The sequence below is a fragment of the Roseomonas populi genome (genome assembly GCF_024594815.1).
GTDB lineage: Bacteria > Pseudomonadota > Alphaproteobacteria > Acetobacterales > Acetobacteraceae > Roseomonas > Roseomonas populi.
This window is the reverse complement of the sequence record NZ_JANJOU010000008.1, coordinates 282,902-333,498: the sequence shown is the minus strand read 5'-3', so window position 1 is coordinate 333,498 and position 50,597 is coordinate 282,902. Positions and strand designations below refer to the sequence as shown.

General features: G+C 70.3%; 46 protein-coding genes and 2 pseudogenes (1 of these 48 cut by a window edge). 20 read left to right on the top strand and 28 right to left on the bottom strand.

Annotation, left to right across the window (positions count from 1 at the left end):
• Together NRP21_RS12310 and NRP21_RS12305 are read right to left on the bottom strand one after the other, a co-directional pair.
• Window positions 1-187, bottom strand: a 187-nt coding sequence (locus NRP21_RS12310) for a hypothetical protein (RefSeq protein ID WP_456300235.1), incomplete at its 3' end; no start/stop codon positions are given.
• An 8-nt stretch (window positions 188-195) separates the two neighbouring features.
• On the bottom strand, window positions 196-1,515 hold the full coding sequence (locus NRP21_RS12305; protein WP_257716486.1) for a tetratricopeptide repeat protein: 1,320 nt from the start codon (window positions 1,513-1,515) through the stop codon (window positions 196-198).
• 146 nt (window positions 1,516-1,661) lie between these two features.
• Between NRP21_RS12305 and NRP21_RS12300 the strand changes: the two genes are divergently transcribed.
• Window positions 1,662-2,456: an AraC family transcriptional regulator gene (locus tag NRP21_RS12300; protein ID WP_257716485.1), complete on the top strand. Its 795-nt coding sequence runs from the start codon at window positions 1,662-1,664 to the stop codon at window positions 2,454-2,456.
• Between the two features lie 840 nt (window positions 2,457-3,296).
• Here NRP21_RS12300 and NRP21_RS12295 read toward each other — a convergent pair.
• Entirely contained in the window at window positions 3,297-3,776 is a 480-nt protein-coding gene (locus tag NRP21_RS12295) for a hypothetical protein (RefSeq protein ID WP_257716484.1), read from the bottom strand.
• Window positions 3,773-5,071, bottom strand: a complete 1,299-nt coding sequence (locus tag NRP21_RS12290) for a sulfite oxidase (protein ID WP_257716483.1) — start codon at window positions 5,069-5,071, stop codon at window positions 3,773-3,775. Before NRP21_RS12290 ends, NRP21_RS12295 begins: the two co-directional genes overlap by 4 nt.
• Before the next feature lie 106 nt (window positions 5,072-5,177).
• Between NRP21_RS12290 and NRP21_RS12285 the strand changes: the two genes are divergently transcribed.
• Together NRP21_RS12285 and NRP21_RS12280 are read left to right on the top strand one after the other, a co-directional pair.
• Window positions 5,178-5,687, top strand: a complete 510-nt coding sequence (locus tag NRP21_RS12285; RefSeq protein ID WP_257716482.1) for an RNA polymerase sigma factor — start codon at window positions 5,178-5,180, stop codon at window positions 5,685-5,687.
• On the top strand, window positions 5,684-6,349 hold the full coding sequence (locus NRP21_RS12280) for a hypothetical protein (protein WP_257716481.1): 666 nt from the start codon (window positions 5,684-5,686) through the stop codon (window positions 6,347-6,349). Before NRP21_RS12285 ends, NRP21_RS12280 begins: the two co-directional genes overlap by 4 nt.
• 289 nt (window positions 6,350-6,638) lie before the next feature.
• Here NRP21_RS12280 and NRP21_RS12275 read toward each other — a convergent pair whose 3' ends face one another.
• A complete protein-coding gene (locus NRP21_RS12275) occupies window positions 6,639-7,574 on the bottom strand; it encodes a Bug family tripartite tricarboxylate transporter substrate binding protein (protein ID WP_257716480.1) in 936 nt (311 codons plus the stop codon).
• A 229-nt stretch (window positions 7,575-7,803) separates the two neighbouring features.
• A pseudogene (locus tag NRP21_RS12270) lies at window positions 7,804-8,016 on the bottom strand (transposase); the annotation flags it as partial.
• A gap of 95 nt (window positions 8,017-8,111) precedes the next feature.
• Between NRP21_RS12270 and NRP21_RS12265 the strand changes: the two are divergent.
• The 6 genes and pseudogenes from NRP21_RS12265 to NRP21_RS12235 all read left to right on the top strand — a co-directional run.
• Window positions 8,112-8,468 (top strand): annotated as a pseudogene (locus tag NRP21_RS12265) (transposase); the annotation flags it as partial.
• A 567-nt stretch (window positions 8,469-9,035) separates the two neighbouring features.
• On the top strand, window positions 9,036-10,316 hold the full coding sequence (locus tag NRP21_RS12255; protein WP_332844177.1) for an acyl-CoA dehydrogenase family protein: 1,281 nt from the start codon (window positions 9,036-9,038) through the stop codon (window positions 10,314-10,316).
• A gap of 22 nt (window positions 10,317-10,338) precedes the next feature.
• The gene (locus NRP21_RS12250; RefSeq protein ID WP_257716479.1) at window positions 10,339-11,457 is read left to right on the top strand and encodes an LLM class flavin-dependent oxidoreductase; all 1,119 of its coding nucleotides are present in this window, start codon (window positions 10,339-10,341) and stop codon (window positions 11,455-11,457) included.
• A gap of 13 nt (window positions 11,458-11,470) precedes the next feature.
• On the top strand, window positions 11,471-12,415 hold the full coding sequence (locus NRP21_RS12245) for an ABC transporter substrate-binding protein (protein ID WP_257716478.1): 945 nt from the start codon (window positions 11,471-11,473) through the stop codon (window positions 12,413-12,415).
• 11 nt (window positions 12,416-12,426) lie between these two features.
• Window positions 12,427-13,371: an ABC transporter substrate-binding protein gene (locus tag NRP21_RS12240; protein ID WP_257716477.1), complete on the top strand. Its 945-nt coding sequence runs from the start codon at window positions 12,427-12,429 to the stop codon at window positions 13,369-13,371.
• An 11-nt stretch (window positions 13,372-13,382) separates the two neighbouring features.
• Window positions 13,383-13,970: a peroxidase-related enzyme gene (locus NRP21_RS12235; RefSeq protein ID WP_257716476.1), complete on the top strand. Its 588-nt coding sequence runs from the start codon at window positions 13,383-13,385 to the stop codon at window positions 13,968-13,970.
• Window positions 13,971-14,009: 39 nt separating this feature from the next.
• Here NRP21_RS12235 and NRP21_RS12230 read toward each other — a convergent pair whose 3' ends face one another.
• From NRP21_RS12230 to NRP21_RS12195, 8 genes are all read right to left on the bottom strand, one after another.
• Complete coding sequence (locus NRP21_RS12230; protein ID WP_257716475.1) at window positions 14,010-15,029, bottom strand: isopenicillin N synthase family dioxygenase; 1,020 nt, start codon at window positions 15,027-15,029, stop codon at window positions 14,010-14,012.
• 10 nt (window positions 15,030-15,039) lie between these two features.
• Window positions 15,040-16,341, bottom strand: a complete 1,302-nt coding sequence (locus NRP21_RS12225) for an O-acetylhomoserine aminocarboxypropyltransferase/cysteine synthase family protein (RefSeq protein WP_257716474.1) — start codon at window positions 16,339-16,341, stop codon at window positions 15,040-15,042.
• Window positions 16,342-16,351: 10 nt separating this feature from the next.
• A complete protein-coding gene (locus tag NRP21_RS12220; RefSeq protein WP_408639618.1) occupies window positions 16,352-17,113 on the bottom strand; it encodes an ABC transporter ATP-binding protein in 762 nt (253 codons plus the stop codon).
• Entirely contained in the window at window positions 17,107-18,099 is a 993-nt protein-coding gene (locus NRP21_RS12215) for an ABC transporter permease (RefSeq protein WP_257716473.1), read from the bottom strand. The genes NRP21_RS12220 and NRP21_RS12215 overlap by 7 nt, the downstream gene beginning before the upstream one ends.
• The gene (locus NRP21_RS12210; protein WP_257716472.1) at window positions 18,096-19,178 is read right to left on the bottom strand and encodes an ABC transporter substrate-binding protein; all 1,083 of its coding nucleotides are present in this window, start codon (window positions 19,176-19,178) and stop codon (window positions 18,096-18,098) included. The genes NRP21_RS12215 and NRP21_RS12210 overlap by 4 nt, the downstream gene beginning before the upstream one ends.
• Before the next feature lie 789 nt (window positions 19,179-19,967).
• Entirely contained in the window at window positions 19,968-20,234 is a 267-nt protein-coding gene (locus NRP21_RS12205; protein WP_257716471.1) for a hypothetical protein, read from the bottom strand.
• A 3-nt stretch (window positions 20,235-20,237) separates the two neighbouring features.
• Window positions 20,238-20,483, bottom strand: a complete 246-nt coding sequence (locus NRP21_RS12200; RefSeq protein ID WP_257716470.1) for a hypothetical protein — start codon at window positions 20,481-20,483, stop codon at window positions 20,238-20,240.
• Between the two features lie 446 nt (window positions 20,484-20,929).
• Window positions 20,930-21,607 (bottom strand): FadR/GntR family transcriptional regulator, encoded by a 678-nt coding sequence (locus tag NRP21_RS12195; protein WP_257716469.1) that lies wholly within the window; start codon window positions 21,605-21,607, stop codon window positions 20,930-20,932.
• 138 nt (window positions 21,608-21,745) lie between these two features.
• Here NRP21_RS12195 and NRP21_RS12190 point away from each other — a divergent pair, with 138 nt between their 5' ends.
• The 5 genes from NRP21_RS12190 (at window position 21,746) to NRP21_RS12170 (ending at window position 27,059) form a co-directional block, all read left to right on the top strand.
• Window positions 21,746-22,738: a Bug family tripartite tricarboxylate transporter substrate binding protein gene (locus tag NRP21_RS12190; protein ID WP_257716468.1), complete on the top strand. Its 993-nt coding sequence runs from the start codon at window positions 21,746-21,748 to the stop codon at window positions 22,736-22,738.
• 12 nt (window positions 22,739-22,750) lie between these two features.
• Window positions 22,751-23,950, top strand: coding sequence for a mandelate racemase/muconate lactonizing enzyme family protein (locus tag NRP21_RS12185; RefSeq protein ID WP_257716467.1), 1,200 nt, complete (start codon window positions 22,751-22,753; stop codon window positions 23,948-23,950).
• On the top strand, window positions 23,950-24,906 hold the full coding sequence (locus NRP21_RS12180; protein WP_257716466.1) for a 2-hydroxyacid dehydrogenase: 957 nt from the start codon (window positions 23,950-23,952) through the stop codon (window positions 24,904-24,906). Before NRP21_RS12185 ends, NRP21_RS12180 begins: the two co-directional genes overlap by 1 nt.
• A gap of 31 nt (window positions 24,907-24,937) precedes the next feature.
• Window positions 24,938-25,987, top strand: coding sequence for a malate/lactate/ureidoglycolate dehydrogenase (locus NRP21_RS12175; RefSeq protein ID WP_257716465.1), 1,050 nt, complete (start codon window positions 24,938-24,940; stop codon window positions 25,985-25,987).
• 70 nt (window positions 25,988-26,057) lie between these two features.
• On the top strand, window positions 26,058-27,059 hold the full coding sequence (locus NRP21_RS12170) for a Bug family tripartite tricarboxylate transporter substrate binding protein (RefSeq protein WP_257716464.1): 1,002 nt from the start codon (window positions 26,058-26,060) through the stop codon (window positions 27,057-27,059).
• A gap of 385 nt (window positions 27,060-27,444) precedes the next feature.
• Here NRP21_RS12170 and NRP21_RS12165 read toward each other — a convergent pair whose 3' ends face one another.
• Together NRP21_RS12165 and NRP21_RS12160 are read right to left on the bottom strand one after the other, a co-directional pair.
• Complete coding sequence (locus NRP21_RS12165; protein WP_257716463.1) at window positions 27,445-29,121, bottom strand: ABC transporter permease; 1,677 nt, start codon at window positions 29,119-29,121, stop codon at window positions 27,445-27,447.
• 15 nt (window positions 29,122-29,136) lie between these two features.
• Window positions 29,137-30,153 (bottom strand): extracellular solute-binding protein, encoded by a 1,017-nt coding sequence (locus NRP21_RS12160; protein WP_257716462.1) that lies wholly within the window; start codon window positions 30,151-30,153, stop codon window positions 29,137-29,139.
• A gap of 256 nt (window positions 30,154-30,409) precedes the next feature.
• Here NRP21_RS12160 and NRP21_RS12155 point away from each other — a divergent pair, with 256 nt between their 5' ends.
• The gene (locus tag NRP21_RS12155) at window positions 30,410-30,982 is read left to right on the top strand and encodes a manganese efflux pump MntP (protein WP_257716461.1); all 573 of its coding nucleotides are present in this window, start codon (window positions 30,410-30,412) and stop codon (window positions 30,980-30,982) included.
• Window positions 30,983-31,009: 27 nt separating this feature from the next.
• Complete coding sequence (locus tag NRP21_RS12150; RefSeq protein WP_257716460.1) at window positions 31,010-31,897, top strand: cation diffusion facilitator family transporter; 888 nt, start codon at window positions 31,010-31,012, stop codon at window positions 31,895-31,897.
• Between the two features lie 496 nt (window positions 31,898-32,393).
• Here NRP21_RS12150 and NRP21_RS12145 read toward each other — a convergent pair whose 3' ends face one another.
• Window positions 32,394-33,590, bottom strand: a complete 1,197-nt coding sequence (locus NRP21_RS12145; RefSeq protein ID WP_257716459.1) for a helix-turn-helix transcriptional regulator — start codon at window positions 33,588-33,590, stop codon at window positions 32,394-32,396.
• Window positions 33,591-33,912: 322 nt separating this feature from the next.
• Between NRP21_RS12145 and NRP21_RS12140 the strand changes: the two genes are divergently transcribed.
• Window positions 33,913-34,859, top strand: a protein-coding gene (locus tag NRP21_RS12140; RefSeq protein ID WP_408639617.1) for an IS630 family transposase whose coding sequence is annotated in 2 segments (ribosomal slippage) — window positions 33,913-34,251 and window positions 34,254-34,859 — 945 coding nt in all. Because the reading frame shifts where the segments join, the coding sequence is not laid out codon by codon here.
• Window positions 34,860-34,871: 12 nt separating this feature from the next.
• On the opposite strand, the gene NRP21_RS12135 is transcribed toward NRP21_RS12140, so the two are convergent.
• The 9 genes from NRP21_RS12135 to NRP21_RS12095 form a co-directional block, all read right to left on the bottom strand.
• The gene (locus NRP21_RS12135; protein ID WP_257716457.1) at window positions 34,872-35,345 is read right to left on the bottom strand and encodes a response regulator; all 474 of its coding nucleotides are present in this window, start codon (window positions 35,343-35,345) and stop codon (window positions 34,872-34,874) included.
• 7 nt (window positions 35,346-35,352) lie between these two features.
• Window positions 35,353-37,701, bottom strand: coding sequence for an ATP-binding protein (locus NRP21_RS12130; RefSeq protein WP_257716456.1), 2,349 nt, complete (start codon window positions 37,699-37,701; stop codon window positions 35,353-35,355).
• Window positions 37,702-37,757: 56 nt separating this feature from the next.
• On the bottom strand, window positions 37,758-39,806 hold the full coding sequence (locus NRP21_RS12125; RefSeq protein WP_257716455.1) for a hybrid sensor histidine kinase/response regulator: 2,049 nt from the start codon (window positions 39,804-39,806) through the stop codon (window positions 37,758-37,760).
• Between the two features lie 13 nt (window positions 39,807-39,819).
• Window positions 39,820-40,014 (bottom strand): type II toxin-antitoxin system ParD family antitoxin, encoded by a 195-nt coding sequence (locus NRP21_RS12120; RefSeq protein WP_257716454.1) that lies wholly within the window; start codon window positions 40,012-40,014, stop codon window positions 39,820-39,822.
• Window positions 40,015-40,499: 485 nt separating this feature from the next.
• Window positions 40,500-41,516, bottom strand: a complete 1,017-nt coding sequence (locus tag NRP21_RS12115; RefSeq protein WP_257716453.1) for a PdxA family dehydrogenase — start codon at window positions 41,514-41,516, stop codon at window positions 40,500-40,502.
• Complete coding sequence (locus tag NRP21_RS12110; RefSeq protein ID WP_257716452.1) at window positions 41,513-42,523, bottom strand: 2Fe-2S iron-sulfur cluster-binding protein; 1,011 nt, start codon at window positions 42,521-42,523, stop codon at window positions 41,513-41,515. The genes NRP21_RS12115 and NRP21_RS12110 overlap by 4 nt, the downstream gene beginning before the upstream one ends.
• A gap of 13 nt (window positions 42,524-42,536) precedes the next feature.
• A complete protein-coding gene (locus tag NRP21_RS12105) occupies window positions 42,537-43,001 on the bottom strand; it encodes an aromatic-ring-hydroxylating dioxygenase subunit beta (RefSeq protein ID WP_257716451.1) in 465 nt (154 codons plus the stop codon).
• A complete protein-coding gene (locus tag NRP21_RS12100) occupies window positions 43,001-44,287 on the bottom strand; it encodes an aromatic ring-hydroxylating dioxygenase subunit alpha (protein WP_257716450.1) in 1,287 nt (428 codons plus the stop codon). Before NRP21_RS12100 ends, NRP21_RS12105 begins: the two co-directional genes overlap by 1 nt.
• A 14-nt stretch (window positions 44,288-44,301) precedes the next feature.
• Window positions 44,302-45,285: a Bug family tripartite tricarboxylate transporter substrate binding protein gene (locus NRP21_RS12095; RefSeq protein WP_257716498.1), complete on the bottom strand. Its 984-nt coding sequence runs from the start codon at window positions 45,283-45,285 to the stop codon at window positions 44,302-44,304.
• Window positions 45,286-45,397: 112 nt separating this feature from the next.
• Between NRP21_RS12095 and NRP21_RS12090 the strand changes: the two genes are divergently transcribed.
• Together NRP21_RS12090 and NRP21_RS12085 are read left to right on the top strand one after the other, a co-directional pair.
• On the top strand, window positions 45,398-46,186 hold the full coding sequence (locus NRP21_RS12090) for an IclR family transcriptional regulator domain-containing protein (protein WP_257716449.1): 789 nt from the start codon (window positions 45,398-45,400) through the stop codon (window positions 46,184-46,186).
• A 383-nt stretch (window positions 46,187-46,569) separates the two neighbouring features.
• A complete protein-coding gene (locus NRP21_RS12085; RefSeq protein WP_257716448.1) occupies window positions 46,570-47,958 on the top strand; it encodes an amidohydrolase in 1,389 nt (462 codons plus the stop codon).
• A gap of 148 nt (window positions 47,959-48,106) precedes the next feature.
• Here NRP21_RS12085 and NRP21_RS12080 read toward each other — a convergent pair whose 3' ends face one another.
• Window positions 48,107-49,468, bottom strand: coding sequence for an aminotransferase-like domain-containing protein (locus NRP21_RS12080; RefSeq protein ID WP_257716447.1), 1,362 nt, complete (start codon window positions 49,466-49,468; stop codon window positions 48,107-48,109).
• A gap of 51 nt (window positions 49,469-49,519) precedes the next feature.
• Here NRP21_RS12080 and NRP21_RS12075 point away from each other — a divergent pair, with 51 nt between their 5' ends.
• The gene (locus NRP21_RS12075) at window positions 49,520-49,774 is read left to right on the top strand and encodes a DUF1127 domain-containing protein (RefSeq protein WP_257716446.1); all 255 of its coding nucleotides are present in this window, start codon (window positions 49,520-49,522) and stop codon (window positions 49,772-49,774) included.
• Between the two features lie 61 nt (window positions 49,775-49,835).
• On the opposite strand, the gene NRP21_RS12070 is transcribed toward NRP21_RS12075, so the two are convergent.
• Window positions 49,836-50,597, bottom strand: partial view of a Bug family tripartite tricarboxylate transporter substrate binding protein gene (locus tag NRP21_RS12070; RefSeq protein ID WP_257716445.1) — the 3' portion only. Its footprint extends 234 nt past the window's final position; only the last 762 of its 996 coding nucleotides appear in the window; its start codon lies beyond the right edge, outside the window; the stop codon is at window positions 49,836-49,838.

Genomic DNA, 50,597 nt, shown 5'->3' with positions numbered 1-50,597 from the left:
TCGCCAGGGCGGGGCTGGGCGCAAGCGTGTTCCCGACGACCGCGCCCGTGGCGAAGACGACCGTCGCGTTCGCGCCCGCGAGCGCCTGCGCAACCGCGAGCCGAAGAATGTTGCCCCGCTCATGGCTCGGCACGGCCACGGCCCCAGCGGTTGGGGTGGCGGTGATGGTGACGTTGGCTTGGGACATGGTCTCTCTCAGGCCGCCAGCAGGCCGTGCCAAGCCTTATCCCGCGGCGATGGCCGGCGGTGGAGGCGGCGGTCGAGGAGTGCACCGGCCTTGGCGGCTTCGCCACTCCGCATCAGGGCGAGCAGCAGCATGTCCTCCACCAGCTCGCGCTGGGCGCCGCTGCCGCCGACGCGCACCACCTCGGACGCGGCCGGCTCCAGGATGCGGGCGCACCCCGCGTAGTCGCCATCCGCGAAGGCAAGCGTCGCCCGGCAGATGGTGGGCACCACCGGCCCGGCGGCCAGCGTCCCGTCCTCGATCATCCCCATCAGCGCGGACACGCGCCGCTCCAGCCCTTCCCTGTCCCCCGTTGCCGCCGCCAGCAACGCCATGTGGATGTCCACGAAGGCGAAGCCCGCGCCGGGGAAGGACGGCGCCGCATAGGCTGCGGCCGCCTGCCACAGCCCCTTCGGCACGGGGTGGCCGTAGGCCTGTAGCCGCCACAGGAAGGATGCGGTGTCGCTGACGACGTTGATGGCGTTGCCGGTCGAGACCGAGGGCTGGACGTGCTCGCCGTAGATGGCCAGCGCCCGCTCCGTGTTCCCGTGCTCCAGCGCCGCAAGGGCGGCGTGCCAGGCGATGTGGCCGTGGAGGATGCCGGAGCGGTCGTAGGTCGGCAGCCAGGCCTGGATCAGCCGCTCGGCCTCGTCGTTCGCGCCACCCTCGTACATCGCATGCGACAGGGCGTGCGCCGCGTTGGCGTTCCTGGGTCGGAGGTCGAAGCCGCGCTGGGTGAGGTCGCGGCCGTGGGCCACGTTGCCGTTCTCGGCGTGCGACCAGCCGCGATAGGTGAGGAACCACCAGTCATCTGCCGCGAAGTGGCTGGCGTGCCGCTCGCACAGGTCCACGCGCGCCTTGTCGTGGTCCGCCCGGCCGGAGAAGGCGAGCAGCCCGAAGGCCCCGAGCGGCAGCGAGAGGATGACCACGTCCCGCGGCCATGTATCGGCATGGGCGGACACCCGGTCGAGGGCCTCCGCCGACCGCCCATTGATGACGAGGGAGAGGGTCTCGACGTGGCTCCGCTCCCGGTCGGTGCCGCGGCGCACCACGAGCTCGACGGCCGTCGCGATCCGGGCCTTGGCGAGGGCGGGCTCGGATCGCATGGCGTGCTGGCGCGCGCGTGCCGCGTGGGCGAGGGCGAAATCGGGATCGGCCGCGATCGCCTCCTCCAGCACCTCGGCCGCGCCGGGCCAAGTCGAGAGCATCAGGTCGATACCTTCGCGGTAGCGCTCGGCGGCGAGATTGGAGGCCGTCGAGATCGGCAGCCCTCGGCTGTCGAGGTGAGCCATAGCGGTGTCCTCGTGGCGGGAGGGAACAGGGAGCTGGGGGGCGTTGCCGACGACGGGATATAGCCCCACGGAGCAGATGCGACTCTCCACGATCAGCCAAATTATATAGATTAACTGCCAATATGCGGTTGTCTCGTGAGGGTGCGATGATCTGGGGAACCATTGCGGCGCCACCAGGTCTTGCCGTTCCGAACCCGATGATGGTTCGCGCGCAATCCATCCCGGCTCGCCACTACTTCCCCGAGCACGCGCATCACTGGAACCAGGTCGTCTACGCGATCGCCGGCGTGCTGACGGTGGCGGTGGAGGGCCGGTCCTTCGTCATCTCGCCGGAACAGGCCGTGTGGCTGCCGACCGGCCTCTCGCACCGGGTCGGATCGCTGCTCGGGGCGGAGTTCCGCAGCCTCTGGATCGCCGACGCGGTGCGCGGCGGCCTGCCGAACCAGCCGACCGTCTTCGCCGTGAAGCCCCTCCTACGAGAGCTGATCGTGGAGGCAGCCGAGATCGAGGGGCAGGAAGACCGCGACGGCTACGCGGGCCGCGTCGCGGGCCTCATCCTCGACCAGCTCCGCCTCGCCCCTTCCTTGCCCGGCGCGCTGCCCTGGCCGCGGGGTGGCTCGCTGGCGACTGTCTGCGAAGCCATCTATGCCGACCCGTCCGACCCTCGTGGCCCGGAGGAGTGGGGCCGCCAGGCCGGAATGTCGGCGCGCACCCTGGCCCGCCGCTTCGAGGAGGAAGTGGGGATGAGCCTGCGCTCCTGGCGGCGGCGCCTCCGGTTGTTCAAGGCGATCGAACTGCTGGGCGGCGGCCTCGGTGTGACGCAGACCGCCATGGAGCTTGGCTACGGCTCGGCCTCCGCCTTTACTTACGCGTTCCGCATGGAGATGGGCTGCAGCCCCCAGGCCTACATGCGCGGGCGGGGCCGGGAAGTGCCTGCATAGACCTCCTATGCAGGACGACGGTGCCTCCACGATGCCCTGAGTTACTGCGGCCAGTGCCGAAGCTTCTCACCCCTCGGATCGTGCCCGGGCGACGACCTCGCGCAGGCCGCTCGGGTTCATCCCGCCCGGGATGAGGCACCGACCGGCGCCCGCGCCGGCCGGGAGCATCCCCGGCCCGAAGAAGAGGGCGAGCCCCGGCCACACCGGGCAGCGGTCCTGCATCTTCGGACAGCGGCATCGTGCCTCCTGCCAATCTGCCGCCGCGGGACCGCGCTATCCGGACAACGCGATCACGTCCGGGTGCAGCAGCGGGGCCATCCTTCAGCCACACGGTCGCGTCGTCGGGGCCGACTTCCGCGTCCAGCCCGGTCCCGGCGGGTAGCCAGCCCCAGCCCTGGGCGCCCAGGGCTTCGCAGCCCACGGTGATTCCGCCCGAGACGATGAGGAACTCCAGGCCGCGCGGTTTCGGAAGATGATCCTCCGCCCCGGATGATACGGGGCGGGGGTGCGCAGTCGTCCCGGCTGGGTCTGGCCGGATGCAGCAGGTCCGCTCTCGAGTGGGACATCGCCCCGTCGCAAAGCAGGCCTAAGACGCGGACATTCTCCGCGGCTGGCTGAAGGATGCGCGCATCAAGGCCATCCTTCCCTCCACCGCTACCCGCACCATACTCAGCCCAACTGACCGGTACACCTGTAAGCACCGCGAGGTCAGCAGGTGCCTGCTCTCTCTCCAGAACTGGCGAAGGCTGGTCCCGCGATACGAACGCCTCGCCCGAGACTACCTCGCCAGCCTCGCTCGCATCGCCACCGTCAGCGAGTGGACCTGAATGACTCCCCTGCCTAGTTGAGGAAGGGACTCGCGTTACGTGGGTTCCTGCGCGGCGGGAACTGCTGGGCGAGGTACCCAACGATCAGTGCACGGTCCGCCCCATCCAGCGGCGCCATCCCCTGCTTCTCCGTCATCCAGTCCATCAGCTCGTCCCAGCGGTCCTGGGTGAAGCCGCTGCGGCGGATGATCGCGGTGCTGTGGCAAGCGGTGCAGCGGGCGAAGGTCTCCGCACGCCCATGGCCAGCCGGGAGGATGTCCTCGGTCTCGGCGGGCGTCTGCACCGCGGCCAGGCGCTCCGCTTCCGCCTTCGCCGTCGCTTCCCGCACGGACGCTTCTTCCTGCGCGCGGCGCGTGGCCTCGGCATAGGGCGTGGGCGGGTAGGCCGTGCGGGTGACGGGCGGGCGGGAGCCCGGCACGTCCATCGCGAGCGCCAGGAGGACGAGGGCGCAGACAGCGCCGATCGCCCCCTTCTCAAGCCGCGACAGGCTCATCCGACGAGGATCGCAGTGCGGGCCATCGCGTTCGCGGCATAGCCTTGCGGGTTCCAGTTCGCAGCCTGATGCGGCTGCATCCGTCCCTGAGAGTCGGTGGCGCGGGTCCAGAGCTCGAAGTAGCCATCCGAGGGCAGTTCCAGGCTGCCCGTCCAGCGCTGCCAGGCGTGGCGGTTCGGCGCCTCGGCCACCCGCATCTCCGTCCAGCTCGCGCCAAAATCGGCGGAGACGTGAACGGCGCGCACGGTCAGGTCGCCGGCCCAGGCGTGCCCGCGCAGGTCCAGCCGGCGGGTACCGGCGGGCAGGCGGGAGCCGTGGGCGAGGTTCGTCAGCAGGCCGCGCACGGGCATGGAGGCGATGTCCACGAACTCCTTGCCGTCGTTCGTGCTGCCCGGGACGATGGGCCGCACCGGCACGCGGTAGGAGGTGCCGCCCATCCCCGGCCCGTCATGCGGCGTGGCGCGCAGGGTGATCCGGTTCAGCCACTTCTGAGAAAGGCTGCCGGGCCATCCCGGCGTGATCAGTCGCAGCGGAAAGCCGTGCACCAGCGGCAGCGGCTCCCCATTCAGGTTCCAGGCAAGGACGGTGGTGTCCTCCATCGCCTTCGCCACAGGCATCCCGCGGCTGATCGCCTGGCGCGAGGTGTCGCCGGACAGGTGCGGGTCCGCGCCGAAGTGCCCGGTGAAGCGGGCGGTGTCCTTCGGGCCGGCGGCCCGGACGACGTCGCGCAGCCGCACGCCCGTCCACTCGCCGTTGGAGATGGCGCCGTTGCCCCACTGGTTGCCGCGCGTCTCCGGCGTGAAGGCCGCGCGGCCATTGCCGCCGCACTCCATCTGAAGGCGCAGCGTCACGGCCTCGAAGCGGGACTGCAGCTCGCCCAGGGTCAGGTCGAGAGGGGTGTTCACCTCGCCGTCGATCCGCAGCCGCCAGCTCTTCGGGTCGCCCGCGAATCGCTCGGGGATGGCGCCGTTATTGCGGATGAAGAACTTGTCGGTCGGCGTGACGTCGTCGTCCAGCATGGCTTCCGGCGTCTCCGCCACCAGCGGGCGCTCGCCGAGCAGGATCAGCGTGGCCTTGCCGTCCATCCGTAGCTTCGGTACCTCGCCCGCCTGGGCCAGGGCGGCAGGCAGGAGGCCGGCGGGCATCCGTGCGGCGAAGGGAATGGTGCTGCCCAGCGCGGCGCCCATGGCGGCCAGTGCCGCGCCCTTGAGTGCGCCGCGGCGGCCGAATGCCAGGGCATCAGCCCGTTCGGGGTCGTCCCCGTAAAGTTCCGTGAGGCTGCGCTCGACGCCCATGTTCCGTTCCCTCCCTGGCCCTGTCCGGCTCCGTGGCTAAGAACGGGGCACGAGGCTGGTTTATTCCCGCGTTCCAATCCCGCGCAGGCCGGTCCAGGATGCGGCGATGCGCGACCGCCATGCCATGCTCGCCCGCCACGGCGATCGACTGCACCGCTACGCCCGCGTCCTGACCGGCGACCGGGACGCGGCGCAGGACCTGTGGCAGGAGACGGCGGCGCGCTACCTCGCCGCCCGGCGTGCCCCCGCGGAGGAGACGGAGGCGCGGCTCTACCTTTTCCGCAGCCTGCGGAACCTCTTCATCGACCAGGCGCGGCACCGGCGCGTGACCCGGGCCCATGCCGAGGAGGAGGGTGCGCTGCGGGATCCGCCGGAGGCGGACGCGCGATCCCTTATCGCGGAGATCACGGTCCGCCAGGCCCTGGCCCGGCTGGCGCCGGAGCAGCGCGATCTGGTCGCCCTCGTGGACATCGGCGGCTTCGCCTATGTGGAGGCGGCCGCCCTCCTCGGCATTCCCGTCGGCACCGTGATGAGCCGGCTGGCCCGGGCCCGGACCGCCATGCTCGCGGACATCGCGGGCAGCAGCGTCGTGCCAATCCGGAAGCGCGCCTCTTGAGGCCGGAGGACGAGCGGCTGAGCGGGCTGCTGGACGGAGAACTCCGCCCCGAGGAGGCAGCCGAGGTGGCGGAGGCCCTGGCCAATCACCCGGCCCTCGCATCCCGCTTCGCCGCCATGGCGCGCATGCGGGCCTCCGTAGCGGCGCTGGACCGTGGGCTGCCCACGCCGCCCCTGGCGCCGCAGCGGAGGTCGTCGCCGTACCGACTGGCCGGAGCCGTGGCCGGCGCTGCCGCTCTCGTTCTCCTCGCATTCCTGGTACGGCCTGTGGAGGCGCCCTCGGTCGCTGCTGTCCACCGGCACTTCGCCGGAGGCGAGACCGCTGGCCTGAACGCCGAGAGGAGCGGACCCGACCTCGCGCCAGCCGGCCTGCAACCAGCCGTGCTGCGGCACGTCGCGGGAGGGATCTACACGGGCTATGTCGGGCCGCGGGGCTGTCGCGTTGCCGTCTGGATCGGACCGGCCAAGGCCGCCCTGCCGGAGGCGTTGGCCGGGTGGCAGACGACTACAGCCCCACGCGGCGACGGCCAGGTGATCTGGATCGCGGCCGACGCGGCGATGCCGTGGCAGCGTTTCATGACGGTTGCCGCTCTGGCGAGAGGGGAAGCAGCGCGTCCGAACCTGACCGCCGAGGCGGGCCCGGCCCCGCCCTGCCGCGCCTGACGCCGGGTCAGGGGTGCCCGGCTCTGCCGGCCGGGATCGCCGCCCCGGGCTAGGCGGCCCCGGCAGGCCGGATCAGGCCAAGACTGATCACGCCGAGCAGACCCCCGCTGACGATCGCCCAGGTTCCCGGCGGCACAACGTCGAAGCGGGTGTCCAACTCCCTCTGCCGCCGGGCCCACCCCTTTCGGACAGCCACCGTGATCTCTTGGGCACCATGGGCGCCCGAATGCGCCCGTATCTATCATGCAAGCCGAACGTCGTTGCTGACGAAGGAGCCGCAGATGTAGCCCTACTCCAGCCGCGCCCCCGAGATCCGCACCACCTCCCGCCAGGTCGGCCGCTCGCGCTCCACGCGGGCGAGCACTTCGCCCGGCGTACTACCCATGCACTGCGCCCCCGCGCGCAGGAACCGCTCCCGAACCACAGGGTCGCCCGCGATCTCGCGCATCGTCGCCGAGCCCTTCTCGACGACCGGCGCCGGGACGCCCGCTGGGAACGCCATGGCGCACCAGCTCGTCATGACGAAATCAGGCACGCCCACCTCCGACATAATCGGAATCTCTGGCAGGGTCGGCCAGCGCTCCGCCCCGGTGATGACGAAGGCCTTCATCCGGCCCTCCTTGATGGTCGGCACATAGCTTGGCAGGTTGTCGATCGCGCAGGTCAGGTCCCCAGCCAGCATCGCCGGGATGATCTGCGCCGCACCCCGGAAGGGAACATGCGTTCCCTCGATCTTCAACCGGTCTGTGAACAGCGCCCCGCAGAGATGCGCCGTCGTCGCGACGCCCGGCGAGCCGTAGCTGATCCCGCCCCGCCGCTCCCTCGCCCAGGCCACGAACTCCCGAAAGTTGTTCGCTGGGCAGTGCTGCGCGGAGACGACGAGGACGTTCGGCAGCTCCCAGTGCATGGAGATCGGTTGGAAGTCGCGCTGGGGATCGTAGGGCAGGCTGCGATAGAGGAACTGGTTGATATGCCATGCGCCGAGCGTAAGCGGCGCCATCGTGTACCCGTCCGACGCCGCCTTAGCGAGAGCGTCGGCTCCGATGTTGCCACCGGCACCGGGCCGGTTCTCTATCACGAAGGACTGTCCGAGCCGCCCCTGCATCGCTTCGCAGAGCAGCCGGCACAGCACGTCGGTCGATCCGCCCGGCGGCCAGGGGACGACCACGCGGACGGGGCGGTTTGGCCATTCACCCTGTGCGGCGGCGGAGCGCACGAAGGGCATGCAGAGACCTAATGAGAGTATAGAACGGCGGACGATCTGCACCTGCTTCCTCCGATTTTCTTCTGGGGCGTCGATCACGCCTGTACACCCGACGCCCTGACCAGCATCGAGGCGCGTTCGAGCGAAGTCCATTCACGAAACGAAATATCTACTCGTGCCGTCTGGCAAGAGCCGGACGGCACCTCCGACGGCGGTCATCCGTCGGGCTGTCGGGCGACCACGAGGGCCTGAAACAGTAGCCAATGATCAGCGTGCGGATCATCAGCTCCGGATCGACGGATGGTCGCCCTGTCGCGATGTAGAACGGTGCCAACTCCCGCCAAAGACCGGATAGGTCGACAAAGCGGTCGATGGATCGAAGAAGATGATCCGCCGGCACATGATCTTCGAGCGAGAATTCGTAGAACAGAGCTGCCTGCTCGACTTGCCGCGGTCCCATCATGGTTCCTGGCCGCTGCTGCTCGACAACAGGGAATCGGAAGAAGCAGCCCCGATCAACAGCCGGGCTCCTCAACAGAATTGGCCCGCAATAGCAGGCTGGTGAACAAGGAGACGACGCTGCTCTACCGAGCGAGCACCTACGACTGCCAAGCCTGTGAGCTGAAGGCGAGGTGATGCCTCAACACGCCCGCCCGCAAGATCCCACGATCAAAGTTCGAGGGCGCCCGCGACATGGGCCGTGAGGTCGTGGACAGCAGGGACGATCGTGCGTTCAAACGTCAGCGCGAGAGGGTCAAGATGCTATTCGCGCATCTCAATCGCATCCTGAAGCTCGACCGGCTTCGCCTGCGAGGGCCCAAGGGAGCCCGTGATGAGTTCCACCTCGCAGCCACCGTCCAGAACCTCCGGAAGATGGCAAAGCCGATCCCGTTGCCAGCATCAGCACCCGCCTGAGCGGGCCGGGGTCGCCCCGCCCACAGCTCGACCGAGAGACGGGGAAGCCGTGCCCTCGTCGATACCGTCCGACTTATTCAGCAGAACACACCCGGAGCGGACCTCTGGCTTGACCAGGTTGTAATCAGTCATGGCGCGGCAACAGGGTCCCGACACGTGCCGAGTAGGCCGCACCCGCAAGGACGCTAAAGTCAAGCACTACCACCACGAAGCCCACGAGCAGCTGGAAGTCCAACCTCCAACTCTTCGTCGACGCCCACGACCATGCCGCAGGCTCAAGACCCTGCGCGGCCTCTTCAGCCCCCATATGCTGCGAAGGCCGATCCGAGCCAGGCGGCGCACGTTCAAGTGCGACGGAAGCACTATGGCTGCCGGATCCGGCCACCTTCACGACAAGTGCCAATTATCGCCTGCCTCTCACCGTGGCAGCGCACGATGCTAGCAGCCTGCCGTCACCAAGATCATTCTTCTTATAGCTATGGAAGCGGGATGACATCTCTCCGAACGGTCTGAAATTTGGTAAACACCTCTGTTCGCTCAACGTGTCCAGCTCACTAACCTCGTCGCATGACGGCTCTAATGCAAAGACCCGATGCGCCCGCGCCAGGTATCAGCAGTGTTGTTCTCCACGGATCGGACGCCGTGCTTCTGGAGCCGCATGTCCATGCGCGGCCGTCCGCAATAGCTCAAGCTCCGAGTGACGCCACTGGATCAGGCAGCAGCATCGACCTTCTTCTCCAGTCCATCGCCTCCGCCGCCGGGCGACACGATGCCGATGCCACGTTTCCGTTCATGAGCCTCGCAGCGCTTCACCGTGCGGGGATGCTGTCGCTGACAGTCCCGCGACGCTTCGGTGGGCAGGGCAGGGGCCTTGCAGATGCGGTGCAGCTGCTCGGATCGGTCGGCGGTGCATGCGCCTCCACCGGCCTCGTCCTGGCCATGCAGCTGAATCGTCACGCGGCACTGGCCCGAGAGGGACGCTGGCCCGACGCAGTGCACGCGCGCGTCGCTGGCGACGCCGTAACGCACGGGGCGCTGATGAACGCATTGCGGGCCGAGCCAGATCTGGGATCCCCAACGCGCGGCGGACTTCCGGCCACGGTGCTTCACCCGCAACGGGACGGCGCTTGGCGCCTGTCCGGCCGCAAGACCTACGTCACGGGCGCGCCGGGCCTCACCTGGATGGAGGTCTGGGCCAGGACGGCGGAGGAGCACCCGAGGCTCGGCTACGCCCTGGTGAGAGCCGATACGCCTGGTGTACGGGTCGTGGAGAGCTGGAACCAGCTCGGCATGCGCGCGACCGGCAGCCACGATGTGGTGTTCGAGGACGTGCCTCTGCCCGCGGAGCACGCCGTCGATCTTCGTGCGCCGGAGGAGTGGGTCACGGCCGATCCGGTGCAGGCCGTGTGGAACGCGGTCGGGCTGGGCGCGCTGTACAGCGGCATCGCGCGCGCAGCGCGGAACTGGATCGCGCGCTTCCTGCAGGAACGCCGCCCAACGAGCCTTGGCGCGCCGCTCGCAACCCTGCCGCGAATGCAGGAGAAGCTCGGCGAGATCCAGTCGCTGCTGCTGGTGAACGACCGCCTGATCGCCTCCGCGGCCGCCGAGACGGATGCGCAAATCCCTCCCCCAGTGACGGACAGCCTGCTTCTCAAGACCGTCCTCACCGAGAACGCCGTCCGTGCCGTGGAACTGGCGGCTGCCCTGGCGGGCAACCACGCCTATGCCCGCGCCCATCCGCTGGAGCGGCACCTTCGCGACGTGCTCTGCGCCCGCATTCACGTGCCAACCGCTGATGCCGCCCATGTTGCAGCAGGGCGCGAGGCCATCGTGCCATTCGCCGCCTGATCATACCCAAAGAGGAACACCCATGACGCTGCACATCACCGGCATGATCTGGGCCCGGCCCACCTCGGACCTGGAACCGCCGAGCGGCGCCGCCTTCCAGCCGGACTTCATCGAGGCGATCACGCGCGCGCATGAGGAGGGCGGCTTCGACCGCGTTCTCGCGGGCTACTGGACGAACGCGGCGGACGGCTTCCTCGTTCTCGCCCATGCGGCGGCCGTGGCGAAGAAGATCAATTTCCTCATCGCTCACCGCCCGGGCTTCGTCTCGCCCACCCTGGCCGCGCGCAAGCTGGCGACGCTCGAGAACCTGACCGGCGGGCGCCTGGCGCTGCACGTCATCTCCGGCGGGGACGACCCGGACCAGCGCAAGGACGGCGACTACGCCGATCATGCGGCGCGCTACCGCCGCACGGACGAGTTCCTGGAGGTCATCCGCAGCATCTGGGCCGCCGACCGCCCCATCAGCCATGAGGGCGAGTTCTACCGCTTCGAGGACGCCTGGTCGGACGTGCGCCCGGTGCAGAAGCCGCAGCTGCCGATCTTCTTCGGCGGGGCCTCCGATGCCGCGCTGCGCGTGGCCGGCCGCCACGCCGATGTCTATGCCCTGTTCGGGGAGCCGCTGGCCGACACGGCCGCGATGCTGGAGCGCGTGCGCGCCGCCGTGCCGGCGGGGCGTGACGTCGCCTTCTCCTGGTCCAACCGGCCGATCATCGCCGCCACCGAGAAGCAGGCCTGGGAAAAGGCGCAGGAGATCCGGAAGCGCGGGATCCGCAAGCAGGAACTGGCGGGTGGCGCCGGGCTGATCGCCGCCAGCGGCGCGGTAAACTCGCAGCGCCTCGTCGGGCTCTCCCAGCGTGGGGAGGTGCTGGACGAGCGGCTCTGGACCGCCATGGCGGGCGTGCTGGGCGGGCGCGGCAATTCCACAGCGCTGGTGGGCACCGCCGAGCAGGTGGCGCGCGCCATGCTGCGCTACCGCGCCCACGGCGTCTCCCACTACATCCTGCGCGGCTGGGACCCGCTGCCGGATGCCGTGCAGTACGGGCGGGAGCTGATCCCGCTGCTGCGCGAGCTGGCCGATGCGGAGGATCGCGGCCGCGTCTCCGTCTCCTTCTCCGGCGCCATCCGCACCGCGGCCGAGTGAGGACTTGCGCAGCATGAGCAACAGCATCAACCGGCGCGCCCTCCTGGCCGCCTCAGGCCTCCTCGCCACCTCGGGCGTGGTGCGGGCGCAGACGCGGCTCTCCACGCTGCGGGTGGGCAGCCAGCGCGGCGGGCTGCAATCCCTGCTGGACGCCTCCGGCCAGGTGAAAGATCTGCCCTATCCCGTGGCCTGGAGCGAGTTCCAGGCCGCGCAGCCGCTACTGGAGGCGCTGAACGCCGATGCGGTGGATATCGGCTCCATGGGCGATCTGAACTTCTTCTCCGTCTTCGCCAACGGTGCCGCGATCCGGGCGGTGGGCGCCACGCGCTCGGACGGTGCCTCGCAGAACATCGTGGTGAAGGCGGATGGGCCGATCCGGACGGTGGCGGACCTGCGCGGCAAGCGAGTCGCAGCGGCGCGGGGTGGGTGGACGCACTACTCACTGTTCCGCATCCTCGAGAAGGCGGGGGTGAAGCCCTCCGAGGTGAACATCGCCTGGCTCCTGCCCTCGGACGCGGCGCTGGCCTACCGCTCCGGCGCCATCGACGCCTGGTCGGTCTGGGAGCCCTTCACCTCGCTGGAAGTGCTGAATTTCGGCAGCCGCGTACTGGCGGATGCGCGCGGGCTGACGCCCAGCGCCAGCCTCCTCGCGGTCAGCGAGCCGGCGCTGCGGAATAAGCGCCCGCAGCTGGAGGACTTCGTGCGCCGCAACCGCCTGGGCTGGGAATGGGCGAACGCGCACCTGAAGGACTATGCCCGCACCACCGCCGCGCTGATCCGCCAGCCCGTGCCGGTGATCGAGCGAGCCTACGAGGTGAGCGCCCAGAAGGTCGTTCCGATTGAGGCCGCCCTGCTGGCCGAGTTCCAGGAGGCCGTGGACCGCTGCGTGGAGTACGGCATCGTCTCCCGCCGGTTCAACGTAGCCGACGGCATCGATTCTTCCTTCACCGGCGCCTGAGGAGCATCGAGATGACCACCCGCCGCACGATCATCGCCGCCAGCGCCGCCCTTCTCGCGACGCCGGGGATCCTCCGCGCCCAGCCCGCGGGCGTGCTCCGCATCGGCAACCAGAAGGGCGGCCTCCGCTCGCTGCTGGAAGCTTCCGGCGTGCTGACGGACCTGCCCTATCGCATCGAGTGGAGCGAGTTTCCTGCCGCCGCGCCGCTGCTGGAGGCGCTGAACGCCGGCGCGCTCGACCTGGGCTACCAGGGCGACCTCGCCTTCCTCACCGTCCAGGCCTCCGGCGCGCCGGTGAAGGCCATCGGCGTGGCGCGGCCGTCGCCTGCCGGTCAGGGCATCCTCGTGCGCGCGGACGGGTCCATCCGCAGCCCCGCCGACCTGCGCGGCAAGCGCATCGCCGGCAATCGTGGCGGCTGGGGCCAGTTCCTCGTCCGCGCCGCGCTGAAGCGCGAGGGGATCGCGCCGAGCGACGCCACCATCAACCTGCTGCCGCCTACCGACGCCGCGCTGGCCTTCCGCTCCGGCGCCGTGGATGCCTGGGCGATCTGGGAACCCTACATCTCGCTGGAGGTGCTGGATTTCGGCGCCCGCACCGTGCTGGACGGGAAGGGCCTGACCCCCTCCATCATGTTCGTCGCGGCGCATGAGCGGGCGATCCGCGAGAAGGAGGCGATCCTGGCCGACCTCCTCCGCCGCTTCCGCGACGGTTGGCGCTGGGCGGACGGCCACATCCCCGAATACGCCCGCTACAACGCCGAGCTGACCCGCCTGCCCGTGCCGGTGCTGGAGCGCGCCTACGGCATCGAGCGCACCGTGCCCGGCGTGCTGGACGAGGCGATCGTCGCCGAGTTTCAGCGCGCGGCGGACCAGGCGGTGGAGTTCGGCCTGCTGCGCCAGCGCGTGGATGTCCGCCCCGGGCTGGACCTGCGCTTCGCCCGCACCCTGCAGGGCTGAGAGGGAACACCATGACCGATGCCCTTTCCGCCGGCGCGCCGGCCGTCTCCTGGCTCGACCTTCCGGCGGCCGCGCCATCGGACGCGGTGCAGGCCGTGCTGGACCGCACGAAGGAGAAGCTGGGCTATGTCCGCACCGGGCAGACGGCCCTGCTGGCCCGGCCGGAGCTGGTGCTGGCGCAGGATGCACTCAGCCGCGCCGTGAATGCCAACCCGGCCAGCACCCTTTCGCCGAAGGAACGGGAGCTGATCGCGCTGGTGGTGAGCAGCGAGAACCGCTGCGAGCCCTGCGTGCTCGGCCACGCCTCCGCGCTGCGCGGGATCACCGGCGACGCTTTCTGGGTGGAGCGGGTGCAGGTGAACTACCGGCATGCCCCGCTCTCCACGCGTGAAAGGGCACTGGCGGACTATGCGCTGGCCATCACCCGCGCCCCTGGCGCGATCGAGCCGGCCGATCTGGACCGGCTGCGCGCGGAGGGGCTGGGCGAGGCGGAGATCCTCGATGCCGCCGCCATCGCCGCGTATTTCAACTTCAGCAACCGTATCAACAGTGCCATCGGCGTGGCCCCCAACCCCGAGGCCTACGCCGCCCATCGCTGAAACCCTCCCGCCACGGCAGGGGCCGTGGCGGGAATCGCCTCACACCGGCACGGGCGCGAGGAGATCCGCGTGCCAGCGCTGCGCCACATCCGGGTGGGAGCGCAGACGGCCCTTCAGGTAGTTCTGCCCCACCGAGCGGAAGAGCGGGTTCTCAGGGTCGCTCGCCGGTCCCTTCGCCTCGGCCGCCAGGTGCGGGGGCAGGTTCAGCAGCGGCACCTCCGCATCCAGCCGCGCCCCGAGGAAGAAGGCGACGGAGACGCGGTCCTCGCCCGGCGGCGGGCTGACCACGCGGTGGATGGTGGCACGCAGATAGCCGTTCGAGGCCAGCTCCAGCAGCTCCCCGATGTTCACCACGAAGGTGCCGGGCACGGGCACGGCGTCCACCCAGCTTCCGTCCTCCTTCTGCACCTGCAGCCCGCGGCGGCTGTCCTGCAGCACGAAGGTGAGAAGGCCGCTGTCCTTGTGCGCGCCCACGCCCTGGTCGTCGCGCGGGCCTTCCTGGCCGGGGTAGCGGATGATCTTCATCGTCTGGTTCGGCGTGCCCTGCACGATGCCGTCGAAGGCGTCGGCAGGCTGCTCCAGCGCCTCGGCGGAGGCGCGCAGCAGGCGGGTGGCCACGGCCGTCAGCGCGGCCTGCCAGTTCAGCAGGGCGGGGCGCAGGTCGGGCAGGGCCCTCGGCCACTGGTTCGGGCCCTGGAGGCGCGCCCAGGGCGGAGAATCCGGCGTGCGGGGCAGGGCCTCGCGCTCGGCGTGGATGTCGAACTGCTCGCGCCAGTCCGGCTTGCCGCGCGTCAGCTCCTGGCCGGCACGGTTGTAGCCGCGGAAATGCGGGGAATGGACCATCTGCACGGAGAGCTTGTCGGCCTCCGGCAGCTCGAAGAAGCGGCGGGCGGTCTTCAGCACCGCCGTGCCCTCCGCGTCCGGGATGCCGTGGCCGGCGAGGTAGAAGAAGCCGACGTCGCGGGCAGTGGCGCGCAGGTGTTGCAGGAAGGCGGCGCGGTCCTCCGCTGGGCCATCCAGCCGGCGGAGGTCAATCAGGGGAAGGGCGAGTTCGCTCATTCTTGGGTCCTCAGGCGGCCGCTTGCAGCCGGATGGCGTCCAACGCCTGCGAGAGATCGGCCAGGATATCGTCGATGTGCTCGATGCCGATGGAGAGGCGGACATAGCCGGGCGTGACGCCGCTCGCCAGCTGCTCCTCGGCCGAGAGCTGGCTGTGGGTGGTGGTGGCGGGGTGGATCGCCAGGCTGCGTGCATCCCCGATATTGGCGACGTGGTAGAGGAGCTTCAGCCCGTCGATGAAGCGCGCGCCATCGGCCGCGCCGCCCGCCAGCTCGAAGCCCACCAGCGCGCCGGGGCCGCCGGTCAGCACGCGGTCCGCCCGCGCCCGCGCCTCGCCGGTCTGGAGTGAGGGGTGGATGACGCGCGTGACCTGCGGGTGCCGGGCGAGCCAGGCGGCGACGGCGGTGGCGTTGCTCACCTGCCGCTCGATCCGCAGGGGCAGGGTTTCCAGGCCCTGGATGAGCTGGAAGGCGTTGAAGGGCGAGATGGGGGCGCCAAGGTCGCGCTGCACGGTGCTGCGGACCAGGGCGGCGTAGGCGCCGATCCCGTGGCGCTGCGCCACCTCCGTCCAGACCGCGCCGTGGTAGCTGGGATCGGGCGTGTTGAGGGCGGGCTGGCGGTCCTTCCAGGCCGTCCAGTCAAAGTTGCCGCCATCGACGATGATGCCGCCAATGGAGGTGCCGTGCCCGCCAATGTATTTCGTGGCGGAGTGCACGACGACCGCAGCGCCGAGTGCCAGCGGGCGCGCGAGGAGCGGGGCAGCGGTGTTATCCACGATCAACGGGATGCCGAGCGCCCGCCCGATAGTCGCCACCTCCGAGATGGGAAAGGCGATCAGCTTCGGGTTGGGCAGGGTCTCCGCGTAGTAGGCGCGCGTGCGCTCATCGGTGGCGCGGCGGAAGTTCTCGGGGTCTGCCGGATCGGCGAAGCGCACCTCCACCCCGCGCTGGGCGAGAGTGTTGGCGAAGAGGTTCCAGGTGCCGCCGTAGAGATCCGTGGATGAGACGATGTTGTCACCCGCGCGGACGAGCGCCAGGACGGAGAAGGCCGAGGCCGCTTGGCCGGAGGCGAGGGCCAGGGCGCCCACCCCGCCCTCCAGCGCCGCCACGCGCTTCTCCAGCACATCCGTCGTCGGGTTCCCAGTGCGGGTGTAGGTGAAGCCCAGCTTCTCCAGGCTGAACAGTTCCCGCGCGTGGTCGGAACTGGGGAACTGGTAGGAGGTGGTCTGGTAGATCGGCACGGCCACGGCGCCGTTCGCGGGATCGGCGCGCCAGCCGGCGTGCAGCACGAGGGTCTCGGGCTTCAGGGTCATGCCATGCTCCTCAGGCGGCCTCACGGAGGCCAAGCGTTTCCAGAACCTCGCGCCGCAGGGCGACGAGGTGCGGGTCGTCCCGGTGGCGGGGGAAAGGGCGGTCCACGGCGATCTCCGAAACCACCCGCGCGGGGCGGGGGGAGAAGACGAGGACGCGCTCGGCCATCAGCAGCGCCTCCTCGACGTCGTGGGTGACGAGGAGGGTGGTGAAGCCCTCCCGTTGCCAGAGGGCGACCAGCTCCTCTTGCATCTTCAGCCGCGTCAGGCTGTCCAGCTTGCCCAGCGGTTCGTCCAGCAACAGCAGGCCCGGGCGGTTCACCAGGGCGCGGGCCAGGGCGGCGCGCTGCGCCATGCCGCCGGAGAGCTGGTGCGGATAGGCCTCCGCGAACTCGTGCAGGCCGACGAGGCGGAGCGCGTCGTCCACCCGCCCGCCCTCTGTCCGGATCAGGCCGCGCGCTTCCAGGCCCAGCGCCGCGTTCGCGCGCACGCTGCGCCAGGGGTAGAGGGTGGGGTCCTGGAACATCAGAACGCGGGAGGGATCGGGGCCGGTGATGGGGGCGCCATCGGCTTCCAGCGTACCGCGCCGCGGCGGTTCCAGCCCCGCGACGAGGCGCAGCAGGGTGGACTTGCCGCAGCCGGAAGGGCCGAGAAGCGCCACGGAGCCGCCGGGGCGGACATCCAGGTCCACATCCTCCAGCACCGGCAGGTCCTGCTCCTTTAGGGCGAAGGCGTGATGGATGCCTCGCAGGCGCAGGCCGATCGGGTTCACCACCGCACCACCCCCTTTTGCCAGGCCAGCTTCCCGTCCCGCAGGCGGAAGAGCAGCGTGACGAGGCCCGTGCACATCCCGGCCAAGACCAGGAGCGCGGCGTAGACATTGGCGTAGGCCGCCCAGCCCTGGGACCACTGCATGTAGAAGCCCAGGCCCGCCTTCACGCCCATCATCTCCGCCACGACGAGCACGGAGAAGGAGGAGCCGAGCCCCATGAAGAGGCCGACGAAGACGGAGGGCAGCGCCGCGGGCACGGCGACCTTGCGGATGAGGAACCAGGGCCTCGCGCCCATGGTGCGCGCCACATCGTAAAGGCTGCCGGCGACGGAAGCGACGCCGGACCAGGTGAGGACGGCGACGGGGAAGAAGGTGGCCAGCGCGATGAGGAAGGTGCTGGCCTGCCGGCTGGTGGAGAAGGCGAAGAAGGCGATGGGCAGCCAGGCCGTGGCGGGCAGCGGGCCGATCAGCCGCAGCACCGGATGCGCCCAGTAGCCGACCCGGCGCGACCAGCCCATGGCGACACCCGTGACGAAGCCGATCGTGGCGCCGAGGAGATAGCCGGGGATTAGCAGCAGCAGGGAGTGGAGCACGCTCTCGCCGAGCTTGGCGTAGTCGTCGGTGAAGACCTCCAGCAGTGCCTGCGGCGCCACGAAGAACGGGCGCGGCAGCAGGTCCAGCTTCGCCGTGACGAACTCCCAGGCGATCAGGCCGATTGCCAGTGCCACCAGCCAGGGTCCGGCTGGACGGAGCCGAGCGACAGGCCCCGGTGCCCCGGCCATCGCAGCCGCGACGAGCAGGAGCCCCACCGCCGCGGCAACGCCGCCGAGCAGCTCCGTGCGGCCGTACTCGTCGATGTCGGGCCATGCCAGAACGATGCCGGCGGCGGCCAGCCAAGCCAGCCCCGCGGCGCCGCCCCCCGCCCAGACCCGCCAGGGGCGGATGTCCTGCGCGGCCGGGAGAGAGCCCGCCTCGACGCTCGCGCTCACGACAGGACGTCCGCGAAGACCCGCTCGGAGAAGCGGGTAGGATCGGTATTCGGGCGAATTACCTGCACCAGCTTTAGCTCCTCCGTGTAGCGCGCGATCTCCTGGCGCAGCCCGGCGCCCGCGGGGTGGTGGTGGTGGGTATGGTCGCGCACCATCGCCTCCAGCTGCTCCACCGGCGCCTTGGCATAGGGGGCGAAGATGCGCGCAGCCTCGGCAGGGTTGGCGACGATCCACTCCTGCGCTTCCAGCAGCGCGGCGGTGAGGGCGCGAGCCGCCGGCCTGTCGCGGCGGATGAGGTTGCCGCGCACGCCGAGCACGCAGCAGGCGCGGCCCGTATACTCGCCCTGGAGGTTGTTGGAGATCTCGTGCAGCCCGTCGCGCTCACGAATCATCCAGGCGAGCGGGTCGCCGAGAGCGAAGGCCTGCACCTCCCCGCGCTGCAAGGCGACACCGAGCAGGTCCGCGGGGAACTGGCGCCAGGTCACGTCCTTCAGCGGATCGATGCCCTTCTGCGCCAGCAGGATGGAGAAGAAGTTCTTGTCCGGCGCCGCCATGTCGGAGACGCCGATGGTTTTCCCCTTCAGGCTCTCCAGCGTGCGGAACTCCGAGTTTCCGGCGGAGAAGAGCCGCATGCAGCCTCCGTGGATGCCGCTGGTGATCTTCACGTCGAAGCCGCTCTCCAGCGGCTTCAGCCAGCGCAGCGCCATGCCGACGCCGGCATCGGCCTTCCCCGTCGCGATCGCCTCCAGCAACTGGTCCGTGGTGCCGCCGAAGTTGATTAACTCTACTTTCAAGTTGTGGCGCTCGAAGATGCCGATCTGGTCCGCCACGGGCACGCCGACAGTGCAGACAGCGTTCGCGTTCCAGGTGAGCTTCAATTCGCGCCGCTCACCGGGTGCAGCCGCGGTCGGGGCACCGGCGCTCGCCCGGCAGATGGCGGAAGGATCAAGGCCGAAGGAGGATTCGGCCTCACGCCGGGCGAGGTGTGGGTAATGGGCCATGCCGCCCGTGGGAAGCGCCGCTCCGAGCAGGCCTGCGGCGCGCAGTATGCCGCGCCGCCCGGATCGAGACGTCGTCATCGTGAAGACTCCTTGTGGGTGCGTCGGAAGCGAGCGGCCTTCTCCCGCCGAATGTCAGTGGAAACCCAGCGGGTTCGAATGGCTGCGACAGGAACTGCGGGACGTGGCGCTTGCCAGGCTTGGCCCCCTATCGCGCGATGCTGCTTTCATGAGTTCAAGCTATTGCCGGCGCGGAAGGCGGGAAACAGATGTGTTTTCCGAAGATGGGCCGAGATGTAGCATCGGCATGTTGCGGCAGGGCTTTGTTGTAGGATCGATGCACGACAGGGAACCCGGCACTTGGCTTCCGGCTGGCCGGGTCCGCACCAGGGGTCTAACGATTACCGAGACTCAGACCTCTCGCCCGCCAAGGCAGGGAGCCCACCCGCGTGATCGCCACGGCGGGGCAGCCGCCGAACTTGCGCTCATCCCGGAAGGCTGGGCTGCCGGCCCCATCGGCGTGCTCTCTCGCTGCACGCCGGACAAGATCAGTGAAGCTCCGGATGGTGGTGAAGGCTCCATCGCGGCGTGAGGCAGGGTCGAGCGGCACGGCCGGGCGATCTTTCTCCCATATCTCGCGGTAGGCACCACCATCCCGCACGTGCCGCATCGAGTTCGGGACGATAGGAAGTCCCAGGGTCAACCGCGGCCAACTCAAAGGTTGAGGTGATCTGCGGCCTTTCCTGTCCGATGCGCGGCGAGAACCCGCTCCGGAGATAGGCGGCGGCAGTGGCGGTGACGATGCCGCCGACCTGTAAGCGTCAGCCCGTCATCGTCCTGAGCTGAGGCGCTGAGGCTTCACTCCTCCTTTTAGTGCGAGGCTCCGGCCGCCACCCGCATCGAGCCGCGGGCATCGCTGACCGTCACCCAGATCGTGGAGACGAGGAAATAGAAGGCGCCGAAGGCGGTATAGAGTGCCACGTTGACGATGCTGATGGGATCGGTGTCGCCCGCCACCCTGACGAAGAACGGGCCGGCAAGCGCCGATTGCGCGCCGCTCAGGATCATCGCCCACTGCGCGCCGTAGGACGCCCAGCGCCGGACCACGGTCACCAGCTGGAACAGGCCTGCCAGCACCGCTCAGACGCCGTAGACGATCAGCACGGCGTTCATGCTCCGGCCGAGTGCGACAGCAACGGCCACTCCGGTCGACAGGTTGACGACGTTCAGGATTTGGCTCCCGTTGCGCGCCAGACCGCCACTGCGGCTTGCGTCCAAGACGTTCGCGATCGCATCCCACGCCGGGTAGGCGATCAGCATGAGCGCCACGAGCCGAGGCGAGTTCTGGGCCACCGCGAACGCCGCGCCAACCCAGGCCGCCGACACGCCATTTCCTGGGCGAGGATGCGCTCGCGGTAGCCGCGCAGAAGCTGGACCAGATGCGATCCGAGATCGCCACCTGGGAACCGCTCTCGCGCTCCACGGGCTTTGCTGCGTAACGCGGGCGCCGCCAGGTCCGCCGTGCCATGTAGTTGGCCCAGCGTCCTGCCTGCCGTCGAGCGGCTCCCGAGCCCAACCAGCGTCTCTGCCCGGGGCCATAGGCGCAATGATCGGCTCACCATGTGCCCGATGGGCGAGGGGGAGGGACGTGCCACAGTCCTCCGTCCACCACGTCCCGCGGCACTGACCCTCAACCGGGGCCTACCGATCCGACGAAGATAGACGAGCGCGGAGGCAGGGAATGTCAGGAAGCGGAGATCGGAGCGGCGCCTGTACCTGGGTGCGGGGCGCCGCTGGTGGACCAGCCAGGTGTGGATGCGGGCGGCATCCGCTCAAGCACCGAAGAGACGCCTGATACCCCCGCGCAGGTGCTCCGCCATGGCCTGCCGGGCAGCCTGCTCGTCCATCGCCGTGATGGCATCCACGATGCGGGCATGCTCGCGCGCTATCTCCGGAGGGCCAGCGCCCTCTGGCCGACCGGCGAGTTCGCGCGTCAGCCGGATCCCGGAGATCATCTGTTCGCGAAAGGCCTCCAGGGTCGTCAGGAAGAAGCGATTGCCCGCTGCTCGCGCGATGGCGTGGTGGAACGCGACGTCGGCCTCCAGCTCCGTCGCGTCCTTCTCCAACCGGGCCTGTGCCCGGAGGATCTCCGCGATCGCTGCCGGGTCGGCGCGGCGGGCGGCGTGGGCGGCTACCTCGCTCTCAAGGCTGCAGCGGAACTCCAGGAAGGCTCGCATGTCTGGAATGCTATGGAGCGGGCCGAAGCTCGGGGAAGCGGGCCGGGGAGACTCCCTCACGTAGCTGCCGGACCCCTTGCGGGACACGATGTGACCCTCCGCGCGCAGGCGAGCGAGGGCTTGGCGCAGCACGGGGCGCGAGACGGCGAAGCGGCGCGCCAGCTCCAACTCCGCCGGAAGTCGGGAGTCGCGCGGGAAGCCCTCCGAGCCCAGCAGGTCGCAGAGGCGCTCATAGACTTCGTCACTGAGTGGGCGTCGGGCGGGCTGGTTCATGGGATGTCCAGATCGATAGGTTCGTGAGCCTGGTTCTGTCAAATCAGTCAGATAACATCCTCTGATCTCGATTGCGAGTTGACAGCATTTCAGGATCGGTAAAGCTGCCGGCAAGAATTTGGGTGGGGAGGAACTGGCATGTCCCGTCTTGCTGGCCTGGGCGCCGCCCTGGCCACGCTGCTCTCCGCCTGCACCATCTGGGCGGCGCCGGCCGCTGCCCAGATCCCGAACCGGCCCGTGCGCATCGTGGTCCCCTTCGTCCCGGGCGGCACCAGCGACATCGTCGCGCGCATCCTGGCCGTGGGCGCGACGCCGCACCTGCCGGCGGGCGCGGTGGTGGAGAACAAGGCCGGCGCGGCCGGCAACATCGGCACGGCCGAGGTGGCACGCGCCCAGCCGGATGGCAGCACGCTGATTCAGTGCACCATTGGAACCTGCGCGGCGAACCCCTTCCTCTACGCCAATCCCGGCTACGACCTTCAGCGCAGCTTCGCGCCGGTGATCCTGACAGGGGCGGTGCGGAACGTGATGTCCGTCAGCAACGCCCTGCAAGCAAAGACCCTGGCGGAGGTGATCGCCCTCGCCCGGGCGAAGCCGGGTACCCTGACCTTCGGCTCGTCCGGTGTCGGCGCCTCGAACCAGCTGGCGCCGGAGCTGCTGCGCGGCATGCTCGGCATCAACTGGATCCATGTCCCCTATCGCGGCAGCGGCCCCGCGATCACGGACCTCATCAGCGGGCGCATCGACGTCTTCTTCGACAACGTCCCCTCCATCCTGCCGCAGATCCGCGCCGGCACGGTGCGCCCGATCGCCGCCGTGTCCAACGAGCGCATCCCCGAGCTGCCGGATGTGCCGACCTTCCGCGAGTCCGGCCTTCCGGAACTGGCCCAAGGGCTGGAGATCGACAGCTGGTTCGGCTTCCTCGCGCCCGCTGGGACACCGGATGCGACGGTGGCCGCCCTCAACTCCGCCTTCAACAAGGCGCTGCAGGATCCGGCGGTTCGCCAGCGCCTGCAGGAGGCCGCGGTGGTGCCGTTGGGCGGCCCGCCCTCCCGCATGGCCGACCATCTCCGCAGCGAGGCAGCGCGCTGGGGCGGGGTGATCCGCGCCAACAACATCAGTGCCGAGTAGGAGACGAGTTCGTTGTCCAAGGTCACGCGCCTTCGCACCATCCGCATCACCGAGCGGCCCAACCTGATCTGGGTCGAGATCGAGACGGAGGAGGGGCTGGTCGGTCTCGGTGAATCCTTTCGCGGCGCCCAGGCGGTGGAGGCGGTGCTGCACGAGGCGGTGGCGCCCTGGCTCATCGGCAAGGATTCCCGCCGGATCGAGCAGATCTCCCGCCACCTGATGACGCCCTATCTCGGCTTCCACAGCGCGAGCGCGGAGGTGCGCGCCGCGAGCGCGGTGGACATCGCCCTCTGGGACCTCGCGGGCCAGCGCCACGGCATCCCCGTGCATGAGGCGCTGGGCGGCGCGGTGCGGACGGAGGTGCGCGCCTACAACACTTGCGCGGGCTACGCCTACAACACCAGCGGCGGCCGCCGCGCCACCTCCGGCCAGGAGGAGGCGGTGGGTCCCTACGACGACCAGGTGGCCTTCATGAAGGATGCCGGGAAGTTGGCGGAGAGCCTGCTCTCCGAGGGATATACGGCGATGAAGATCTGGCCGCTGGACATCTACGCCGAGGCCTCCGGCGGCCACCTGATCACGCTTGAGGACCTCAAGGCAGGAATTGAGCCCTTCCGCAAGATTCGCCGCGCGGTGGGTGACCGGATCGAGGTGATGGCGGAGCTGCACAGCATCTGGTCCAGCCACGCCGCCATCCGCATCTGCCGCGCGCTGGAGGATGTGGGGGTCTTCTGGGCCGAGGACCCGATCGCCAAGATGGACGACGCGCGCGCCCTGGCGGACCTGCGCCGCCAGACACGCACGCCGATCTGCGGCAGCGAGACGCTGGGCGGCGCCGTGCCCTTCCGCGACCTGCTGGCGGCGGACGCGCTGGACATGGTGATGATCGACCTCGCCTGGTGCGGCGGGCTGACGGAGGGGCGCAAGATCGCCGCCCTGGCCGAGGCCTACGCCAAGCCGCTGGCACCGCATGACTGCACCGGGCCCATCACGCTCATGGCCGGGCTGCACCTCGCGCTGCACGCGCCAACGGCCATCTTCCAGGAGGTGGTGCGCGCGACCCTCGCCACCTGGTACCGCGACCTGGTAACGGAACTGCCGGTTCTGAAGAACGGCATGGTGCAAGCCCCTACCGCGCCGGGGCTGGGTACAAGGCTGCAGGACGCCGTGCGGACTCGGCCGGATGCCGTGGTGCGCGAGAGCGCGGCCTGATGCGGGCCCTGCTGGTCGGCGCCCATGCCCCGCAGGCGCCGCGACTACAGGCGCTGCTCGGCCACGGGCATGAGGCGGTGCCGGTGGCGAGCCTGCCGGCGAGCGGCCCCATCGTCGCCGACGTGCTGGTCAGCACGCGACTGACGCTGGAGGAGGGGGCGCGGTTGCAGGGCTGTCGGCTGGTGCAGGTGCCGGGCGCCGGGCTGGACGGCATCGCCGAGGGTGCCGTGCCGGCCGGCGTGCCCATCTGCAACGTCTTCGAGCACGAGATCCCGATTGCCGAGTACGTGATCTTCACGGTGCTGGCGCACGTGCTGGCCCTCCATGAGCTTCCTGCCAAGCTCGATGCCAAGGGCTGGGCGGAGATCCACCCGCGCCGCCCCTTCCACGGCGAGGCGGCGGGCCGGACCATGACGCTGGTGGGCTTCGGCCACATCGGGAAGGAGGTTGCCGGCCGCGCGCGCGCCCTGGGGATGAGGATCGTCGCCGTCACCCGCAGCGGCCGCCCGGACGCCCTTGCCGACAGCAGCCTGCCCGTTTCCCGCTTGCGGGAGGTGCTGCCGGAGACGGATGTACTGGTGCTGTGCTGCCCCCTGGACGAGAGCACGCGCGGGCTGGTCGGCGCCGCCGAGCTCGCCGCGATGAAGCCGACGGCCTTTCTTGTGAACGTCGCCCGGGCCGAGGTGCTGGACGAACAGGCGGCCTACGAGGCGCTGCGGGACCGCCGCATCGCCGGCGCCGCCATCGACGTGTGGTACCGTTACCCCAAGCCGGGCGAGGCGGAGTGTCCTCCCTCCCGCTTTCCCTTCCATGAGCTGCCGAACCTGCGCGCCACGCCGCACATCTCCGGGTGGTCGGAAGGCCTCATGCCGCGTCGCTACGCCTTTATCGCCGAGAACATCCGGGCGCTCGAGACCGGGCGCCCCCTGAGGAACGTGGTGCGACCGCCCGGGTAGAGGCGGCGCGACAAGGGGAGGAACGAACGGCATGCTCATCCAGGCGGAGCAACTGCGCGCTGAGACAGACCTCATCCTGCGCGGCGCCGGCAGCAGCGCGGAGGAGGCGGCGATCGTCGCCGACCACCTGGTCGAAGCCAACCTGCGCGGCCATGACAGCCACGGCGTGGGCGTGCTGCCGGCCTATATCCGCAACATTGGCGCTGGCCGCCTGCGCCCGAACCGCCACGCCGAATTCCTCCGGCAGGATCCCACGATCGCGGTGGTGGACGGCGGCATGGGCTTTGGCCAGGTGGTTGCGCGGGAGGCGACGGACTGGACCATCGGCGCGGCGAAGGAGAGCGGCCTCGCCCTGCTGGCTCTGCGGAACGTGCACCATATCGGGCGCGTTGGCAGCTATGGCGAGCAGGCGGCGGCAGCGGGGCTGATCATGCTTGCCTTCGTCAATGGTATCTCTGGCGCGCCGCGCGTGGCGCCGCATGGCGGGCGGGAGCCGCGGACGGGTACGAACCCCATCTGCATCGCCGTGCCGCACGGCGATGCGCCGGTGGTGCTCGACTTCGCCACCAGCCGGATTGCGCTGAACAAGGTGCGCGTGGCGCGTAACGAGGGGCGCCACGTCGCGCCCGGCTCCATCATCACCCATGAGGGCGAGCCCTCCACCGACCCGGAGGTGCTGTACGGGGAGGGACCGCGCGGCGCGCTGCTCTCCTTCGGGGAGCACAAGGGCTCCGGCCTGTCCCTCATCTGTGAGCTGCTGGGCGGGGCCCTGGCCGGGGGCGGAGCCGCGCAGCGGGCGGATGCCGCGGACCCGGCGATCATCAACGGCATGACAGCGATCGTGATCGATCCCGGCCGGGTGGTGGACCTACCCTGGTTCGCGCGGGAGGTGGAGGCGGTGGTCGCGCACATGAAGACCGCGGCGTCGATCGATCCGGATCGGCCGGTGATGGTCGCCGGGGACCCGGAGCGCGCAAGCCGCGCCCGGCGCCTGGCGGAGGGCATCCCTGTGGACGCCACGACCTGGCGCGAGATCGGCAAAGCGGCGGCAAGCGTGGGAGTCGTGTTGAAAGCCGTCTGAGGATCACCGGAAAGGGCCGCCCCTGCGCGCCCGGAACGAACCGGCGGAGAAGCCGGAGAGGGAGGAAGAGATGGGCGAGAAGCATCCGTTACCCGCGGGCATGACGCGGCGCGCCCTGGGGGCGGCAACCCTCGGCACCGCGCTCGCTTCGCCGGCCCTGGCGCAGCGCGCCTGGCCCGCCGAGCGGCCGATCGAGGTGGTGGTGCCCTTCACCCCCGGCGGCGGCAGCGATCTTATCGCGCGTGCCACGCTGCCCTATGTGCAGAAGCTCCTGCCCGGCTCGAACTTCATCATCTCCAACCGGCCGGGCGCGTCCGGCCAGACCGGCAACGAGTTCGTCTTCAACGCCCGGCCGGACGGCTACTTGCTCACGGTCGTCACCTCTCCCACCCTGGTCACCATCCCTATCGAGCGGCCCACTCGCTATAGAGCCGGCGAGTTCAGCTTCATCGCCAACGTCGTGGATGATCCCGGCGGGATCTGGGTACGCCCCGCATCCCCCTATCGCAGCATGGCGGACCTGGTCGACGCCGCGCGGACTAGGCCGGAGGGGCTCTCGTACGGGACCACGGGTGTCGGCTCGGACGACCACCTGCTGGTCCTGGACATCGCGCAGAAGGCGCCGGGCACGCGCTTCGTGCATGTCCCCTTCAACAGCTCCTCGCCCATGCAGACCGCTCTGCTGGGCGGCCACCTCGACTTCGGCTCCTACAACATGAGCGAGGGCTACGAGGGGTTGACTGACGGCCGCTCCCGCTGCCTCGCCCAGGCCGGTGCCGCGCGCTGGCACAAGGCGCCAGGGGTGCCCACCTTGCAGGAGGCGGGAGTGGCCCTCTCCGGCGGCGGAGCCCAGCGCGGCATCTGCGGTCCGCCCGGCCTGCCCGCTGAGATCCATGGCCGGCTGGTGGAGGCGTTCCGCACCGTCCTGGCTGATCCGGCCTTCCTGACGGAGGCAGACCGGCTGGGCATGCCGATCCGCTCGATCGTCGGGGACGAGTACCGCGCCTTCACGCTCGGCCGGGAGGCGGAGTTCCGGAAGCTGTGGCAGGAGAAGCCCTGGCGAGAGGGATGAGGTCCCCGGGATGCGGCCGCGCGCCATGCTGATCACCGCACCGGCGAGATCCCGCCTTCTGCCCAGGTGCCCACCCCAGCGGAGGCCGGGCTGCCCGACCTCGTCGTGTCCTCGTGGCAGGCGATCATGGCGCCCGCGGGAACGCCCGCACCGCTGATACGGCAGGTGAACGCGGCCCTCGTCGCCGCGCTGCGCGACGCATCGACCCGCGCGCGGCTGGAGGGGCTCGGCTTCGAGGTGCCGGCCTGCTCCTGGCCGCCCCGGCGGGCTTCTCTGAAGATCCGGCCGTGGGCCAGCTCATGGAACGTGGTTGCACAACCCGCCCACCCCGATGTGCCGGCTGGACCCGTCATTGGCCGGAGGCAATCTCCCGTGCCCTTCGGGCTTACGGTGAATGCTCCTTGGCGGGCCCGACAGGATCCCGCTGAGCGCCACGTATGCTAGGCGTCTTCCTGCTGCGGCCACCGGTGGCCAGCAGGATGATCACCGGCAGACTCACCACGACCAGAGCCAGGGCTGCCACGGCGCCCTCCTCGTAGGTGCCGCGCGCGGCCTCCGCGTAGAGGGCGGTAGCCAGGGTTTCCCGGTTGAATGGCCGAAGCAGCAGGGTAGCGGGAAGTTCCTTCATCGCGTCCAGGAAGACCAGCAGCGCCGAGGCCGATAGGGCGGGCAGGAGTTGCGGCAGGTGAATGCGGGTCAAGGTCTTCCACGGCCCCGCCCCGAGGGAGCGCGCGGACCAGTCCACCTGCGGCTGGATCCTGAGATAGGCCGCGTCCAGCCCAGCGGCGGGGACAGCGAGGAAACGGACGTAGTAGGCGAGGACGACGGCACCGACCGTTCCCGAGAGGGCGGGCACCCAGCGGGCCAGACCCTCCGTCATCTCATCCATTGCCCCCAGCACCACGATCATCCCCACGGCCGCGATGCCGCCCGGTAACGCGTAGCCGAACATGCTGAGCCGCAGGAGCGCACGATCCAGAACCCCGCGCCGTTCCGGCCGGCCGTCACCCCGCGCATTGGAGGCGAGGAGGAGTGCCGAAGGCAGGACCAGCGCGGTGCAGATGGCCGAGAGGAGCACGCTGTTGGCGATCCATGCGCCCAGCGCCGGCGGCAGCCCGAACTCCGCCACGCGCCGCCACGCCGCCCAGAGGAGATACCCGCCCGGCACCACGAAGCCGAGGAAGGCCGGCACGGCGCAGAGCAGCGCCGCGAGGAGCCCGCGCCCTGCCGGCAGAGGTGCCAGGTCCGGTCGCACCATCTCCCGCACGGCCTGACCGCCCCGTGCCCGGGCGCGCGCCCAGCCATCGAGTGCAAGGAGGAGGCCGACGAGGACGAGGAGGGCCAGCGCGATCTGCGCCGCTCCCTCCAGCGAGGAGCGCGTGATCCAGGTGACATAGACCGAGACGGTGAGGGTTCGGACACCGAGGAATTCGGCGGCGCCGACGTCGTTCAGCGTCTCCAGGAGGGCCAGGGTGGTCCCCGCGGCGATGGCGGGCCAGGCCATGGGGAGACCGACGGAACGGAGCAGCCGCCAGCCGCCCGCGCCCAGGCTCCGCCCCGCCCGGAGCAGGTCCGCCCCCTGGGTGTCGAAGGCGGCACGGGCCGCAAGGTAGGCGTAAGGATAGAGGACGCTTCCCATTACCAGGACGCACCCGCCCAGGGATCGCATTTCCGGCAAGGGGATGTCGCGGGGATCCGTCAGTCCCAGCAGGGCGCGAAGCCCGGACTGCACGGGCCCAGCGGGGTGCATCACGTCCAGCCAAGCATAGGCGGAGACGTAGGTGGGCAGGGCGAGCGGCAGGATCAGCGCCCAGGACAGCACTCGCCGGCCCGGGAAGCGGTAGCAGGAGACCAGCCAGGCCGTGCCCGCGCCAACCCCTGCCACCACGGCGCCGACGCCGGCCAGCAGCAGAGCCGTCTCCACCGCCGCCTGGGGCAGGACATGGCGGACCAGATGCGGCCAGAGGTCCCCCGCGCCCCACATGGCAGCCTGGACGAGGGCGACGACCGGCAGCGCGACGAGCGCCACGCTGGCGGCCGCGCCGGGCCGGAAAAATCTCAAGCGGCCGGCCGTCCCTCAGCGGTCGAAGCCGACCTCGTCCACGATGCGGCTGACGGCGGTGCGGCGCGCCGCAACCTCCGGCATGGAGACGTCCCGCGGGGCCAGGCTGCCGAAGCCCTCGACGATGGGGTTCGTCGGCGTGCCCGGGCGCACCGGGTTCTCGAAGTTGGCGTTGGCGTAGACGGTCTGCGCCTCGGGCGAGACCATGAACTCCAGCAGGCGCTGCGCCTCGGCCCGGTTCGGGGCGTGGCGGGTGACGACGGCGCCGGTCAGGTTCACGGCTGTCTCATTGGCGGGCAGCACCACGCGCACCGCCTCGCCCCAGCGCTTCTGCTCGTCCCCGCCCCGGCCGGAGAGCATGAGGCCTGCATAGTAGGTGTTCGCCACCCCCACGTCGCAGATCCCGGCCATGATGTCGCGCGCCACCTCGCGGTCGCCGCCCGCGGCGCGGCGGGCCAGGTTCGCCTTCAGCTTCGTCAGGTAGTCGCGCAGCCAGGGCTCGCCGTGCTCGATGATCAGGTGGGAGAAGAGGGCCGTGTTGTAGGGATGCTGGCCGGAGCGGATGCAGACCCGGCCCTTGAAGCGCGGATCGGTCAGGTCCTCGTAGGTCAGCTTCGCGGCCTCGGCCTCCGGGATGCGCTCACGCGAGGCGTAGATGGCCCGGGCGCGGGTGGAGAGGGCGAACCAGCGGCCCTGCGGATCGCGCAGGTTGGCGGGGATGGCGCCCTCCAGCACCCCGGACCGGACGGGCTGGGCCAGGTCCCGGTCCACCAGCTCCATGAGGTTGCCCACATCCACCACCATGGCGACATCGGCGCGCGACCGGCTGCCCTCGGCGGCGAGACGCTCGGCAAGCCCGCCTTGGACGAAGACGGTGTTCACCTGGATGCCGGTCTCGGCCGTGAAGCGCTCGGTCAGGGGGCGCAGCAGGCCCGGTTCCCGTGTTGTGTAGAGGTTGACCTCCGCGGCCTGTGCCGCGGCCGGAGCCAGGAGCAAGGAAAGGGCGAAGAGGGCACTCCGCGGGCGGATCATGGTGCTGGCCTTGCTGAGATGAACGGGCCGTAATCTGTACCGAGCCGGTAACAGGGGCAATAGGATGAGAATGATAGTCAACTGATCTGCTGTGGAAAGTTGGTGAAGTCGCATGGCCCATCGCCTGAGGGCTATTCCAGTTCGGAGAGGGGTCTCACCCGACCGACGTCATATATGAACAAATCAAACAACTGTTCATATATTGATGGTTTCGATCCGGCCGTCTATTGGCGTCGGCACTCGACGGAATCGTGCCATGACGCCTGCCACCATTGCCGTGCTGTCCCTGAGCATGTCGGCGGACGCCTTTGCTGCATCGCTGGCCAAGGGCGCTGCCCTGGAGAGGCCTCGCTTCGCCGAGGCGCTGCGCACGGGGGTCATCTTCGGCGGCGTGGAGGCAATCACCCCCATCCTCGGCTGGCTGCTGGGCTTCGCCGCGAGCGCCTACATCGCCGCCATCGACCACTGGATCGCCTTCGGACTGTTGGGGGCGATCGGCGGGCGCATGATTCTCGGGGCGCTCAAACCCGGCAAGGACGAGGTCGGGCACGTGCGCCCGCGGCGGCACGCGCTCGGGGTTCTGGTCGCCACTGCCATTGGCACGAGCCTGGACGCCATGGCGGTCGGCGTCTCGCTCGCTTTCCTCGACATCAACATCATGCTGGTCGCCGGGACCATCGGCTTTGCCACCTTCGTCCTCGCCACAGCGGGGATGCTCGTCGGGCGGCTGGTCGGCGGCAGGCTAGGCCGCTGGGCCGAGGGGCTGGGCGGCCTCTGCCTCGTGGGGATCGGGATCGGCATCCTCGTCGAGCACCTCTCGGTCGGCTGACCGACCCTCTCCTCCCGCGAGAACGCGATGACCCGCACGGTTCGCTTCGGCCTCTACAGCATCGGCGTCGGCGTGGCCGTCCTCGCGACGAAGTTCGCGGCCTGGTGGATCACGGGCAGCGTCGCCCTCTACTCCGACGCGCTCGAGAGCATCATCAACGTCGTCGCGGCCTGCACGGCGACGCTCGCCCTCTGGGTTGGCAGCCGCCCGGCGGACCAGGGCCACCCCTACGGGCACGGGAAGGCCGAGTACCTCTCGGCGGTGCTGGAGGGCGTGCTGATCATCCTCGCGGCCCTCTCCATTATGCGGGAGGCCCTCGGCGGTTTCCTGAACCCCCAACCGCTCGACGCGTCGTTCCTGGGCATGGCGGTCAGCGCCGCCGCGACGGCCGCGAACGGGGTCTGGGGCGCCGTCCTGGTCCGGTCGGGCCGGACCGCCCGGTCGCCTGCACTCGTCGCCAGCGGCAAGCACCTCTTCACCGACGTCTTCACCTCCGCCGGCGTGCTCCTGGGCTTTGCCCTCGTGCCGCTGACCGGCTGGCTCTGGCTGGATCCGGCCCTCGCCGCGGTGGTCGCCCTGAACATCCTCTGGAGCGGCACGGGCCTGGTGCGGGAGTCGGTCGGCGGCCTGATGGACGCCGCGCCCAACCGGGAGACCCTGGCGCGGCTCCGCGGCATCCTCTCCAGCTCCGCCGAGGGCGCGATCGAGGTGCACGAGCTCCGCGTGCGCCATGTCGGCCACACCACCTTCCTCGAGTGCCACCTCGTCCTGCCGGGCGACATGCCGCTGCGCCAGGCCCACGCGATCTCGGACCGCATGGAGGAAGCCCTCCGCGCCGAGATCGAGGGCGCGGTGGTCACGATCCACATGGAACCCGAAGAAGAGGCACAGCAACGCGGCGTGCCCGTCATCTGACAGCGGCGTCGCTGGTGGTCCACCGGCTGCGGGGAAGAGGGAGCCCCGGAACGGACCGCTTGTGCCGGGACCAAACAGGGCTGCCCGCCGGCTGACCTGAGAGGGCGCTTCGGCACGAGGGTCAGGGGAGCATCGAAGCTCTGCGCCACACCGGAAAAGCTGCCGGCCCGGACGACTGCGTGAAACGGCGGAAGGTCCTCGCCTGAGTGCAGGCGCCTCATTGTTTGCGCCGTTCCCCTCGGCACGGCTCCTCCCGACGGCATCATCCCGGCTCGCCTCCCGCCTGCGGCCGTGCTGCACCGGCTTCCATCCCTGCCGCGTCAGGACTGCCGCCACCGAGCGCGACAAAGAGCGCGACGCTGTCGGCGATGCACGCCGCCTGCGCCTGACAGGCTGGCCAGCTAGGCTTCATGCTTCCCAAGTCGGCCTCATCTGGCCGGAGGCCTGTGCCCCTAATCCAGCGAATTACTGGGCAGCCGGGATGGCCGCTGGGCCGTCAGTCCCCATCCGGCGAATACCGCCTTCCCTGGGGGAGTGTCAGCAACAGCCGCATCAGTTCCATCTGCCGCGTGGTGCCGGTCTTGGAGAGGATCGATTGGATCTGCGTGCGGACGGTCGAGATCCGCACCGCCCGCCTCTCGGCGATCTCCTCCGGGGAATGGCCCGCTGCCAGCGCCTCAGCCATCGCCCCCTCGGCGGGCGTCAGGCCGTAGAGCTGCGCGGCAAGCTCGCCCAGCCCAACTGCCCGGCGATCGGGGTCTGACACCAAGACCAGAGCCATCGGCGGCTGTCGCTCGGCCGCCTCGCGCCGTCCTGGCTTGAAGGGCGCGACGAGCAAGGAGAGCGGCGCCCGGCCACCATCCCGGCTCACGAGCATGATCCCGTCCGGGGAAGCGGCGATTGTGCCGAGCTGCGCCGCCAGCGCCCGGCCGACCATCGCGTCCAGCCGCGATTGCTCCGCCTGCTGCCGAAGCGCGATGCGACCGCCTGGGGCGCTCCTTATCCCGTCCTGGCGGTCCAGGAGCCGCCGTGCGGGCAGGTTCGCGAGGGCGATGACGCCGCCCTCCTTCAGCACCAGGACGGCCGCCTCCAGCGCGTCCAGCGCCCCGAGGGCGATGTCGAGGTCCGCCCTGAGCAGGCCCATGCCCGACCGCAGCCGCATCGCGTGCAGCAGGTGCTTCCAGACCGCCTCCAAGGACGCTGCCGAGCGCCGGTCGAACGCCCCTCGCCCGTGCTTCCTTTGCACACCGAGCAGCACGACCTCCGTCGGGGAGACGTGGTCGGCCACCCCGAAGTTGTAGAAGAGGCCGCCCAGATGGGGGAGCAGCAGGTCGTTGTAGATCTCGGAGTTCCGCATCTCGTCCTCGTGGACGAAATCCTGGCTCAGGGTGGCGCCCCCCATGTCCCTGCCCTTGGGGTAGCGGGTGACCCACAGGTCGCGCGAGTAATAATAATCCTGGTAAAGCTTGGCGCTCACGGGATCGATGTTGCCGGCCGCGATGACGGAGGTCTGGTCCAGGGTCCGGCCCCTGACCTGCAGCAGGCTGGCGTCCCCCTCTCCGGCCTCCTGGACCGATGCCAGGACCTGCTGCCAGGAGCTGCCCCCGTCGCCAGGCGCCATGGCCGCGTCATAGATCGATCGGATCAGCGCGGCCGCCGCCGCGTCGCCGAACTCCATCGGGCCCTCACCCATCCGAATCCCTGGGGATGGTATCGCGGCCGGTACGATCGGCCTATCCCAAGGTCGGCGGAGGGAGGGAGGGACAGCCCGCGATGACAATGATTGCGACGGTGGTAGCGACGGGTAGGGTCTTCTCGCTCGCGAACCCTTCTGGCCAGATCCAGCCTGCTTATCCCCCGAGGAGGATGGTGCAAGAGCAAGGAGCGGCCATCAGCAGCCGGAACCCAGGCCCCGCGCTCCGGAGCCTAGAGCGGTTTCCGGCCTGACTGAATCGCTTGTGATCCACGAAGTTGTGGCGAGGTGATGCAGTGTTCCTGGCGAGGAGGCCCGGGGCATGTCGAAGGCGCTGTCGATGGATTTGCGGGAGCGGGTGGTGGCAGCAATCGCCGCGGGTGCGTCCTGCCGGGCGGCGGCGGTCCGCTTCGGGGTGAGCGCGTCGAGCGCGATCCGCTGGGCAACGCTGGCGCGGGAGGCGGGCTCGGTCGCACCAGGGCCACTCGGCGGGGACCGCCGAACGGCACGGATCGAGGCGCATGCGCCACTGATCCTGGGCTTGGTCGAGCGGACTTCCGACATCACGCTGAAGGAGATCCGGGCCGAACTGGCCAAGGCGGGCGTGTCGGCCGGGATCGGCACGCTGTGGCGCTTCTTCGACCGGCGCCGGATGACATGGAAAAAAAGTCGGCCCACGCTGTGGAACAGGACCGGCCGGACGTCCTGAGGCGGCGCTGGGCGTGGTTCGAGAGCCAGCTTGATCTCGACCCCACCAAGCTGGTCTTCATCGACGAGACCTGGGCCTCGACGAACATGGCCCGCACCCGCGGCCGGGCGCCCCGGGGCGAGCGCCTGCGGACCGGCATCCCGCACGGACACTGGAAGACCACCACCTTCGTTGCCGGCTTGCGCAACACCGGCATGCTCGCCCCCATGGTGCTCGACGGCCCGATCAATGGCTGCGCCTTCCAGGCCTATGTCGACCAGGTCCTCGTGCCGGAGCTGCGACCTGGGGACCTCGTCGTCATGGACAACCTTGGCAGCCACAAGGGCGCGGGCGTCAGGGCCTCCATCGAGGCTGCAGGCGCGAGCCTGCTCTACCTCCCGCCCTACAGTCCCGACTTCAACCCCATCGAGAACGCCTTCTCCAAGCTGAAGGCGCTGCTCCGCAAAGCCGCCGAGCGCACCGTCGATGGCCTCTGGGACACCATCGGTCGGCTCATCCCAACCTTCACCCCAGCCGAATGCGCCAACTACTTCGCCGCAGCCGGATATGACCCAGACTGATGGGAAACCGCTCTAGTGGATATGCCTCGCCGGGTCTGATCCTGGCGGCTTCAACCACGGCGAGGCGGATGCGCGGATGGCCTGGACCATGTCGTCGAAGCTCGTCGGCTTCGTGAAATAGGCGCTCGCCCCACTCGCATAGACGCGGGCGATGTCGTCCTCATGAGTCAGGGTGGACATGACGATGACCGGGATGTTTGCCCAGCGCGGCTCCGACCGAAGCTCCCGCAGGGCGGCCCAGCCGTCCACGACCGGCATGTTCAGGTCAAGGAAGATGACCGCCGGCAGCGTGAGGGCACCCGTTTCACTCGGCCTCGCGCCGCTCCGGAGATAGGCCAGCAACTCCTCCCCGTGCTCGACGAAGCGCACGGAGACGCTGAGCTGGGCCGCCTTGAAGGCGCGCTTGATGATGAGCTGGTCGAAGCGGTCGTCCTCGGCGATGAGCACCGATTTCTCGTCCGTCGCGACAAGAGCCTCGCTTGGCATCGCCGCCTCAGGAGTTCAAGGGATAGGAGCCGCGCACCGGGAGGGCGAAGCAGAAGGTGGAACCCTGGCCTTCCCGCCCGGTCGCATGGATGGAGCCCCCATGCCGCTCGATGATCTTGCGGCAGATCGCCAGGCCGACACCGGTGCCCTCGTAGCGACCGGATCCGTGAAGACGGCGGAACGGCTCGAAGATGTTCTCGCCCTGCCCCGGGGGAAAGCCGATGCCGTTGTCCTCGACGCAGACCGTCACAGCCCGCGCACCGGCCGGATCCAGACCCTTGGTCGTTTCCGGCTTCATGGGCTGCCCCGCCGGGCCCGAACCCTCGAAGACGCGGATCACTGGCCTGCGGGCGGGCGAGCGGTACTTCAGCGCGTTCGAGATCAGGTTCAGGAAGACGTGGCGGATCTGCCGCTTGTCGCACACCACCATCGGCAGGCTCTCCGCGACGATGCGCGCCTCCGCCTCGGCGATCGGGCGGGCCAGCATCTCCCGCGTCTCGCGCAGCACGTCGTCGAGGTCCACCGGCTCGAAGGGCTGGGCCTGGCGGCCGACCTGCGAGTAGTCGGCCAGGTCGCCGATCAGCCGCCGAAGGCGCCCGGAAACGCCGCGGATGCCGCTGACGACTTCCGACACCTCCTCGTCGGCGGCGATCTCGGCCGGGATCATGTCCTGGAGGATGTCGGTCAGCGTCTCGACCTGCCGGGCGGGTTCCAGCAGGTCGTGCGAGGCCACGTGCACGAAGGTTTCCAGCTGGTCGGCGACGCGGCGGATGGCGGCGCTGCTGCGCTCCAGCTCGGCCGAGCGGCGCACGATGGCATCCACGGCCATGTCGCGGAATTCCATGGCGGCCGCGATCTCGTAGGGTTCCCAGGGGCGGGAACGGCCGCGAACCTGCTCTGCCCAGGCCTCGAAGGACTTGCGGGGGTGCAGGCGGCCATCGGCGCCCTGGGGGGTGGCGGCCTTGTTCGGGTCTCCACCCCACTGCACCGTCCGCGGCAGCTCCGGGCGGAACCACAGCATCATGTCCTGGCCGGAGCGAGAGAGCGGCACAGCCAGCAGGCCGCTCGCCTCCGCCACTAGGGCCGCCCCGCCCGGGTAGGACGCGGAAAGATGGTCGGTGTGTAAGATCTCGCCTCGCATGGACATCTGGACCCAGGTCAGCAACCCGCCGAGGTCCTCCTGCGGGGGTAACCGTCCGACCGGGGTCATGGTTCCCGCCGCCCAGAGCACGGCGCCCGATGCGTCCACGGCCTCCAGCAGGGCCGGGCTGTGGTTGCGGAGCACCTCGTGCGCGTCGGCCGCGCTGCCCATGTCGAGCGCGAGCGTCGTCTGCAGCGTCTTCAGGCGGAGCCTGTAGTTCGCCGCCTCTACCTCCGCCAGGACGCCGATCTGCCAGGCCAGGGCATGGGCCATCAGCTCGCAGGCCTGCCGTACCTCGTAGCTTGGATAGCGCGGCTCCCGGTCCATGCAGGAGATCAGCCCCCAGAGCTGGCCGTCCCGGATGATGGAAACCGACATCGAGGCCCGCATGCCCATGTTGGACAGGTACTCGACATGGATGGGCGAGACGCTGCGCAGCCCGGCCTGGCTCAGGTCAATCGGCCGCTCCGTGCGGGGATCGGCCGCCGGCACCAGCGCGGCCGGGCTATAGGCCGCATCCGGGATGTTCCGGCTGGGGTTCCGCACGTAGAGCGCGCGGGCCTGGGCGGGGATGTCGCTGGCCGGGAAATGGAGCCCGATATAGGAGGGCATGTCGTCGGCCCGGTCCTCGGCGATCACCTGCCCTGAGGCATCCCCCAGGAAGCGGTAAACCATGACGAAGCCGTAGCCCGTCATGCGGCGGACCTCCGCGACCGTGGCGGCACAGGCGTCCGCGAGCGTCTTGGTGGTCTGCAACCGCTGCGTCAGGGCGCGGACATGGTCGAAGCAGGCCCGGTAGGACAGCGCGCTCGCGTCCCGTGGCTCCATCTCCAGCAGGGCCAGGCCATCGTGCCGGTGGAGGATGCTGTTCCACTCGGCTTCCGCCTCCCGGCCCCGCAGCCTGAGCGCGTAAGGGTTGCCGCCCACAGGGTCCGAGCTGCCGAGCGCCCCCCGCACCGCGGCCGCTCCCTCGTCCGAGAGGAGCGCCTCAAGCGGCTGGCCACCGAACTCGGGCGCGGGTCTCCTTGTCCAGTCAACCACGTTCGCGCTGACCGAAACGATGGTGAGGTCCGGTTCCGCCATGGCGAGGATCAGCCCGTGGGGCTGGATGCTGCCGGGGATGTGGATGGGCTCGCGGTCGCAGTTCGTCAGGTCCACCCCGGGCGGCTGGTGGGCCGGGGGCGGCGCTTCGGGATGATTCTTCGCGACGGTCATCAGGCGCTTTCGGACGTAGGGGCAGCAAACGGGGCCGGGATGGGGAAGTCCTGCATCTAGGCCCCTCCGTCGAGGGCAGACTGGATGGCGAGGGCGAGGTCGATCGGTTGGTAGGGCTTGCGGATGAACGCGGCGCCGATGGTTCTCAGCGCATCGAGATCCACCCCTTCTGGCAAGCGTCCTGACGTCACGAGGATGCTGGTGCCCGGCCTCAGCCGGCTCACACGCTGGGCGAGCCCGACGCCGTCGAGGGATCCCGGCATCGCCACGTCGGTGAAGATCAGGTCCACCTCCAGGCCGTCCGCCAGCATCCGCAAGGCGTCGTCGCCGCTCTCGGCCTCGTGGACCGGGTATCCGAGCTGCTCCAGCGCGCCAACCGCGACTTCCCGCACCGAAGCGTCGTCCTCGACGACCAGGATGCTCTCGCCATCGGCGGCGCGGACAGGGGCCTCAGCGAGGAACTCTTCGGGCTTGGCGCCGGAACCTCCCTCGGGCAGGCGCAGTTGTACCCGCGTTCCCTCGCCAGGGGCACTCTCGATGTCGATCTGGCCACCCGACTGGCGGACGAAACCGTACACCATGCTGAGGCCGAGGCCGGTTCCGACGCCGATGCCCTTGGTTGTGAAGAAGGGCTCGAACACACGCTCCAGGGTCTCGGGCGTCATGCCCTCGCCCTGGTCGACCACCGAGATCCAGGTTCCGCATCCCGTGCCGTCCACTGCGCCGCGCTCGGCTCGGACCACGATGCGCCCGCCGGGCTTCGAGGCGTCGCGAGCATTCACCACGAGGTTGAGAATGGCCATCTCGAGCTGGTTCTTGTCGACGTGGACGAGCAGCGCTTCCTCCGGGAGCGAGATCTCGACCTCGGCGGCGCCGTTGACCGTCTGCTTCAGGAGATCGCTGATGCCCTGGACCACGTCCCGGGCGTCCACGGTCGTGGCCTCCAGCGGCTGCCGCCGGGAGAAGGACAGCAATTGCGCGTTGACCTGCGCGCCGCGCCTGGCCGCGTCCTGCGCGGCGCCCATGTACTTCATGAGCACGGGGTTATGAGGGATCCGCCGGCGCAGCATCTCCAGGCTGCCGAGGATGACCGTCAGCAGGTTGTTGAAGTCGTGCGCGACGCCACCGGTCATCTGTCCCACCGCCTCCATCTTCTGGGACTGGCGCAAGGCCGCCTGCGTCGCGGCGAGCTCTGCCTCCTGGCGGAGCCGCTCCGAGATATCCCTGACGAAGTGGTAGGCCCCGATGATCTCCCCCCTCTCGTCGCGCAGCGGCGTGTAGGAAACCTCCCAGGACGGCTTGGCCAGATTCGGATCCCCGAACCTCTCGATGACGGTGAAGGCCTCGCCCGCCAGCGCGCGGGCCATGAATCCGCGGATGAGCGGGGCCTGATCGGGCGGGAAGAGGTCGGGGAACACCTCGCCGGCCCGTACCCGGTGGCCGAAGATCCTGTGGAACTCGTCGCTGTGCGCCCGGTTGAAGGCTGTCAGCCGGAACCCGGTGTCGAAGGCGCAGATCGGGTCGGTGTGGGACTGAATGATGTCCCGGTACAGGCGGAGCGAGGCCGTCCGCTCGACGACCTGCTGCCCCAGGGTGTCGTTGGTCGCCTGCAGGGCATTTTGGTTGGCATCCCGGCGCTGCCCGGCCCGGACCGCGGAGGTGGTTTCGAGGACATGGCAGAACAGGCCGCCAACAGCGCCGTCGTCGTCCCGCAGAGGGGCGTAGGAGAAGGTGAAGTAGGCGTCCTCGAAGCCCAGGTTCCTCTCCACGCGCAGCGGCAGGTCACGCCGGATGACCGGCTCGCCCCCGAGGGTCCGCCTCACCAGCGGTTCCACCTCCGGCCAGATCTCGGCCCAGACCTCCGCCAGGGGGCGGCCGAGTGCTTCCGGGTGCTTGGCGCCCAGGAGGTCGCGATACGCGTCGTTGTAGAGGAACGTCAGCTCCGGCCCCCAGGCGAGCCACGCCGGGCCGATACTGTCGAGCATGAGGTTCACGCCGACACGGAGCGCGGCGGGCCAGGCTGCCCGGTCGCCGAGACCCGCCCCGGCCCAGTCGATGGCGCGGAGAAGCGCGCCCATGTCGCCGCCCACGGGAAGAGGACCCATGGTCTCCAAAGCGTCAGACATTGGCAGTCAGGTCGCCCGGTAGCTTGGGCGCAGGAGCCGCTGATGCGGCTTCGTCCCGTTCTAGAAGGCGCAGGGCCGCGCGCATCACCTCGCTCACGCTGCCGAACCGGCCCGACGAAACGCACTTCCGTAGCAGGTCGTCCTGCTGCGGGGTGATCGAGACGGTGATGGTTCGGCGGACGGCCATAGGGTCCACTTAGAGGTAAGAATTCTTCTTACAACCACGAGCCGGGGCGTAAAGCTCGGTTCGGTCGGTCAGGTTCCCCCGCAAGGGTCACCCGTCTGGCAGGCTCACCTTGCCTCGTCCGCTTCCAGCAAACCGAGAAGACCTTACGAAGGGCCGCTGCGGGCGCCCAGCTGGCGGGCGAAGATGGCCAGGGGGCGGCAGGTTCGCTTCCGGGATTGGTGTGCGACGAAGCGGAGGGCAGGCGCTGACGCCACGACATCCCCGGCGTTCCCGGCGCCTTGGCCTGCGCGGGGGATGACGGGTTTCGCCGCGCAAGCATCAGCAGCCCTGGACAACCGTGGCGTGAACAGCGCCACCGACCTTACAGATCGATCCGGTGGTCCGAGGTGCCGGCCCCGCTGTGCTGAATGCGGTCCCGGCGCTCGACTTCAGAACCGTCGGAGAGAACCGCGGTCGCGTCGTAGCGCTCGCTACCGTCCATGGCGTCAGGAAGCCGCGGCCCCGGGCACCAGGCCGTCCTGCCCGGAACCGTTCAGGAGGGCCAGCGTGGCCATGACGGCGCCGGGATCGGCGATGCCCTGGCCGGCGATGTCGAAGGCGCTGCCGTGGCCGACGCTGGAGAAGAGGACCTTCGCCCCGATGGAAAGGGCCGAGGCGCGCCTCGGCGCCAGCAGCTTGATCGGGATGTGCCCCTGGTCGTGATAGATCGCCACGTAGGCGTCCATTGCCCGATTGGCGAGGAGGACGTCCGCGCCAGCCGGGCCCTCGGCGCGGATGCCCTCCCGCCGCAGCGCTGCCACGGCGGGCTCGGTCACGCGGGCGTCCTCGGTGCCGAACAGCCCGCCCTCGCCGGCATGGGGGTTGAGGCCGAAGACGCCGATCCGCGGATCGGGGATCCCCCAGCCGGCCAGGACGCGGTGGGCGGCCCGGGCGGCGGCGGCGACGAGTTCCGGCGTCACCCGCTCCAGCGCGGTCTGGAGCCGCTCGTGCAGGGTGGCGTGGACGATCCGCAGGCCGCCTCCGACGAGCATCATGAAGACCTCGTCGTGGGAGACGCCCGTCAGGTCCGCGATGAGGCCGGGATAGCCGCTGAACGGGATCCCGGCCGTGGCCACCGCCGTTTCCGAGTGCGGGCAGCCGATGATCGCCCCGGCCTCGCCGGCGCCGACCAGGGCCAGGGCCTCGCGGACATAGGCCACCGTCGCCGCCCCGGCCTCCGCCGTGACCTGGCCCGGCCGGAAGGCGCTGTCCGGCAGCGCCTCCACGGGGGCGATGTTCAGCCCGCCCTCGTCCCGCCAGGCCGCGGGCTCCGCGCGGATCGGCAGGCCATCCGCGTGGCGGGCGGCGTAGTGCCGGATCGGCCCGGGATCGCCCACCAGCACGGGGACCGGGCCGTCCGGCCGACAGGCGGCGAGGGCGGCGGCCTTCACCGCGATCTCCGGCCCGATGCCGTTCGGGTCGCCGATGGTCAGCGCGATGCGCCGGCGCGGTGTGGCGTTCATGGGGCCTCCGCGCCGGGCTGGGTCGAGGGGATGAAGGCGTCCGCGAAGAAGTCGGCCTCCGGCAGGCCGTGCAGCTTCGTGAAGGATTCGCGGGCCGAGGCCACCATGGCGGGGCTGCCGGAAGCGTAGACCTGCAGGCCCGACATGGCCGGATGGTCGGCCGCCGCGGTCGCCGGCACCCGGCCGGTGCGCCCGGCCCAGGAGGGGTCGGGCTGCGAGAGGACGGGGATGTAGCGGAAGTCCCGCAGGCGCCGGGCCCATCGCGCGGGAAGCTCGGGGAGGTAGAGGTCGTCCGGCCGGCGGCCGCCGCGGTACAGGATCAGGGGGCGCATCCAGCGGCGGCGCACCGCCTCCTCCAGGATGGAGGCGACAGGGGCAAAGCCGGTGCCGGTGGCGAGGAGGAGAAGGGGGCGCGGGTCTTGCCCGTCCGGCTCCACCTCGCCGTAGGGCATCTTCAGGCGCAGCGCGTCGCCGGGCTGCAGCCCGGCCAGCAGCGCGTCCGAGAAGGCGCCGCCGGGGTGCATGCGGACATGCATCTGCACCCCGTCCGCCTCGGCCGGAGAATTCGCCATCGAGTAGGAGCGCCGCTCGCCGCCCGGTAGCAGCACGTCCATGTACTGCCCCGCCTTGAAGGCGACGCGCTGGCCGATGGGGAAGCGCAGGTGCAGCCGCGTCACGCCGGGCGCGACGAGCTGCTTGCGGAACACCCGCGCCGTCACCTCCCGCGGCTGGCCCATCCCGAGGGGGCGGGAGATGCGGCGCGGGGCGATGGTGACGTCAGAGCGCGGGCGCGAGGCGCAGAAGAGCGCGTCGAAGGTCCCGCCCTCCTCGGCCGAGCGCACCGTGCCGGAGGACTCCACCGCGCCGGCGGAAACCTTGCCCTGGCAGGTGATGCAGACGCCCTTGCGGCAGGAGTAGGGGATCTCCAGCCCGGCGCGCTGCGCGGCCTCCAGGATCGTCTCGTCCGGGGCGCAGGGGAAACGGTGGTCGCTGTGGGCGACCTGCACGGTCCACTCCATGCTAGAGCGGCAGCGCCAGCAGCGTGTCGGTCCGCGAGCTGTCGCAGACCACGATCCGCTCCGCGAGCTTCGGCGTGCCCGCCGCATCCGCGCGCCAGAGGTCGAGGTAGCGGCCGGTGGCGAAGAGGTCGGTCGCACCGTCCCGCATGATGCGGGCGACGAGGAACGGCGTCTCGCTCCGCGTGCCTTCCGGGCCTTCCTCCTCCAGCAAGGGGAGGCCGAGGACGTGGCGGTAGGAATGGCGCTCGTAGATGTTCGCGTCGCGCAGGGCGGCCACCCGGTCCTCCAGCATCCCGCGGCTGTCGGCCCAGATGATGCCGGCAGGGAAGCCCAGGCGGTGGTTCTCCGCCGTGGTGATCCGGTAGAGGCAGTCTTCCGTGAAGAAGTCCGGCCAGGCTTCCAGCTTGTCCGTGTCGATGCAGCGGGCGTAGCGCGCCTGCGCCGCCATGATGTCGGTGATCTGCATCAGAGCCCCGTGCACTCCCGATAGGCCTTCCAGAAGCCGCGGACGGACGCCTCGGTCGCGCGGGTGCGCGTGCTCGCCGCGTCCGTCCCGCCCATCTCCAGCACCGCGTGCCGGTCGGAGGCGCCGACCACGCCGCGCTGCACGAAGCCGCCGACGCACCCATCCTCCATGGAGACGTAGCCGGCCGGGCCGACGAGGTTGCCCTGCTTCAGGCGCATCTTCCGCAGCGCCGGGCTGTCGTCCTTGAAGCCGATATAGGTCCAGTGCAGGTCCGTCCGCCCCACGCCGCGCGGCACCACCTGCCGGATGGCCAGCGCGTTCTGGATCTGCTGCAGGACGAAGCCGGGAAAGACGGAGAGGATCTGCAGCGTCACGCCATCGCCGAACTCGTCCTCGCCCTCCAGCACGCTGGGATCCTTCAGGCGGTAGTCGCTCTCGGAACGGATGTTCTGCGCGGCGTAGTCGTTCGCGGCCTTCGCCTTCGCTTCGGCCTCGCGGTCGATTGCGGAGTAGGAGACGTGGTTGCCGCCGGATTCCGAGACGATGAGGCCGCCCTTCATGTTGAGCCTGTTCAGCTCGAAGGTGGTGAAGAACAGGTGCAGGAGGGATGCGTGATAGCTGTCCCGCACGTTCTCCACGTAGAGCTTCCAGTTGTTCGGCAGCTCCTGGGTGAAGCGCCCGATCACTTCCACCTCGCGCCCGCCCAGCACCCGGCCGATGCGCTCCATGATCTCGTCGCCGAGGTATTCCTCGATCGGCGGCACGGTCTCGGAGGCCGAAGCAAAGACGAGGCCGTGAACGACGGCGGTGCGAAGCTTGCGGGGGGAGTGCTCGGACATGCGGAAGCACTCGGGCATGCCGCCCTGGCCGTTGATGCCGTCCTTGAAGGCCACGCCCTTCAAGTTGCCCTGCAGGTCGTAGCTCCAGGCGTGGTAGACGCAGGTGAACTCCCGCGCGTGGCCGAAATCCTCCAACGCGATGAGGGCACCGCGGTGCACGCAGCGGTTCTCAAAGGCGTAGATCTCGCCGTCATGGTCCCGTACCGCCAGGATCGGCACGCCGCCGAGGGTGGTGGCGCGGTAGTCGCCGGGGTTGGCGATTTCCGCCTCAAGGCAGAGGTAGTTCCAGGTTCCGCCGCGGAAGACGTGGGTCTGCTCCAGTGCCGCCACGTCCTCGCGCTGGAAGACCCAGTAAGGCACGCGGGTCAGCCCCTCGGGCCAGGGCACCTCGGGCGGGGTGACGAGGCCGGGGGGAAGCGCGGTCTCGGGCAGGTTGTGGTCGGGCATGGCGACGGCTCCGCTCATTCCACGGTGACGTTGGCGCGCTGCACCAGGGCGCCCCAGCGTGTGCGCTCGGCCGCGACGAAGGCGGCGGTCTCGGCGGGCGTCTTGCCCACCACGGCTGCGCCCAGCTCGCGGTAGCGGCGCTGCACCTCGGGGGAGCGCAGCACCTGGGACAGGCCCTCGTAGAGGCGGGCGACGACGGGGGCGGGGGTGCCGGCGGGGGCGACGGCCGCGAACCAGGCGGTGGACTGGAAGCCGGGGAGCCCCGCCTCCGCCGCGGTCGGCACGTCCGGGACCTCCGGCGCGCGCTCCGTGTCGGCCACGGCGAGCATCCGCACGCGCCCGGCCTGGTGCTGCGTCAGCGCGCCGGTGACGTTGGAGAAGATCATGTCCACGCGCCCGCCCACCACGTCCGTCATGGCCGGCGCCTCGCCCCGATAGGGGACGTGCACGAGCTTCGTGCCAGTCAGGTCCTGGAACAGCGCGGCGGTGAGGTGGGAGGTGGTTCCCACCCCCTGGGAGGCGTAGGTGAGCGTCTCCGGCCGCGCCTTCGCGCGCTCGATCAGTTCCCCGAACGTGCGGATGCCGCTGGCGATGGAGACGATGGCCACGTTCGGCGTCTCGCAGAGCACCGTGACCGGCACGAAGCCCTCCGGCGCGAAGCCAAGGTCGCGGAAGAGGAACTGATTGATCGAGAGCGGGCCGGGCGGGGTGACGAGCAGGGTGTAGCCGTCGGGCTCGGCCCTGGCGAAGTTCGCCGTCCCCACGTTGCCGCCGGCTCCGGAGAGGTTCTCCACCACGAAGGGCTGGCCCCAGAGGGTGCGGAGCTGCTCCGCGGCGACCCGCGCGGAGGTGTCGTTCGACCCGCCTGCCGGGAAGGGCACGATCACCCGCACCGGGCGGCTCGGATAAGCGGGGTTCCCCGGCGAGGGCTGGGCCCCGACCCGGGAGGACGCGAGGGCGGCCAGCAGCGGCGACGCCAGGAGCCCGCGGCGATTCACAATTCCCAAGACCCGTCTTCCTCCGGTCCAGCCTTGACCCAAGCTGTATGTTCGATTATCGAACTATCGGCCGATTTACGAACATTCTGCTCTGCGGAGCGGGGAGCCGTCAATGCAGGGCGGGAGGGAAGCGGTGGCGGCAGAGGAGCCTGAGCGGAAAGAGGCCATGGCGGGGCTGGCGAAAGGGCTTGCCATCCTCGAGTGCTTCGGGGAGGGCGCGCCGCGCCTGACCCTGGCCGAGGCCGCGCGCCGGACCGGGCTGTCGCGGGCCACGGCGCGGCGCTGCCTGCTGACGCTGCTTGAACTCGGGTACGTGACACATGACGGGCGCAGCTTCGCGCCGCAGCCGCGCATGCTGCGCCTCGGCTACGCCTTCCTCTCTGCCACGCCGCTGCCGCGTCTCGCCCAGCCGGTGCTGGAGGCGGTCCAGGAGGCGGCCGGGGAGGCCGTTTCACTCGCGATCCTCGACGGGTCGGAGACAGTCTTCGTCGCCCGCTCGGCGCCGCACCGGATGGTCTCGGTCGGGCCGGGGATCGGGTCGCGCCTGCCCGCCTGGTGCTCGGCCACCGGGCGGGTCCTGCTCGCCGGCCTCCCCGAGGACGTGATCGCCGCCCACCTCGGCGCCGCGCGCCTCGAGCCGCTGACCCGCCACACCGCGACGGCGCCTGAGGAGGTGCGGGCCCGCATCGAACGCGCCCGAACGGCCGGCTACGCCGCCTGCGACGAGGAACTGGAGCTGGGGCTGCTCTCCCTCGCCGTGCCCGTGCGGGACCTGTCCGGGGGTGTCGTCGCGGCAATGAGCGTGAGCACGCAGCCGAGCCGGCGCAGCTTGCAGGAGGCTGAGCGCGACCTGCTGCCACTTATCCTCAACGGGGCGCGGCGGCTCTCCGTCCACCTTTGAACGCTGCGCCGCTCGTCGGGAACGGATGAGGGCGTCTGGGGGCAGCCGCACCGAGCGGATCACCGATGTGGTCCCCCAGCAGATGGGCGAAGATGGCCGAAAGCAGAATGCATGCTCTTCGACGCACCATGGCGAGAAGCATTCAGATCGCACGCCGTCCACCACGCGGCCAGCACACAGGGGGAAGCACCGGGCACCTTGACCACTCAGCCTCGCAACTGGCCGGGAGCGGCCCGTCCGCTTGCCGGACGGCGCGAAGAAGCGGGTCGTCGTCCACGGCCATTCCCGTCGCCGCGTCGGCGGCTAGGCACCGGCCTAATGTCTTGCCAGCCCCTGGGCGTGGCGTCTTAAGTTTCCTGCTCTGCCCGGCCGGGAGCCCGCCCATGTTCCGTCGCCCCTTCTCGAAGAGCCTGGTCGCCGACGCGCCGCTGGCCCGGCGCGGCTTCCTTGCTGCCGCCTGCGCCTGCTGCGTCCTGCCCCTCGGGGCGCGGGCGCAGACGCGGGATGGCGTGGCCGCCGGCCCGGCTCGCCCCTTTCACGCCGCCCTCGACGAGGCCGCCCGCGTGATCGAGCCGCGGATGATCGGGTGGCGCCGCGACATCCACCAGAACCCGGAGCTTGGGAACCAGGAGGTCCGCACCTCGGGTCTCGTCGCAGCCCACTTGCGCGGCCTCGGCTACTCCGTCCGGGAGAAGGTCGCGGTGACCGGCATCGTCGCCACGCTGCGCGGCGAGGGCGGCCCCGGCCCTGTCGTGGCGCTGCGCGCCGACATGGACGCGCTGCCGGTGGCGGAGGAGGTGGATCTTCCCTTTGCGTCCCGGGCCCGCACGAACTGGGGCGGTCAGGATGTCGGCGTGATGCATGCCTGCGGCCACGACTGCCACACGGCCATCCTGATGGCCGCCGCGGAGGTCCTCGCGAAGCACCGCGCCGACCTCAAGGGAACGGTGGTCCTCATCTTCCAGCCCGCCGAGGAGGGGCTGCCCGGCCGCGAGATTGGGGGCGCCCGCCGCATGCTGGAGGAAGGCGCCTTCGAGACGACGCGCCCCGAGGTGGTTTTTGGCCTGCACGTCACCAGCGGCCTCAGCGCCGGCCAGCTCGGCTACCGCCCCGGCCCTGCCAACGCCAGCGCCGACGAGTTCACCATCACCGTCCGCGGCCGCCAGACCCACGGCGCGCGCCCCTGGGCCGGGGTGGACCCGATCGTCATCGCCGCCCAGATCGTGACGGCACTCCAGACCATCCAGAGCCGCCAGGTGGACGTGAATTCCCCTTCGGTGCTGACGGTCGGGCAGATCCACGGCGGCAACCGCAACAACATCATCCCGGACAGCGTCATGCTGAACGGCACTCTCCGCACCTACGACGAGGAGCGCCGCAGGTTCATCATGCGCCGGACGAAGGAGGTGGCCGAGAGCGTCGCGGCGGGCATGGACGGCCGCGCCGAAGTAGACTGGTCCCCGACCGGCTATCCGAGCAATGCGAACGACCCTGCGCTCACCGCCCGCATGGCGCCGAGCCTCGCCCGCGTGGTCGCCGCAGGCGAGCTCCGGCTGATGCCGCCCGGAATGGCGGCGGAGGACTTCTCCTACTTCTCCCGCTCCGTGCCGGGCCTGTTCTTCAATGTCGGCGTGACTGCCCCGGGCCTCGACCCGCGCGAGGTGCCGACGAACCATTCCCCGCGCTTCCGAGTGGACAAGTCCGGCCTGCTTCCCGGCCTGCGTGCCATGCTGCACCTCGTTGCGGACTACACGAGCAGCGGGGCTGCCTAGGCCGGCAACCGGGGTACTGGCTGGGCTGATCGGCCTGTCCCGACGCAGCCGGTGCGGTCATGACCGAGCTGTTCTCGCCGTACCGGGCGCGGTTCGGCAGGTCGTGCCCGACGTCCTGCCCTCGCGCGGGCCGGCTGCACAACCCCCGCTACCCGACCGCGCCGGCGTCCGGCCCTGCGAGGGCGAGTTCGAGCAGCGTCTCCAGCGCGGGCCGGAGGGCCGCTTCCCCGGGCGCGGCGAGGGCGAGGCGCACGGCGCTGGGGGCGTGGCCGGGTCCCGCGGCGAAATCGGCCGCGGGCGAGACGGCGATGCCGCGCCGCGCGGCCGCGGCGACGAAAGTCTCCGCGCGCCAGGGATCGGGAAGTTCCAGCCACAGATGGTAGGCGCGCGGATCGCCGCGCAGAACGAGGCCGCCATCGCCCAGGATCCGCCGCGCCAGGGCGTTGCGGCGGATCGCGTCCTCGCGCTTGGCCAGGACCAGGGCGTCGACGGTGCCGTCCTCCATCCACAGCGTGCCCGCGGCAAGGGCGAAGCCCTGCGCGGACCAGCCGCCCAGGCGGAGCGCGGAGGCGATGCGCGGACGAAGTGCGGGCGGGGCGGAGAGGAAGCCCAGCGTCAGGCCCGGGGCGACGCGCTTGGAGAGGCTGTCCACCACCACCGCCCGCTCCGGCGCATGGGCAGCGAGCGGCGGCAACGCGTCTGCTGAGAGGAAGCCATAGACGGAATCCTCGACCACCAGGATGTCCAACGCGCGGCAGAGCTCGGCCAATTCGCGACGGCGGGATGCCGGCATGGCCGTGCCGAGCGGATTATGCAGGTCGGGCTGAAGGTAGAGCAGCCGCAGGGGGTGGGCGGCTTGGGCAGCGGCCAGGGCATCGGGGCGCAGGCCCTGATCGTCCATGGCCAGGGGCACGGTCTTGAGCCCCAGGCGCAGGGCGATGCCCTTGGCCAGCGGGTAGGTCATGGCTTCCACGCCAAGCGACTCGCCAGGCGAGATGAGCGCGGTGAAGCAGGCCGAGAGGGCCTGCTGGCCCCGCCCGGCGAAGAGGATGCTCTCCGGCGCCGGCGCCCAGTCGCCGCGGGCCATCACCCGGGCGGTCGCGGTGCGCGCGGCAGGATCGCCCGCCACGGCAACGCGGGAGAGCTGGGGCTGCAGGGCGTCGGCCGAGGCAAGCCGGGCGAGCCCCGGGGCGAGGAGCGCGCCCTGGTCGGGCAGGACGCAGAAGTTCAGTTCGAGGTCCACGATGCCGCCCGGGTCGGCCTCCCGTCTGGGCAGGCGGGGCAGGGAGGCCGGCGCACGGAGGAAAGTGCCCCGGCCAACCTCGCCGACTGCCACGCCGCGGCGGACCAGTTCCGCATAGACGCGACTAGCCGTGGATGGCGCGATCCCCTGCTCGTGAGCGTAGCGGCGGCTGGTGGGCAGGCGGTCGCCAGACCTGCGCCGACCGGCGGCGAGGTCCTGGGCGAGGCTGCGGGCCAGGTCGTCGGCCAAGGCGCGAAAGTCGGACATCGGGTTTATTGTACCGATAGCAATTCTCGAATTGAAGAGCATTCCGTGCGCATGCCAGAAGATGCCTACGGATCAATCAGAGGCAATATCGATATGATCGGAGCAATTCAGGGGATTTCTCGGGTCAATGCGGCGTTCAGCAACCCGGTGCCCCGCGTACTCGGGCTGCTCATGCTCTGGCACCGCCGCGCGTCCACGCGCCGCACACTGGGCGAGCTCCCGCCGGAGCGCCTGCGTGACGTCGGCCTGACCGAAATGGACGCGGCCTTCGAGGCGGCGCGCCCGTTCTGGCAGGGTCGGCTCTAGGAACAGGGGCAGCGCCGACCCGGCGGTGGATGGCCGACTGCTTTGGCCTGGATCCCCGCCGCTACTGCCGCTCGATGCCGGCGCGCGTGACGACCTCGTTCCAGCGCTTCACCTCGCCCGAGATGAAGCGGCGCATCTCATCCGGCGATGTCGCGTTCACCCGTGTTCCCACGCCCTCCAGCCGCTCCCGCACCGCGGGCTGGGCGAGGACGGCGCGGAGCTCGCGGTTCAGCCGCTCCACCACGTGTTCGGGCGTGCGCGCGGGCGCTGCCAGGCCGACCCAGGAGACGACCTCGAACTCCGGCACGGCGGCGCTCACCGTCGGTGCCCCCGGCAGCGCGGGCCAGGGCGCGGCGCTGGTGACACCGAGGGCGCGCACCTTCCCGGCGGCGATCGCGGCACCCGTCACGGTCACGGAATCCACCATCAGGTCGATGCGGCCGGAGAGCAGGTCCGTGAGCGGCTGAGTGCCGCCGCGGTAGGGCACGTGGGTCAGCCGGATGCCTGCCATCTGCGCCAGCAGCTCCCCCGTCAGGTGCTGGGTGGAGCCGACGCCGACCGAGCTGAAGGTCAGGCCGCCGGGGTCGCGCCTTGCCGCGGCGATCAGCTCGGCCATGCTGCCGACCGGCCCCTCCGCCCGCGTCGCCACCACGAAGGGGAAGACGGAGACGAGCGAGACGAAGGCGAAGTCCTCCACGGGATCGAAGCGCAGGCCGCGGTACATGGCGGCGGAGACGGCATGGCCGCCCGTGAGCAGGATCAACGTATGCCCGTCCGGCGTGGTGCGGGCGACGTACTCGCTGGCGATGTTGCCGCCGGCACC

What these genes read in the sequence shown, in the direction of transcription:
- NRP21_RS12305 (WP_257716486.1), bottom strand. Translation starts at nt 1,515, where the DNA reads ATGGCTCACCTCGACAGCCGAGGGCTGCCGATCTCGACGGCCTCCAAT.
- NRP21_RS12300 (WP_257716485.1), top strand. Translation starts at nt 1,662, where the DNA reads ATGATCTGGGGAACCATTGCGGCGCCACCAGGTCTTGCCGTTCCGAAC.
- NRP21_RS12295 (WP_257716484.1), bottom strand. Translation starts at nt 3,776, where the DNA reads ATGAGCCTGTCGCGGCTTGAGAAGGGGGCGATCGGCGCTGTCTGCGCC.
- NRP21_RS12290 (WP_257716483.1), bottom strand. Translation starts at nt 5,071, where the DNA reads ATGGGCGTCGAGCGCAGCCTCACGGAACTTTACGGGGACGACCCCGAA.
- NRP21_RS12285 (WP_257716482.1), top strand. Translation starts at nt 5,178, where the DNA reads ATGCGCGACCGCCATGCCATGCTCGCCCGCCACGGCGATCGACTGCAC.
- NRP21_RS12275 (WP_257716480.1), bottom strand. Translation starts at nt 7,574, where the DNA reads ATGCCCTTCGTGCGCTCCGCCGCCGCACAGGGTGAATGGCCAAACCGC.
- NRP21_RS12255 (WP_332844177.1), top strand. Translation starts at nt 9,036, where the DNA reads ATGACGGCTCTAATGCAAAGACCCGATGCGCCCGCGCCAGGTATCAGC.
- NRP21_RS12250 (WP_257716479.1), top strand. Translation starts at nt 10,339, where the DNA reads ATGACGCTGCACATCACCGGCATGATCTGGGCCCGGCCCACCTCGGAC.
- NRP21_RS12245 (WP_257716478.1), top strand. Translation starts at nt 11,471, where the DNA reads ATGAGCAACAGCATCAACCGGCGCGCCCTCCTGGCCGCCTCAGGCCTC.
- NRP21_RS12240 (WP_257716477.1), top strand. Translation starts at nt 12,427, where the DNA reads ATGACCACCCGCCGCACGATCATCGCCGCCAGCGCCGCCCTTCTCGCG.
- NRP21_RS12235 (WP_257716476.1), top strand. Translation starts at nt 13,383, where the DNA reads ATGACCGATGCCCTTTCCGCCGGCGCGCCGGCCGTCTCCTGGCTCGAC.
- NRP21_RS12230 (WP_257716475.1), bottom strand. Translation starts at nt 15,029, where the DNA reads ATGAGCGAACTCGCCCTTCCCCTGATTGACCTCCGCCGGCTGGATGGC.
- NRP21_RS12225 (WP_257716474.1), bottom strand. Translation starts at nt 16,341, where the DNA reads ATGACCCTGAAGCCCGAGACCCTCGTGCTGCACGCCGGCTGGCGCGCC.
- NRP21_RS12210 (WP_257716472.1), bottom strand. Translation starts at nt 19,178, where the DNA reads ATGACGACGTCTCGATCCGGGCGGCGCGGCATACTGCGCGCCGCAGGC.
- NRP21_RS12195 (WP_257716469.1), bottom strand. Translation starts at nt 21,607, where the DNA reads ATGAACCAGCCCGCCCGACGCCCACTCAGTGACGAAGTCTATGAGCGC.
- NRP21_RS12190 (WP_257716468.1), top strand. Translation starts at nt 21,746, where the DNA reads ATGTCCCGTCTTGCTGGCCTGGGCGCCGCCCTGGCCACGCTGCTCTCC.
- NRP21_RS12180 (WP_257716466.1), top strand. Translation starts at nt 23,950, where the DNA reads ATGCGGGCCCTGCTGGTCGGCGCCCATGCCCCGCAGGCGCCGCGACTA.
- NRP21_RS12175 (WP_257716465.1), top strand. Translation starts at nt 24,938, where the DNA reads ATGCTCATCCAGGCGGAGCAACTGCGCGCTGAGACAGACCTCATCCTG.
- NRP21_RS12170 (WP_257716464.1), top strand. Translation starts at nt 26,058, where the DNA reads ATGGGCGAGAAGCATCCGTTACCCGCGGGCATGACGCGGCGCGCCCTG.
- NRP21_RS12160 (WP_257716462.1), bottom strand. Translation starts at nt 30,153, where the DNA reads ATGATCCGCCCGCGGAGTGCCCTCTTCGCCCTTTCCTTGCTCCTGGCT.
- NRP21_RS12155 (WP_257716461.1), top strand. Translation starts at nt 30,410, where the DNA reads ATGACGCCTGCCACCATTGCCGTGCTGTCCCTGAGCATGTCGGCGGAC.
- NRP21_RS12150 (WP_257716460.1), top strand. Translation starts at nt 31,010, where the DNA reads ATGACCCGCACGGTTCGCTTCGGCCTCTACAGCATCGGCGTCGGCGTG.
- NRP21_RS12145 (WP_257716459.1), bottom strand. Translation starts at nt 33,590, where the DNA reads ATGGGTGAGGGCCCGATGGAGTTCGGCGACGCGGCGGCGGCCGCGCTG.
- NRP21_RS12135 (WP_257716457.1), bottom strand. Translation starts at nt 35,345, where the DNA reads ATGCCAAGCGAGGCTCTTGTCGCGACGGACGAGAAATCGGTGCTCATC.
- NRP21_RS12130 (WP_257716456.1), bottom strand. Translation starts at nt 37,701, where the DNA reads ATGACCGTCGCGAAGAATCATCCCGAAGCGCCGCCCCCGGCCCACCAG.
- NRP21_RS12125 (WP_257716455.1), bottom strand. Translation starts at nt 39,806, where the DNA reads ATGGGTCCTCTTCCCGTGGGCGGCGACATGGGCGCGCTTCTCCGCGCC.
- NRP21_RS12120 (WP_257716454.1), bottom strand. Translation starts at nt 40,014, where the DNA reads ATGGCCGTCCGCCGAACCATCACCGTCTCGATCACCCCGCAGCAGGAC.
- NRP21_RS12115 (WP_257716453.1), bottom strand. Translation starts at nt 41,516, where the DNA reads ATGAACGCCACACCGCGCCGGCGCATCGCGCTGACCATCGGCGACCCG.
- NRP21_RS12105 (WP_257716451.1), bottom strand. Translation starts at nt 43,001, where the DNA reads ATGCAGATCACCGACATCATGGCGGCGCAGGCGCGCTACGCCCGCTGC.
- NRP21_RS12100 (WP_257716450.1), bottom strand. Translation starts at nt 44,287, where the DNA reads ATGCCCGACCACAACCTGCCCGAGACCGCGCTTCCCCCCGGCCTCGTC.
- NRP21_RS12090 (WP_257716449.1), top strand. Translation starts at nt 45,398, where the DNA reads ATGCAGGGCGGGAGGGAAGCGGTGGCGGCAGAGGAGCCTGAGCGGAAA.
- NRP21_RS12085 (WP_257716448.1), top strand. Translation starts at nt 46,570, where the DNA reads ATGTTCCGTCGCCCCTTCTCGAAGAGCCTGGTCGCCGACGCGCCGCTG.
- NRP21_RS12080 (WP_257716447.1), bottom strand. Translation starts at nt 49,468, where the DNA reads ATGTCCGACTTTCGCGCCTTGGCCGACGACCTGGCCCGCAGCCTCGCC.
- NRP21_RS12075 (WP_257716446.1), top strand. Translation starts at nt 49,520, where the DNA reads ATGCCAGAAGATGCCTACGGATCAATCAGAGGCAATATCGATATGATC.